The sequence below is a fragment of the Acinetobacter sp. GWC1_38_13 genome, assembly GCF_001767535.1.
Classification (GTDB): domain Bacteria; phylum Pseudomonadota; class Gammaproteobacteria; order Pseudomonadales; family Moraxellaceae; genus Acinetobacter; species Acinetobacter junii.
Window position 1 is genome coordinate 1 of the sequence record NZ_MELG01000005.1, and the last position, 43290, is coordinate 43290.

At 38.4% G+C, this 43290-nt stretch carries 43 protein-coding genes and 1 tRNA gene; 28 read left to right on the top strand and 16 right to left on the bottom strand.

Features of this window, described 5'->3' with window-relative positions; translation table 11 throughout:
- The 5 genes from A2003_RS00310 to rplM form a co-directional block, all read right to left on the bottom strand.
- Nucleotides 1-636 (bottom strand): hypothetical protein (locus A2003_RS00310; RefSeq protein WP_286686666.1); only part of this gene is annotated, 636 nt, incomplete at its 3' end.
- An 18-nt stretch (nucleotides 637-654) separates the two neighbouring features.
- Entirely contained in the window at nucleotides 655-1080 is a 426-nt protein-coding gene (locus A2003_RS00315) for a ClpXP protease specificity-enhancing factor (RefSeq protein WP_087539377.1), read from the bottom strand.
- A gap of 14 nt (nucleotides 1081-1094) precedes the next feature.
- Entirely contained in the window at nucleotides 1095-1751 is a 657-nt protein-coding gene (locus A2003_RS00320; protein WP_112987460.1) for a glutathione S-transferase N-terminal domain-containing protein, read from the bottom strand.
- Between the two features lie 132 nt (nucleotides 1752-1883).
- Nucleotides 1884-2270: a 30S ribosomal protein S9 gene (rpsI, locus tag A2003_RS00325; protein ID WP_004909015.1), complete on the bottom strand. Its 387-nt coding sequence runs from the start codon at nucleotides 2268-2270 to the stop codon at nucleotides 1884-1886.
- A 12-nt stretch (nucleotides 2271-2282) separates the two neighbouring features.
- Nucleotides 2283-2711 (bottom strand): 50S ribosomal protein L13, encoded by a 429-nt coding sequence (rplM, locus tag A2003_RS00330; RefSeq protein WP_004909012.1) that lies wholly within the window; start codon nucleotides 2709-2711, stop codon nucleotides 2283-2285.
- Nucleotides 2712-2972: 261 nt separating this feature from the next.
- Between rplM and A2003_RS00335 the strand changes: the two genes are divergently transcribed.
- The 17 genes from A2003_RS00335 to A2003_RS00415 all read left to right on the top strand — a co-directional run bounded on the left by A2003_RS00335 (nucleotide 2973) and on the right by A2003_RS00415 (nucleotide 18820).
- Entirely contained in the window at nucleotides 2973-3641 is a 669-nt protein-coding gene (locus A2003_RS00335) for a hypothetical protein (protein WP_112987461.1), read from the top strand.
- A 118-nt stretch (nucleotides 3642-3759) separates the two neighbouring features.
- Nucleotides 3760-4728 (top strand): 4-hydroxythreonine-4-phosphate dehydrogenase PdxA, encoded by a 969-nt coding sequence (gene pdxA / locus A2003_RS00340; protein WP_004909007.1) that lies wholly within the window; start codon nucleotides 3760-3762, stop codon nucleotides 4726-4728.
- A gap of 32 nt (nucleotides 4729-4760) precedes the next feature.
- Complete coding sequence (gene rsmA / locus A2003_RS00345; RefSeq protein ID WP_004950303.1) at nucleotides 4761-5573, top strand: 16S rRNA (adenine(1518)-N(6)/adenine(1519)-N(6))-dimethyltransferase RsmA; 813 nt, start codon at nucleotides 4761-4763, stop codon at nucleotides 5571-5573.
- Entirely contained in the window at nucleotides 5573-6412 is an 840-nt protein-coding gene (locus A2003_RS00350) for a symmetrical bis(5'-nucleosyl)-tetraphosphatase (RefSeq protein WP_039047059.1), read from the top strand. The genes rsmA and A2003_RS00350 overlap by 1 nt, the downstream gene beginning before the upstream one ends.
- Before the next feature lie 124 nt (nucleotides 6413-6536).
- Nucleotides 6537-7853, top strand: a complete 1317-nt coding sequence (locus tag A2003_RS00355; RefSeq protein ID WP_286686667.1) for a glycosyltransferase family 4 protein — start codon at nucleotides 6537-6539, stop codon at nucleotides 7851-7853.
- 27 nt (nucleotides 7854-7880) lie between these two features.
- Nucleotides 7881-8432: a phosphatase PAP2 family protein gene (locus tag A2003_RS00360; protein ID WP_004908998.1), complete on the top strand. Its 552-nt coding sequence runs from the start codon at nucleotides 7881-7883 to the stop codon at nucleotides 8430-8432.
- Between the two features lie 82 nt (nucleotides 8433-8514).
- Nucleotides 8515-8715, top strand: a complete 201-nt coding sequence (iscX, locus tag A2003_RS00365) for a Fe-S cluster assembly protein IscX (protein ID WP_004652532.1) — start codon at nucleotides 8515-8517, stop codon at nucleotides 8713-8715.
- Between the two features lie 107 nt (nucleotides 8716-8822).
- Nucleotides 8823-9254, top strand: coding sequence for a nucleoside-diphosphate kinase (gene ndk, locus A2003_RS00370; protein ID WP_004908995.1), 432 nt, complete (start codon nucleotides 8823-8825; stop codon nucleotides 9252-9254).
- Between the two features lie 121 nt (nucleotides 9255-9375).
- Nucleotides 9376-10611, top strand: a complete 1236-nt coding sequence (gene rlmN, locus A2003_RS00375; RefSeq protein ID WP_004908993.1) for a dual-specificity RNA methyltransferase RlmN — start codon at nucleotides 9376-9378, stop codon at nucleotides 10609-10611.
- A gap of 16 nt (nucleotides 10612-10627) precedes the next feature.
- Nucleotides 10628-11428: a type IV pilus biogenesis/stability protein PilW gene (gene pilW, locus A2003_RS00380; protein ID WP_004908991.1), complete on the top strand. Its 801-nt coding sequence runs from the start codon at nucleotides 10628-10630 to the stop codon at nucleotides 11426-11428.
- The gene (locus A2003_RS00385; RefSeq protein ID WP_004950312.1) at nucleotides 11419-12210 is read left to right on the top strand and encodes a helix-turn-helix domain-containing protein; all 792 of its coding nucleotides are present in this window, start codon (nucleotides 11419-11421) and stop codon (nucleotides 12208-12210) included. The genes pilW and A2003_RS00385 overlap by 10 nt, the downstream gene beginning before the upstream one ends.
- A gap of 24 nt (nucleotides 12211-12234) precedes the next feature.
- Nucleotides 12235-13350 carry a flavodoxin-dependent (E)-4-hydroxy-3-methylbut-2-enyl-diphosphate synthase gene (ispG, locus tag A2003_RS00390; protein ID WP_004908985.1) on the top strand — a complete coding sequence of 372 codons (1116 nt, stop codon included), beginning with the start codon at nucleotides 12235-12237 and terminating at the stop codon, nucleotides 13348-13350.
- A complete protein-coding gene (gene hisS / locus A2003_RS00395) occupies nucleotides 13347-14639 on the top strand; it encodes a histidine--tRNA ligase (RefSeq protein ID WP_075696795.1) in 1293 nt (430 codons plus the stop codon). Before ispG ends, hisS begins: the two co-directional genes overlap by 4 nt.
- 31 nt (nucleotides 14640-14670) lie before the next feature.
- On the top strand, nucleotides 14671-15369 hold the full coding sequence (locus A2003_RS00400; RefSeq protein WP_004950316.1) for a YfgM family protein: 699 nt from the start codon (nucleotides 14671-14673) through the stop codon (nucleotides 15367-15369).
- Nucleotides 15369-16511, top strand: coding sequence for an outer membrane protein assembly factor BamB (bamB, locus tag A2003_RS00405; protein ID WP_004908980.1), 1143 nt, complete (start codon nucleotides 15369-15371; stop codon nucleotides 16509-16511). The genes A2003_RS00400 and bamB overlap by 1 nt, the downstream gene beginning before the upstream one ends.
- A gap of 177 nt (nucleotides 16512-16688) precedes the next feature.
- Nucleotides 16689-18098, top strand: a complete 1410-nt coding sequence (gene der / locus A2003_RS00410; protein ID WP_004908978.1) for a ribosome biogenesis GTPase Der — start codon at nucleotides 16689-16691, stop codon at nucleotides 18096-18098.
- A gap of 65 nt (nucleotides 18099-18163) precedes the next feature.
- Complete coding sequence (locus A2003_RS00415) at nucleotides 18164-18820, top strand: 4'-phosphopantetheinyl transferase family protein (RefSeq protein WP_004908977.1); 657 nt, start codon at nucleotides 18164-18166, stop codon at nucleotides 18818-18820.
- Between the two features lie 78 nt (nucleotides 18821-18898).
- Here the strand turns inward: A2003_RS00415 and secF are convergent, their stop codons facing one another.
- The 7 genes from secF to queA form a co-directional block, all read right to left on the bottom strand.
- Nucleotides 18899-19867: a protein translocase subunit SecF gene (secF, locus tag A2003_RS00420; RefSeq protein ID WP_004908975.1), complete on the bottom strand. Its 969-nt coding sequence runs from the start codon at nucleotides 19865-19867 to the stop codon at nucleotides 18899-18901.
- Nucleotides 19868-19877: 10 nt separating this feature from the next.
- Entirely contained in the window at nucleotides 19878-21779 is a 1902-nt protein-coding gene (secD, locus tag A2003_RS00425; protein ID WP_004964104.1) for a protein translocase subunit SecD, read from the bottom strand.
- 51 nt (nucleotides 21780-21830) lie between these two features.
- A complete protein-coding gene (gene yajC, locus A2003_RS00430) occupies nucleotides 21831-22160 on the bottom strand; it encodes a preprotein translocase subunit YajC (RefSeq protein ID WP_004908970.1) in 330 nt (109 codons plus the stop codon).
- Between the two features lie 111 nt (nucleotides 22161-22271).
- Entirely contained in the window at nucleotides 22272-23402 is a 1131-nt protein-coding gene (tgt, locus tag A2003_RS00435; RefSeq protein ID WP_286686668.1) for a tRNA guanosine(34) transglycosylase Tgt, read from the bottom strand.
- Nucleotides 23403-23564: 162 nt separating this feature from the next.
- Complete coding sequence (locus A2003_RS00440) at nucleotides 23565-24134, bottom strand: LemA family protein (RefSeq protein ID WP_004908965.1); 570 nt, start codon at nucleotides 24132-24134, stop codon at nucleotides 23565-23567.
- Between the two features lie 77 nt (nucleotides 24135-24211).
- Nucleotides 24212-25240, bottom strand: a complete 1029-nt coding sequence (locus tag A2003_RS00445; protein WP_112987466.1) for a hypothetical protein — start codon at nucleotides 25238-25240, stop codon at nucleotides 24212-24214.
- Nucleotides 25241-25253: 13 nt separating this feature from the next.
- Nucleotides 25254-26291: a tRNA preQ1(34) S-adenosylmethionine ribosyltransferase-isomerase QueA gene (queA, locus tag A2003_RS00450; RefSeq protein WP_286686669.1), complete on the bottom strand. Its 1038-nt coding sequence runs from the start codon at nucleotides 26289-26291 to the stop codon at nucleotides 25254-25256.
- Between the two features lie 180 nt (nucleotides 26292-26471).
- Between queA and A2003_RS00455 the strand changes: the two genes are divergently transcribed.
- The 11 genes from A2003_RS00455 to A2003_RS00505 all read left to right on the top strand — a co-directional run bounded on the left by A2003_RS00455 (nucleotide 26472) and on the right by A2003_RS00505 (nucleotide 38842).
- Nucleotides 26472-26558 (top strand) — tRNA-Leu (locus A2003_RS00455).
- Between the two features lie 612 nt (nucleotides 26559-27170).
- A complete protein-coding gene (locus tag A2003_RS00460; RefSeq protein WP_286686670.1) occupies nucleotides 27171-28442 on the top strand; it encodes a sensor histidine kinase in 1272 nt (423 codons plus the stop codon).
- Between the two features lie 72 nt (nucleotides 28443-28514).
- Nucleotides 28515-31262, top strand: coding sequence for a bifunctional [glutamate--ammonia ligase]-adenylyl-L-tyrosine phosphorylase/[glutamate--ammonia-ligase] adenylyltransferase (gene glnE / locus A2003_RS00465; RefSeq protein WP_039047054.1), 2748 nt, complete (start codon nucleotides 28515-28517; stop codon nucleotides 31260-31262).
- 26 nt (nucleotides 31263-31288) lie between these two features.
- The gene (locus tag A2003_RS00470; RefSeq protein ID WP_004950342.1) at nucleotides 31289-32215 is read left to right on the top strand and encodes a branched-chain amino acid transaminase; all 927 of its coding nucleotides are present in this window, start codon (nucleotides 31289-31291) and stop codon (nucleotides 32213-32215) included.
- A gap of 142 nt (nucleotides 32216-32357) precedes the next feature.
- Entirely contained in the window at nucleotides 32358-33518 is a 1161-nt protein-coding gene (locus A2003_RS00475; protein ID WP_126132318.1) for a nucleotide sugar dehydrogenase, read from the top strand.
- 166 nt (nucleotides 33519-33684) lie between these two features.
- Nucleotides 33685-34440, top strand: a complete 756-nt coding sequence (locus tag A2003_RS00480) for a hypothetical protein (protein ID WP_004950347.1) — start codon at nucleotides 33685-33687, stop codon at nucleotides 34438-34440.
- 27 nt (nucleotides 34441-34467) lie between these two features.
- The gene (locus A2003_RS00485; protein ID WP_286686671.1) at nucleotides 34468-35463 is read left to right on the top strand and encodes a stealth family protein; all 996 of its coding nucleotides are present in this window, start codon (nucleotides 34468-34470) and stop codon (nucleotides 35461-35463) included.
- 14 nt (nucleotides 35464-35477) lie between these two features.
- Nucleotides 35478-36236, top strand: coding sequence for a glycosyltransferase family 25 protein (locus tag A2003_RS00490; RefSeq protein WP_004697713.1), 759 nt, complete (start codon nucleotides 35478-35480; stop codon nucleotides 36234-36236).
- A gap of 54 nt (nucleotides 36237-36290) precedes the next feature.
- Nucleotides 36291-37205, top strand: coding sequence for a glycosyltransferase family 32 protein (locus A2003_RS00495; RefSeq protein WP_151830187.1), 915 nt, complete (start codon nucleotides 36291-36293; stop codon nucleotides 37203-37205).
- 77 nt (nucleotides 37206-37282) lie between these two features.
- Entirely contained in the window at nucleotides 37283-38062 is a 780-nt protein-coding gene (locus A2003_RS00500; RefSeq protein WP_151830188.1) for a glycosyltransferase family 25 protein, read from the top strand.
- 9 nt (nucleotides 38063-38071) lie between these two features.
- Complete coding sequence (locus tag A2003_RS00505; protein ID WP_151830189.1) at nucleotides 38072-38842, top strand: glycosyltransferase family 25 protein; 771 nt, start codon at nucleotides 38072-38074, stop codon at nucleotides 38840-38842.
- On the opposite strand, the gene A2003_RS00510 is transcribed toward A2003_RS00505, so the two are convergent.
- The 4 genes from A2003_RS00510 to aspS form a co-directional block, all read right to left on the bottom strand.
- Entirely contained in the window at nucleotides 38837-39940 is a 1104-nt protein-coding gene (locus A2003_RS00510; protein ID WP_279680864.1) for a glycosyltransferase, read from the bottom strand. The genes A2003_RS00505 and A2003_RS00510 overlap by 6 nt on opposite strands.
- Nucleotides 39941-40035: 95 nt before the next feature.
- The gene (locus A2003_RS00515) at nucleotides 40036-40902 is read right to left on the bottom strand and encodes a lysophospholipid acyltransferase family protein (protein WP_151830110.1); all 867 of its coding nucleotides are present in this window, start codon (nucleotides 40900-40902) and stop codon (nucleotides 40036-40038) included.
- 5 nt (nucleotides 40903-40907) lie between these two features.
- The gene (locus A2003_RS00520; protein ID WP_004908914.1) at nucleotides 40908-41129 is read right to left on the bottom strand and encodes a hypothetical protein; all 222 of its coding nucleotides are present in this window, start codon (nucleotides 41127-41129) and stop codon (nucleotides 40908-40910) included.
- 160 nt (nucleotides 41130-41289) lie between these two features.
- The gene (gene aspS, locus A2003_RS00525) at nucleotides 41290-43071 is read right to left on the bottom strand and encodes an aspartate--tRNA ligase (protein ID WP_004950367.1); all 1782 of its coding nucleotides are present in this window, start codon (nucleotides 43069-43071) and stop codon (nucleotides 41290-41292) included.
- Nucleotides 43072-43290: the final 219 nt, after the last annotated feature.

Sequence of the window (43290 nt, forward strand, 5' to 3'; positions counted from 1 at the left end):
ACAATACATAAATAGCAAAATGACCAATGCAACAAATGGTGAAACAATGTACGCCCATTTTGGCGAGTCAATCATGTTTGTTTCATTTTCTTCAGTAATATCATTATGATGCGGTTGTGCTTGATTTACCATTTGATTGAACTCCTGCATGGTTGCTTCTAATGAAATATCTATTTGCTCAACTGGTTTTGAGCCAATTAACTCATTTAATTGAGCACTTGACCAAACCCAATCATCTGCCTGGCCAGAAAGATGTTCGATTTGTCCTAATAACAATTCTGACATCCCAATTTGACCAAAATGACCTGTTTGATCGAGTTGATTTAATTCATTGAGTTGAAGAACAAGAATCTCTGAAATACTTGTTTCTAAGTCATTGGGAGCTAGTGCTGACTGATTATGCTGTGAGGTCGTAAGATGCCTAGCAATTTCTTGTATATACAGAGGATCCGCAGTTTGGATTTCTTGATATAGTTTTTTAGCGTTTTGCTTCCAGAGACTGATTAGGCGAGCAAGTGCAAGAGCATTGATCTCCTGAATGAAGACAGCCTTTTCTTTTACCGAATACTGATTTAAGAGTTGAGGTTTTTGAATTTTTATTTGTTCAGCAAAATATTGGACTAGGTCAAACGCCATATTCGATTTCCTTTTATTTTAATCTAAAATTCTAAGGGACGGTTTTTTCTTACTTGGTTCAGCAACTTCTGTTGATGGAGCTGTTTCAGCAACATTGTTTGTTTCTACAGCATCATATTCGCTTGGGTCAAAGAATAACCCCTGACCATTTTCTCTCGCATAGATGCCCAAGACAGCCTGAATAGGAACGTAGATGTCTTTTGCTACACCACCAAAACGCGCTGAGAAAGTAATGGCCTCATTACTCATATGTAATTGATGAATAGCATGTGGCGCTAAATTCAAAACAATTTGACCATCTTTCACAAATTGTAAGGGCACTTCGGTATGCGGTTGGGTTGCATCTACGAGTAGATATGGTGTGAGTTGGTTATCACAGATCCATTCATAAATTGCGCGGGCAAGATAGGGGCGTGTAGGGCTGAAATTCAATTGCTCTGACATAACTTATAAGCTTATTAAATCGTTGAAATTAACTCATTGTAGCTGTTTTTTTCTTGTGGTGTCATTGATTTGATAAATGCTGGTCTGTTGAAGATGCGGTGACAGTAAAGAAAAATAGGGCGGCAGTGCTGTTGGGGTAATTCAACCCCCATGTTTTTAAGTCGTAAAAAAATAGGGGCTAAGATACAGTCCAAAATCGAAAATGTTTCAGACATAAAAAAAGGGAAATGTTGAAATAAAGGCGTTAGCGAAATAAGCGTATCTCTTAGCTCTTTTTGTGCTTTTTGCTTAAGTTCTAAATTTAATGTGTCTGCGTGCTTTAGCATGTGATCAGCAAGTTTGAACCAGTCTTGTTCAAAACGCCATATATATTGACGTTGTTCGGCTCTTGCCATCGGTGCGTCAGCATACAGCTTATTTTGACGATATCGATCATCTAGATATTCTGAAATTACGGTAGCTGAAAATAGTTTTAGATTTTGTTCAATCAGCATGGGTAATTGATTGTAGGGATTAAGATCAGCGAGATCTTCATCTTCATGATCTGTGATAATTAGATGATATTTGATTTGCTTTTCAGCTAATAAGAAACGAATCCAATGTGAGCGGAAATCATCTGCATGACTATACAACGTAATGCCTTGAATAGGCGTATTTTCAACCGATGACATATCACAAAACTAATTATATAAACGTTTTAGCATACTAAAAAAATCATACAAAAGCATCTTTGAATTCTTTTGTTTAATCTAAAATAAAAAACCTCGGAAAAATCCGAGGTTTTTGTCCAATTCGTAAAACGATTAACGTTTAGAGAATTGAGGACGTTTACGAGCTTTACGTAAACCAAGTTTCTTACGTTCAACTTCACGAGCATCACGAGTAACGAAGCCAGCTTGACGAAGAGCAGGTTTTAAAGTTTCGTCAGCAGCGATCAATGCACGAGTAATACCGTGACGGATAGCGCCAGCTTGACCACCAATACCACCACCTTTAACAGTGATGTAAAGGTCATATTTTTCAGTTACTTCTAAAAGCTCTAAAGGCTGACGCACAACCATACGAGCAGTTTCACGACCGAAATATTGCTCTAAAGTACGATTGTTGATTACGAGTTTACCTGTACCAGCTGATAAGAAAACACGTGCAGTTGCGGTCTTACGGCGACCTGTACCATAGTTTGTAGCCATGTGCTGTATCCCTTAGATGTCCAAAACTTGTGGCTGTTGAGCTGTGTGAGGATGCTCAGCACCAGCATACACTTTCATTTTCTTGATCATAGCATAACCAAGAGGACCTTTTGGCAACATACCTTTTACAGCGCGTTGGAAAATTTCTTCTGGTTTGTGAGCAACTAACTTTTCGAAGTTAGTTTCACGGATACCACCAGGGAAACCAGTGTGGCGATAATATTTTTTATCTAGAGACTTGTTACCAGTTACTTGAACTTGTTCAGCATTGATAACAACGATGTAATCACCAGTGTCAACGTGAGGAGTATAAGAAGTTTTGTGCTTACCGCGTAAACGACGAGCGATTTCAGTCGCAAGGCGACCTAAAGTTTTGCCAGAAGCATCAACAACGTACCAGTCGTGTTGAACTTCAGCTGGCTTAGCGCTGAGAGTTTTCATTAACCACTACCTATTATAGTTGGTTTGAGCAAGGAATCGCCCAAACAAAAGGAGACCGAATTCTACATGAATTAATTGATCATCACAACAATAATCCTTTGGAAATGTCATATTTTGTGAATATTCGACCAGTTTTGTAATGTTCTTAAAATTAAGTGTCAGAAACGAATTTTAGCTTGTTAGGGACTCAAAACTGCCCTATTATTTTTATACCAAATATTTAAAAAATAGAAGTACTTATATGTTTTTTGGGGGAATTTGATGGACTCGTCGTTTTTTTTAAAAATTGCCATAGCTGTCTTGCTTTTACAGTTAAGCATAACCCAAACACATGCTCGGAAGCTCTATAAATGGGTGGATAGAAATAGTATTACAAATTATTCAGAATTTCAGCCGAAGGAAGGGTCGACACGCAAACTTGAGGTTTTGGAAAGTCGTGGTAATGAACATGTTGATCCGATGATGGCTGTCACAGCTGAAATGAAACCTATCGAAATTCCAGTTGATCCGATGAATCTTCAGGGAACATCGAGTTCAGCTGCTGCAACTCAAACAGTGAAACCTTCGACTCAAACTGTTGTGAAACAAGGAGTGCTTGCTGCTCAGCCTTATACAACTCCAATGAGCAGCACAGTTGTATCAAATGTAATTCAGAAGAAAGAATCACAGACTGAGCTTGCTCAACAAACTAACGATAAAAAAGAAACTCCGATTAATCCTGTGGCTGATAAAGCTGCAAGTACTGTAGTTGTGACTGAGAAAACTGCGAATACAACGATCACTATTGAGAAAAAGGAAAAGCCACAAGCAATCGTGGTTGCTCAACCTGAGAAAAAAGATAAGCCTAAAATTAATCCATGGACGAGAACACCAACTTTCTCACCTTCTAACTTAGTGCCATCTAATTTGCCAAAAGTAAAAGTGCCTTAAATTTTGCTCAAATTATTTTTGATATTTCACTGAGTACCAAAAATAAAGCAAATGCACTCAATCAAAATTTAATAGCGGTATATAATAGTTAGCATTGAAATCAAGTTAGGTCTGTAAGATGCTGCCGTTATATGTCACGTCAGGTGAGCCAGCTGGCATCGGTCCTGATATTTGTCTTAATTTGGCAAATAGACAAGATTTGCGTCCCGTTGTCGTTTTAGCTGATATAGATATGTTGAAACAGCGGATAGAACAACTCGGGCTTGAGGTTGAATTAGTTCTATACTCAGGTCAGACTGAACCGAGTTTGAATGGTCAATTATACGTCGAGCATATTGCTCTTGCTAAACCTGTCATTTTAGGCTGTTTAGATGCCGAGAATGCTTCTTATGTATTAGAACAACTTCATCGTTCAGCTGATTATGCCTTGTCTGGAAAAAGCGTAGGTGTTGCGACAGCTCCTGTACAAAAGTCGATTATCAATGATGCAGGAATTGTCTTTAGTGGACATACTGAATATTACCAAGAGTTTGCTCACGTTGATCGTGTTGTGATGATGTTAGCAACTAAAACCTTACGTGTAGCATTGGCGACAACGCATTTGCCATTACGTGATGTTCCAGATGCTATTACTCAAGAGCGATTGCATCAAGTCATTGATATTTTGATTCATGATTTAAAAACAAAATTTAAAATTAACCAACCACGTATTTTGGTATGCGGGTTGAATCCTCATGCAGGTGAAGATGGTTATTTAGGACGTGAAGAGATTGATGTGATCAATCCTGTTTTGGAAGAGTATCGTGTTCAAGGTGTCCAAATGAGTCTGAGCTTACCAGCAGATACTTTGTTTACCTCTGAAAATTTAAAAGATGCGGATGCAGTTTTAGCCATGTATCACGATCAAGGTTTACCTGTGCTAAAATCACAGGGCTTTGGTGAAGCAGTCAATATTACTTTAGGCTTGCCATTTATTCGAACTTCGGTTGATCATGGTACAGCACTTTCTCTTGCTGGTACTGGGCAAGCAAAAGCGTCTAGCTTGCATGTCGCAGTTGATTTAGCACTTGATCTCGCTCGTGATTGATTAACGAGCCAATTATTCGCATTGGAATTATTATGTATCAAATTAATGCCCTAAACCCTAAAGATGAAGGGCATCAGGCTCGAAAACGTTTTGGTCAAAACTTTTTACATGATCAACGTGTGATTGCCAAAATTGTACGCTCAGTGAATCCTCGTGCGGGCGACAATATAGTTGAAATTGGTCCAGGTTTAGCGGCTTTAACTTCTCCATTGATCGGTGAGTGCGATGCTTTAACCGTAGTCGAACTTGACCGAGATTTGGCAGCAGGTTTACCTGGTCGAGTACCACATCCTGAGCGACTCACTATTGTTGAAGCAGATGCTTTGAAATATGACTTTACCCAATTATTCCAAGAAGGGCGTCCGCTCCGCGTAGTAGGGAACTTGCCGTACAATATTTCAACGCCATTGCTTTTTCATCTCTTAGAGTTTGGCGATAAAGTCAAAGACATGCATTTTATGCTGCAGAAAGAAGTAGTGGATCGTATTACTGCCGAACCAAACACCAAAGAATATGGACGTTTATCTGTAATGATTCAGTATTACTGTAAACCAACGTTCTTATTTGAAGTGCCACCAGGTTCCTTTAACCCACCACCTAAAGTGACTTCAGCCGTGTTTCGTTTGGAGCCTTATGAGACGAAGCCAATTATTGCAAAAAATGAAAAAGCTTTGGCTCGCTTAGTTGGGCACGTCTTTACACAACGTCGTAAAACATTGCGTAATAGTTTGAAAGGTATGTTGGCTGAAGACGGCTTTGAGAAAGCTGGTGTAGATCCGATGGCTCGTCCTGAAACATTAAGTTTGGCTGACTTTGTGGCTTTATCTGACCAAATGGTGTCTTGATGTCTAAACGCTATAACTATGTGATTGGTGATGTGCAGGGTTGTTTTGAAGCATTAAAAGCACTTTTAAAAGAGATCCGTTTCGATCCTGATCAGGATTTTCTTTGGTTCGCTGGTGATTTGGTCGCGCGTGGTGAAAACTCGGTCGGTGTATTGCGTTTCGTCAAAAAACTTGCTGATCGTGGTGCTGCTGCTACTGTATTAGGCAATCATGATCTGACCTTGATTGCCTGTGCACGTGGGTTTAAGAAAATCAAAGACAAAGATCGGACTCAAGATGTAATTGATGCGATTGATGGTGATGAACTCATCGATTGGTTGCGTAAACAGCCATTAAGTTTGTCGCCAAATGACACTACGCTTATTACCCATGCTGGGATTCCCCATATTTGGTCAGCTGAAAAAACTGTGGAGCTTGCTCAAGAGGTGCAACACGCTGTCGGACATGAAGATCTGTGCGTTTTGGATGCTTTTCTGCGGGAAATGTATGGAGAGCAACCTGATTTGTGGACTGATGAATTATCGGGTGCTGAGCGTTTACGATGTATTACCAATTATCTGACTCGTATGCGTTTAACGGATATTGATGGACGTTTAGAGTTTAAATTTAAAGATGCTTTAGATGCTCCAATGCCTGAAGGGTTTAAGCCTTGGTTTGAATATGAGAGTTTGGCTGCGAAAACACACCATATTATTTTTGGGCATTGGGCAGCTTTACAGGGAAAAACAATTAACGCCAACATTCAGAATGTAGATGGTGGTTGTGTTTGGGGGCAGCGGTTGCTTGCATATCGTTTAGAAGATCAGCAGATCTTTGCGATAGATAATCCAATACAATAGTTTTTCTATATTTTATAAAATGCCCAGTATTTATCCGATATTGGGCATTTGTTGTTATGGTTTGTCAAAAAACTGTCACATCCTGATCATTAAAGTGTCAAAAAATATTTATAAGCTTTAAAGCATGAAAATAACGACACAAATGGATGGCGATATGCAAAGTACATACGCGACATCTCTTTTAGAGCAAGAACAGTTTCCTGAAAGCTTTAAGTTTTACTTTAAAAGGAAGCAACTTAAAAACAAACAAGATGAATTGTCTGAACTTCGAGATTTAGTTCGCCCACGTTTAAGAATCGCAATCGTTACTGAAACTTGGCCACCAGAAATTAATGGTGTCGCGATCTCGATGATGCAATTGTGTCAAGGATTACAAAGATTAGGGCATAAAATTTTATTGGTACGCCCGATCCAAAAAGAAGTATGTACAGAATTTCACCCTGATCAAGAGTGCTTAGTGCTGTCACAACCTGTACCCAAATACCCAAGTGTTCAGTTCGGTTGGCCACAATATCTTAAAGTTTTCAAAGCTTTTGAAAATTTCGCGCCAGATGTTGTGCATATCGTGACAGAGGGGCCATTAGGTTTAACAGCCTTACAAGCTGCGAAAAGTAAAAAAATTGCAGTCTCAAGTGGATTTCATTCAGCTTTCCATGATTTTAGTCGTTTTTTTGATTTGGCTTTTTTAGTCAAACCCATCCAGCGATATCTAACATGGTTTCATAACAGTACTGACGTAACCTGTGTCCCTAGCCAATTTACTGAACAAGCATTACGCAGTTTTGGTGTGACATGTCCGTTGGTTGTGGTTGGTCGTGGAGTGGATGTAGAAAAATTTTCGCCCAAGCATCGATCTCAAAAACTACGTCAAAGTTGGGGGGCTGATACAGATACTCGCGTGATGCTATATGTGGGTCGTTTATCTCCAGAAAAAGAAGTAGATGTTCTCATTAAGAGCTTTCATGCATTACAAGCTCATCAAGGTCACAATATTAAGTTTGTGGTCGTTGGCGATGGTCCTGATCGTGTCCGTCTAACAAAATTAGCAAATTCAAAAGATATTATTTTTACTGGCAATTTGAGTGGACATGATCTTGCTGCAGCTTACGCAAGTGCTGATGTTTTTACCTTCGCAAGTCAGGCGGATACCTTTGGAAATGTAGTTTTAGAAGCGATTGCAAGTGGTCTAGCCGTTGTTGCTTATGATTATGTTTGTGCTCATCAGCACGTCAAACATGGTCAGACTGGGTGGCTAACACCTTTGGGAAACACAACTGAATTTGTTGAATTAATCTGTAATTTACCTGCGATAACGCAATTGAGAGCAATGGGACAACTGGCGAGTGAAAGTGTTCAGTCGAATAGCTGGCAGTATCCCGTACAACAATTAGAACAAGCACTGTATCAGGTCGCGAAGGAGTCTCCCATGACCGTGACCTAAGCAATTCTCATTAAGAGGAGAAAAAATATGAAATTTGAAAATGCAAAAATAAAAATGCTCGATCTCGATTTAAAAGGCTGTGTTTACCTTAACCATCTATCACAGTCACAACGTATTGCACTATTTTTTAAAACGATTAGTCGTTTGGGAGATGGACCATTTTGGTATGTCATGTTGTTGTCTGTTTGGACAATGCAGGGTTTGGCATACGGTCTGAATATACTCTATCTCGTTGTGATGGGCTCTATAGGGACACTCATTTATAAATTCTTGAAAAATAAAACGACCCGTCCTCGACCTTATCAAGTACATCAGGTGATTGTACTAGGTGAGCGACCTTTAGATCATTTTAGCTTTCCTTCGGGGCACACTTTGCACGCAGTGATGGTGACAATCACATTAGGTTATATACAACCACTTTTACTCATTCTGATGTTGCCGTTTACCATACTGGTCGCTTTATCTCGTATGGTGCTTGGTCTGCATTATCCGAGTGATGTGATTGTTGGTGCGATCATTGGTGCATCGGTAGCTAGCACAATTATCTTACTCGCGCCAAGTTTTAACGTGATTTTGTGATGTTTTTGATGGTCATCACTATCTCTTAAAACACATCATTTGTTAAAGTACGTTCAATAATCACATTCTATTAGGTTAACTCATGGGTTTACGTTGGACAGATACGATTGATATTGCGATTGAACTCACTGAAGCACATCCAGATGTGGATCCACAATGGATTCGTTTTACTGATTTACATGCATGGGTTTGCGCATTACCAGACTTTAGCGATGATCCGAATAAATCGACAGAAGGTTTGCTTGAAGCCATTCAAATGGCTTGGTTAGACGAAGTTCGTTAAAAATTTATCAGAAATCTCAGAACTTTTAGATATTCAAGCTGATTATTAACGATTACATCGGTATAATGCGGCAAATTTTTTTAGTTTACACATAATAGGAGTCAATCATGGCGATTGAACGTACTTTATCTATCGTAAAACCAGATGCAGTTTCTAAAAACCACATCGGTGACATTTTTGCTCGTTTCGAAAAAGCGGGTTTGAAAATCATTGCGACTAAAATGAAACACCTTTCTCAAGCTGATGCTGAAGGTTTTTATGCAGAGCACAAAGAGCGTGGTTTCTTTGGTGATTTAGTTGCTTTCATGACTTCTGGTCCAGTTGTTGTATCAGTTCTTGAAGGTGAAAATGCAGTTCTTGCTCACCGCGAAATCTTAGGTGCTACAAACCCTAAAGAAGCTGCTCCAGGTACGATTCGTGCTGACTTCGCTGTAAGCATTGATGAAAATGCTGCTCACGGTTCTGACTCAGTAGCTTCTGCTGAGCGTGAAATCGCTTACTTCTTTGCTGATAACGAGATTTGCCCACGCACTCGTTAATCCAAAGTATTCAAGCCAGATAAGTGGTATACTACTTATCTGGTTTTTTGTTTTTTATAGATTGAATTGTGTGGATAATGCACAATATTTTCTAGTGCTGATATCGTTTAGGTAAATATACATGAGTTCTGCAGTGGTCGTTTCATCAGAAAATTTGGATGAAAAACAACAGTCTGTTTCTACATCTGTCGTCCAAGCTGCCGATAAAAAAGTAAATTTACTTGGCATGTCACGTACAGAATTAGAAGCCTTTTTTGAAGAATTAGGTGAAAAGAAGTTTCGCGCTGGTCAAGTGATGAAATGGATTCATCAATATTTTGTTACTGATTTTGCTGAGATGACCAATATCTCGGGCAAACTTCGCGAAAAATTAGAAAAAATTTGTGAAATCAAAGCTCCTGAAGTTGTACACCGTAATTATTCTAAAGACGGCACTCGTAAATGGGTTTTCCGTGTAGGAGATGGTGCGGGGTCTTTAGTTGAGACTGTACTCATTCCAGCAGAAGATAAAACGGGTGCGCGTAAAACACTTTGTATTTCATCTCAGGTTGGATGTGCGCTTGATTGTTCATTCTGTTCAACGGGTAAACAAGGTTTCCAACGTGACTTAACACCTGCTGAAATTATTGGTCAGCTTTGGATGGCAAATTATTCTTATATGGAAGATGTGCCTGTAGCTGAGCGCGAAAGAACTGTAACTAATGTCGTAATGATGGGTATGGGTGAGCCATTACTCAATTATGATGCGGTGTTGAGTTCTATGCAGTTAATGCTAGATGATTTCGCTTATGGTATGTCTAAACGTCGTGTAACTCTATCGACCTCTGGTGTAGTACCGAAGATTGACCAACTCGCACAAGATATTGATGTTGCTTTGGCAATTTCTTTACATGCGCCAAATGATGAGTTGCGTAACGAGTTAGTGCCAATTAATAAAAAATACCCATTAGCACAGTTAATCGCTGCTTGTCAGCGCTATTTAGCCAAAGATGGTAATGAAAGCGCACGTCGTCATGTCACGATTGAATATGTCATGCTTGAAGGTGTTAATGATCAGCCTGAGCATGCTCAACAATTATTAAAATTATTAAAAAATCTACCAAGTAAAATCAACCTGATTCCATTTAATCCATTTCCGCATGCGCCATATGGACGTTCAAGCAGAAATCGTATTATTGCATTCCAAAAAACTTTGTCTGATGCAGGATTTGTGTGTACGATTCGTCAGACACGTGGTGATGATATTGATGCAGCATGTGGTCAATTGGTTGGGCAAGTTGCAGACCGAACTCGCCGTGCAGAACAATGGAAAAAGAAAGTGGCGCAAAGACAAGAAATATTGCGCACACAAGGATAATCTTAGGGGAAAAGCGTTGAATACAACTCGACTAAAAACGATTTTAGCTACTACTGTTGTGTTTACTGTATTAGGTTTGACTGCCTGCCAATCAACAACGTTAAGAAAAGATCCAGAAAAGGCAGTACAAGTCCGAACTCAACTCGCTGCTGAATATATTCGAACACGTGATTTGGATTCAGCGAAACGTTCCCTTGATCAAGCTTTAAAAATTGATCCACGTGATGCTACTGCCAATATGATGATGGGTGTTTTGTTGCAACAAGAAGGCAGTAAACCAAACATGGAGAAAGCAGAAGCTTATTTTAAGCGAGCAATCTCTTCAGAACCCGATAATGCCCAAGCTCGTAATAATTACGGTACATATTTGTATCAAATGCAACGTTATAATGAGGCGATTGAGCAATTTACCGTTGCAGGTGCGACGTTAGGTTACGAACAGCGTTACCAATCGTTGGAAAACTTGGGTCGAATCTATTTAAAACTGGGTGATGTTGCGAATGCTGAAAAATCATTCAAGCAAGCCTTACAAGCAAATCGAAATTCGACAATTTCAATGTTAGAGTTGTCCGAAATTTTCTATTTGCAACAAAATAATAGAGATGCATCGCAACTTTATGAACAATACGTTCGTAATGTCGGGCAGAAAAATCAAGGTGCTCGTGCACTTTGGATCGGTATACGCATTGCTCGAGCGAATGCGGATCAATTAGGAATGCAAGTATTAGTGAATCAAATGCGTGCTTTATTTCCTGATAGTCCAGAATATCAACGTTATTTGCAATTACAGTACAGTACTGAGGCCGTATGGAAATAAATCCAAATTCACATCAGCCAACTGGCTCAACCTCACCTTCGTCTACGTTAGGAAATATTCAACGACCAGGTGAGTATTTGCGTCAAATTCGTATTGCACAAAAGAAAGAACTTGAAGAGATTGCAAACGTTTTGAATATGCCTGTTAAAACGTTAACGGCATTAGAGCAAGATGATTATAAATCATTGCCAGAAGCAACTTTCATCAAAGGTTACTATCGTGCGTATGCCAAATGCTTAAATGCAGATGCCAGTGTGATCATTCAACGTTTTGATGAAATCTACGCAAACGATACAGGCTTAAAAGCAAATCATGCTTTGAATAACTCTCCAATTAAAATTATGGGGAAACTTTCAGGCTCTAAAAGTGTACGTAATCGTAAATGGCTAAAACGTTTATCGATTTTAGTTGCTGTACTTGTTTTGGGGTGGCTGGCTGTAATGGCTGTACAGAACTGGACCTCAAGTCAAAAAGATGAAGTTGATGTACCAAAAGTGACGAATTCAGATGTCGAAATTCTTCCAATGGGCAATACCGTAACTACATCAGGTGATCAGTTGGTGCTTGGTTTTAGTCGTCCAACATCAGTTCATATTGTTGATGCGACTGGTAAAGTATTGGCAACAGGTCGTCAATCATCTACATTGACACTCAGTGGTGAGTCACCATTCCAAATACGTTTGGATGATGCAACTGCTGTGTCATTGAGTTTAAACCAAGAGCAAATCTCCTTATCTCCATACACCGTTAATGGAAAAGCAGAATTCCGTTTGTCTCGTTAATGCCAATTAGAGTAGAGCTATACGATGATCGTGAACCCAATTAAGCGCCGCCCGACACGAAAAATTCGTGTTGGTTCGGTGTATGTCGGTGGTGATGCGCCGATCAGTGTTCAAAGTATGACAAATACAGAAACTTGTGATGTCGATGCCACAGTTGCACAAATTCAGCGTTGTGTAGATGCTGGTGCCGATATCATGCGTGTTTCAGTGCCATCTATGGAGGCTGCTGAAGCTTTCGGTGCGATTAGAAAACGCGTTTCGGTTCCTTTAGTTGCTGATATTCATTTTGACCATCGTATTGCTTTGGCTGTCGCGGATTATGGGGCAGATTGTCTTCGTATCAATCCAGGTAATATTGGCTCAGATCAAAAAGTGCGTGAAGTCGTTGCTGCTGCAAAACATCATGGCATTTCAATTCGTATCGGGGTGAATGCAGGTTCTTTAGAGAAAGATCTGCAAGTCAAATATGGCGAACCAACGGGTCAGGCATTGCTTGAGTCTGCGATGCGTCATATTGATATCTTAGATCGTTTAGACTTTCATGAATTTAAGGTTAGTGTAAAAGCATCGAATGTATTTTTAACTATGGATGCTTACCGTTTATTATCACAACAAATTGATAATCCTCTGCATCTTGGTGTGACTGAAGCAGGCATCTATCGTACTGGAACGGTGAAATCAGCAATTGCACTTGGTGGGTTACTGATGGAAGGCATCGGCGATACCATGCGTATCTCGCTAGCTGCAGAACCAGAAGATGAAATTAAAATTGGTTTTGATATTTTAAAATCATTAGGTTTACGTTCGAATGGTATTAATTTCATTGCGTGTCCAAGTTGTTCACGTCAAGAATTTAATGTTATTCAAGTGATGCAAGCATTGGAAGAGCGTTTGGAAGATATCCGCACACCAATGGATGTATCTGTGATTGGCTGTAAAGTCAACGGACCAGGGGAAGCTAAAGAAGCTGATATTGGTGTCGTTGGTGCGTCGCCGCGTTCACTTGTTTATCGCAATGGTGAAAAAAGCCATTTGATTGATACAAATCAGTTGGTTGATGAAATCGAGTCGATGGTTCGTCAACGTGTTCAAGAGCTTGAAGAAGCAAAATCTAAAGAAATTATTCGTAGTTCATCATGAGTTCAATTGTCGCTATTAAAGGTTTTAATGACACCCTTCCATCGCAAACAGCGGCATGGAGAAGTCTGGAACAACAACTTGCATCTTTGATGGATGCTTACGGTTATCAGCAAATTCGTTTACCTATTGTCGAGCAAACTGGTTTATTTAAGCGCGCGATTGGCGATGCAACGGATATCGTTGAAAAAGAAATGTATACCTTTTTTGATAAAGGTAATCCACCTGAATCATTAACCTTACGTCCTGAAGGTACTGCAGGTTGTGTGCGTGCAATGTTGGAACATAACTTACTTCGTGGGGCAACTCCACGTGTATGGTATGTCGGTCCAATGTTCCGCTATGAAAAACCACAAAAAGGTCGCTATCGTCAGTTCCACCAATTTGGTGTCGAAACTTTTGGTGTGGCGACACCAGATATTGATGCTGAAATCATCCTTATGACGGCGCGTTTGTGGAATCGTATGGGTGTCGCGGATAAAGTTCAACTTGAGTTAAACACTTTAGGCGAAACTGATGAGCGTACAGAATATCGTAATGCATTGGTTGCCTTTCTCAATGAGCATAAAGATGCATTAGATGAGGATTCACAGCGTCGTTTGACTACGAATCCGCTTCGTATCCTAGATTCTAAAATTGAATCGACACAAAAAATTCTAGAAAATGCACCGAAGCTACATGATTTCTTGAAAGAAGACTCATTAAACCATTTCAACCAATTACAGCAATATTTAACAGATGCTGGCATTCAGTTTGTTATTAATCAAAAGTTAGTACGTGGTTTAGACTACTACAACAAAACTGTATTTGAATGGACAACAACCATGTTGGGTTCACAAGGTACAGTATGTGCTGGTGGTCGTTATGATGGTCTAGTTGGACAACTCAAAGGTAAAGCAGATCAATCGGTTCCTGCAGTCGGCTTTGCGATGGGAATGGAGCGTTTGCTACTTTTACTTGAGCAAGTTGAGCAAGCTAAACCAGTTCGTGATTGCGAAGTGTTCTTGTTGGCTGAGCCTGCTTACCAAGCGAAAGCATTGGTATTGGCTGAACAAGTCCGTGATCAGTTAGAAGCAGTCAACAGTTCGATTCGTTTCAAAACGGGTTCTCAGGGCAGCATGAAGAGCCAAATGAAAAAAGCGGATCAATCTGGCGCGATCTATGCGGTGATTTTAGGTGAGCGTGAGTGGGAATCACAACAACTTCTGGTTAAAGAGCTTGCGACAGGGGAACAATCTCAAGTTGCGGTCACTGAATTGACAGCATTTTTGCTCGAAAAATTTAAACAATAAATTGCACAATATTTAGGAAAAGGACAATCACATGAGCTTAAGTGATGAAGAACAACTCGACAGTTTAAAGTCGTTTGCCAAAAAATATGGTTCTGCCATGATTAGCGGAATTCTCATTGCCTTGATTGCCTTTTTTGGTTGGGAATATTGGCAAAAAAAGAATTTGGCTGAATCACAGAATCAAACAGCTAAAGTCCAAAAGCTCATGGACGAAGCTAAAGCGGTTGCGGGTCAACCCAATGCTTTTGCGACGGTATCAGAAGCTGCTGATAAGATTGTGAAAGATGATGCTGATTCAGTGCAAGCAATTCAGACGCAATTCATTTTGGCTAAGCTGGCATATGAAAAACAAGATTATGCCGCAGCTGAAAAAGCATTAAAGAAAGTCGAAAACTCAAAAGTTAAAGATGCGGGTTTAATGCAAATTGTGAAAATACGTTTAGCTGATTCTCAATTGGCTCAGAAAAAATATGATGAGGCTCTAAAAACCTTATCTAATGTTTCTGAACCTGCTTTTAAAGCAACAGTAGATGAGTTGCGTGGCGATATTTATGTTGCTAAAAAAGATGTTGAATCTGCACGTAAGGCGTATCAAAGTGCATGGAATAATGTACTTGAACGTAAGCAAGAACGTCAGCTTTTACAAATTAAACTCGAAAGTGTTGGCGTTTTAGTAGATGATCCTGATTTTGAACGCCCAATCTTAGATACTAAAGTGGATGAGTCTTAATGCAGAATATACTAAAACTCCCTTTGGCAATTGCAGTTGCTTCAGCCTTATTGGTTGGATGTTCGAGCAACAAAGTTAAAGAAGCAAAACCGAATCCTTTGCCAAAAATACAGCAACAACAAAGTCTTAACCTTGTATTTTCGCAAAGTGTTTCTTCAACGAATGCTGCTGAAGCATTACGTTTGCAATTGGACACAGATAACGGTGTGATTTTTGCGATTGATCCAGACGGTCAGGTTTCTGCTTACAAAGGTAAAGATCGACTTTGGAAAAGTAAAATTACCAAACAAGAGCTAACTGCTGGCGTGGAAGCTGCTGAAGGCATCGTGATTATCGGCAACCGAAAAGGTCAATTATTTGCTCTTGATCAAATGACTGGCGAACAAAAATGGACAGCACAATTGTCTGGTGCCATTTTATCTCCATCATTAATCCAATCAGGGCGTGTGATTACGATTGCAAATGACGGTACTGTTTTTGCTCATGATGCAGTTACAGGGCAGCAAGTTTGGGCCTATAAATTACCAAATGTTCAATTCAGTTTACGTGGTCAACCAGCACCAGTGGCATTAGATGAGCGAACAGTTTTAGTCGCTTCTGCAAATGCTTATGTTTATGGCTTGGATGTAATTAGTGGAGTCCCACGTTTCCAACGCCGTGTTGCAATCAGTGAAGGGCGCTCAGACATCCAGCGTTTAATCGACATTGTTGGTGATCCTGTTGTTGCTGGTCAATATTTGGTTACAACAAGCTTCCAAGGTCAAGTCACTGTCACTGACTTAGCGACACAACGTGTGGTGTGGAGCGAGGATGCAAGTAGTACTAATCGTCCTGAAGTCGCAGAAGATAAAGTTTTCATCTCAACTGTTGATGGCAAATTAAATGCTTACAATTTAGCGACAGGTGAGTTGGTTTGGCAAAATGAAGAATTACTGAATCGCCAACTGAGTAACCCAGTTGTACTTGGTCAAAACCTTGTGGTTGGTGATCTAGATGGTGTTTTGCATTTGATTGATCCAGCGTCGGGTAAACTAGTTGGGCGTGCAAAAACCAGCGGTGAAGTGCAGTCCTTACGTGTCATCAATGACCAACTTTATGTGGCAACACGAAAAGGTGCATTAAGCATTTGGCAGAATCGTTAATTTTTCCTACGCTTGTGTTAAAATGTTTAATTAGCAGTTGCTAATAAAAGAATGATCGGGGTATTTGTGTATACAAAACCCCGAATTTTTATTGTGATTTTTTAAATCACCAAAATCTTCCATACTGTTTCTAGAATGCTGTCATCAACGATGGCTCGTCTGAATTAAGGTTAATTTATGAAACCCGTTATTGCGCTCATTGGTCGTCCAAACGTCGGAAAATCAACGCTATTTAACCAAATCACAAAAAGCCGTGATGCTTTGGTTGCTGACTTCGCTGGTTTAACTCGTGACCGCAAATATGGTGACGCGGTTTATCAAAACAAATCCTTTATTGTGGTTGATACAGGTGGTATCGGTGAAAATGAGGGTGGTATTGACTCTTACATGGCGGAGCAGTCAAAAACTGCGATCCATGAAGCTGATATTATTATCTTTGTTGTTGATGCACGTGCTGGACTTTTAGCATCAGATGAGCAAATTGCCCGTGAACTACGTACATTGGGTAAAAAAGTTTACTTAGTTGCTAACAAAGTTGATGGTGTACATGCTGAAGCAGCTCTTGTTGAGTTTTATAAGCTCGGTATGGGTGAACCGATGCAAGTTGCTGCGAGTCATGGTCGTGGTGTTCAGCAAATGCTTGAAGAGGTATTAGCTGAAGTACCTGAAGATGAGAATCCAGAAGAGCATAATAAAAATACAGGTTTACGTTTAGCCATTATTGGTCGTCCTAACGTTGGTAAATCAACATTGGTCAACCGCTTACTTGGTGAAGAACGTGTAGTTGCATTTGACCAACCAGGTACGACACGTGACTCGATTTATATCCCATTTGAACGAGATGGTCGTCAATATACGTTGATTGATACTGCAGGGGTGCGTCGTAAAGGTAAGGTTGATGAAATGATTGAGAAATTCTCAATCGTAAAAACTTTGCAAGCAATGAAAGATGCACATGTAGTTGTCGTTGTAGTTGATGCTCGTGAAGGGATTGTTGAACAAGATTTACATTTGATCGGTTATGCGCTTGAAGCGGGTCGTGCGATGGTGATTGCCATCAATAAATGGGACAACATGACCGAGTACGATCGTAAGCAATGTAAACTCGATGTTGAACGTCGTTTCGATTTCATTCCTTGGGCAAAGATTCATTTGATCTCAGCTTTACACGGTACAGGTGTAGGCGAATTATACCCATCTATTCATCGTGCCTATGAATCTTCAAATCTGAAAGTATCACCAGCTAAATTAACGCAAATTCTAAATGATGCGACTGAAGCACATCAGCCGCCTTCAATTGGTGGTCGTCGTATCAAAATGCGTTATGCGCATATGGGTGGACAAAATCCACCAACGATTGTGATTCACGGGAATAAAGTGGATAAGACACCTGCGGATTACCGTCGCTATTTAGAAAACGTGTTTCGTAAGGTTTATAAACTGGAAGGCACCCCTGTAAAAATCGATTTTAAAACTTCTGAAAATCCATTCGAAGGGCGTAAGTCTCAAGTGGATGAGCGCGTTGCAGCACGTAAGCGTCGTTATATTCAGAAATTCAAAAAGGCTGAAAAGAAATTTAAGCGATAATTTTTTGAGTGTCATCAAAACCCAAATTTTAATTTGGGTTTTTTTTATCAATAAGGACATGATCGATGAGTCAGCGTAAGATTGAATTACATGTTCAAACGTTAGATAACATTTTAGATTTACAGCAAAGCGATTTTTCTGATTTTCGCTCATTTAATGATTATAAAAAACAACAGATTAAGCAGTTTCGTAATCAATTACTATCACAACATCTCGGATGTGATCTTAGTGATTTAGATTTTGCCAAACACGAGCATGGTAAACCTTATTTAACTTCTCATATGCTCAACTTTAACCATTCACATAGCAAAAAAAGCTATGTGTTAGGACTAAGTGATCAAATTCTGGATATTGGTGTTGATCTCGAGGAATTGGAACGCAAAGTGCGTTTTGATGCTTTTGCTAAACATGCTTTTCATCCCAAAGAATATGAAATTTGGCAACAGTTGGATGAAGATAGGGAGTACTGGTTTAAAGTTTGGACGACCAAAGAAGCTGTTTTAAAAGCTTCGGGTCTGGGTATCCGTTTGGATCTGAATACTCTGAATACAAATGTACATCCAGAACAGCAGGGAGGTATGTGTTCACATCCTTTAATTGGAACATTTGGTTATCAGAACTTTTCGTTGAATCAAAAAATTATATTGACTATAGCTTGGCGAGCTGAACTCTCTTGTAGAGGTTTCCAGTTTCCTGATATTCAGGTAATTCAACATGACTAAATACTAATTTAAAAATGATCACCTACAAAAAATGCCAGTGATAACACTGGCATTTTTAATCTGTATTTGTGGAAAACTTTAAGGAATATGATCTTCTTCAAATTCAGGTTTAACTTGAACAATAAAATCTTGACGGTTAAGACCACGCCATAATGCAAATGCTGTTCCGATATAAATCGATGAATAGGTACCAACGAATACACCGACAAACATGGCAACAGAGAATAAATGCAGACCATCACCACCAACAAACATCATTGCTAGAACTACAAGTAACAATGTCATTGAGGTATGAATGGTACGACGTAAAGTTTCTGTTAATGCGATATCAACAATTTCACGTGGTGTCGCACCGCGAATCTTACGGAAATTTTCACGAATACGGTCTGAGACAACGATGTTATCGTTAAGTGAGAAACCCATTACCGCAAGAATCGCTGCAAGTACGCTTAAATCAAATTGCCATTGGAATAAAGCAAATGTACCAATAATGATGATGATATCGTGGAATAACGATAATACAGCACCCATCGCAAGTTTGAATTCAAAGCGAATCGTCACGTAGATCAACATCAGAATCATCGCAAGCGCTAATGCACCCGCAGAGCGAATGTATAGCTCATTACCGACTTGACCGCCTACAGCATCAACTTTATGTACTTCAGCAGCATTGTTTGGTAACTGCACTGCTTTAGTAATCGTTTCACTTAGGTCTGCTACGTTTAAATCTTCTTGTACTGGCATACGTACAATTAGGTCAGTATTACTTCCTAAAGTTTGTACAACAGCATCTTTAAATCCAGCACGATCTAATGCTTGTGAAACTTGAGCAGGTTGAACTGCCTGAGCATAATTCAACTCAGCTGATACACCGCCTGTAAAGTCTAAACCGAGGTTTAGACCTTTCGTCGCAATAAAAAAGATACTTACGATGGTCAGCAAGATTGAGAAGATTGCAGCAGGTTTTGCTATCTTCATAAATGGGATGATTTTTGCATCATCAGGACGACCGTATTGTTTTGAGTCTTGTTGAGTCAGATCAGTCATATGAATCTCCTTAAATGCTCAACTTAGTCAAATTACGGCGTTTGCCATAAATGAGTTGTACGATCGCACGTGTTACTGTAATCGCAGTAAACATCGAACATACGATACCAATCATAAGCGTCACAGCGAAGCCTTTAATAGGGCCTGTACCGATAGCGAATAAGATAAATGCAACAATAAACGTCGTTAAGTTCGAGTCAAAAATAGTGTTATAGGCTCGATCATAACCCGCAACAATGGCTTGTTTTGGAGAGGCACCCCACAGCATTTCTTCTCGTATTCGTTCACAGATCAGAACGTTTGCATCGACAGCCATACCGATACCAATCACGATACCTGCAATACCAGGAAGGGTAAGGGAAGCACCTAACCAAGACATAACAGTAAGAATCATCGCAAGGTTAAATACCAGAGCGAAATTCGCAATTACACCAAACAAACGGAAGAATACCACCATCCAGATTGCAACAAGAATGAAACCAATCTGAGTCGATAATACACCTGCATCAATATTTTCTTGACCGAGGCTAGGACCAACCACACGTTCTTCCACGAAGTACATTGGCGCAGCCAAGGCACCTGCACGAAGCATCAACGCCAGTTCAGCCGCCTCCTGTGGAGAGTCAAGCCCCGTGATACGGAACTGTGAACCCAAAACGGCCTGAATAGTTGCGGCATTGATCACAACAGATTCAGTATACGGTGTGCGGACTTCTGTTTGAGTACCTGTAGCTGGATCAGTGACATAGCTAATTTTTTGTTTATTTTCAATAAACAATACAGCCATACGTTTGCCAACAGCATTACGTGTTGCATCTGCCATGAGCTTACCGCCAGCAGTGTCTAACGTAATATTAACTTCTGCACCACCAGAGTCTTGGCTAAAACCAGAACTTGCATTTTGAACGCGTTCACCTGTCAAAATACGGTTACGATTTAACAGAAGCTGTCGGCCACTATCCAGTGATTCATAGGCAAATAATTCCGTGCCTGGAGGAAGCGGCTGACCATTATATTTTCCTGTATATGGGTCAATATATTGATCATTACTATCAGCAACCAAACGGAATTCTAAGTTTGCTGTACGACCTAAGACACGTTTTGCTTCAGCAGTATCTTGAACGCCAGGTAACTCAACCACGATACGGTTGCTACCCTGAGTTTGTACCAATGCTTCAGCAACACCTAACTCGTTAATACGATTACGTAGGGTCGTTAAGTTTTGATTCACCGCGTAAGATTGAATTTCTTGACGACGAACATCTGTATAGTTGAGTTTTAGTAAAGCACCATCTGTACTTGCTAGTGCTTGCTGTGTGAACTCATTGCCATTTCGACGTAAGAAATCTGCTGCTGCATCACGGTCAGTTGTATTGGCAAACTGAACAGTAATGGTATTGTTATTCAGTGCTAAATTATTAAATTTGATTTTGTTGTCACGAAATTGACGACGCAGATCAGTTGCCGATGTTTCCATACGTTGGCTAATCGCTTTATCCATGTCGACTTCGAGCAAGAAGTGTACACCACCGCGTAAGTCCAAACCGAGTTTCATCGGTTTTGCACCAATCTTTTGCAACCATTCAGGTGTGGTTGGCGCAAGGTTAAGTGCAACCACGTAGTCTTCACCTAAATCACGACGTAGCACTTCTTTCGCTTTTAATTGAGCTTCTGAAGTGTCTAAACGTAATAATGCCGCATTGTTGGTGAAACTATTATCATGGCTACTGATGTTGGCAGCTTTCAGAATCTGCTCAGCTTTTTGCACAACCGTTTGATCAATTTGTGTCCCTGCTTTTGCACCAGAAATTTGGACAGCAGGTTCATCAGGATACAGACTTGGAAGTGCATATAACGTACTGATCACGAGAACGACGAGAATCAGTAAATATTTCCATGCAGGGTAACGCATTCGTTTTCTTCTTAAATGAAAAAGTCGTGCTGAGGCACGACTATTTTATGATTAAAGGTTATTTAGTGTGCCTTCAGGTAATACTGAAATGACACTTGCACGTTGGATTTTTACTTCTACGCCACGGCTTAACTCAACAACAGCGAAGTCACCATCAAGCTTCGTGATTTTCCCCATTAAACCACCAGCAAAAACGATTTCACTTCCTACACCTAAGCTTTCGATCAAAGAACGGTGTTCTTTCGCACGTTTAGCTTGAGGTCTCCAGATCAAGAAATAGAAGATTGCAATAAAAACAGCAATCATCAATAAGTTTGCCATTAAGCTTGGGCCTTGAGCTGCTGCAGGAGCAGCGTGAGCGGTAGAAATGAAAAAGCTCATTTTAATTTCCTAATAAAAGATAAAGCGAAAAATTACGATTAAATTCCAATTCGTTTTGCAATGTACCTTGTCTTGCGTTTAGGCGCAAATCTTGATGCATTTACTTATACATTAATCTTCAGGGCAGGGTGGAACCTCTAAACCACGACGGGCATAAAAGTCCTGAACATACTCGTCAAACGTACCATTATCTAAAGCATCACGCATGCCTTGAGTAAGGCGTTGGTAATAACGTAAGTTATGAATCGTACCGAGCATCGATGCCAACATCTCACCGCACTTCTCTAAATGATATAAATAAGCACGAGTAAAGTTTTTACAAGTGTAACAGTCGCAATGAGGGTCTAAAGGTCCTTTATCATGACGATATTTGCTATTACGAATTCTTACCAGACCATCAGTGACAAAATAATGACCATTACGTGCATTACGGGTAGGCATTACGCAGTCAAACATATCAACACCGCGACGAACCGCTTCAACGATATCTTCTGGCTTACCTACACCCATCAAATAGCGAGGTTTATCCTGAGGCATTTTGTTTGGTAAATAATCAAGAACTTTGATCATTTCCTCTTTAGGTTCACCTACAGAGAGACCTCCGATCGCATAACCATCGAAACCGACTTCGAGTAAGCCTGCAAGAGATTCATCACGCAAATCCTCGTACATACCACCTTGGATGATGCCGAATAATGCATTTTTATTCTTAAGTTCATCGTGGTGGTGGGTTTTACAACGTTTTGCCCAACGTAAAGAAAGCTGTAATGATTTCTGAGCTTCTTCATGTGTTGCTGGATAAGGTGTGCATTCGTCAAAAATCATCACGATGTCTGAATTTAAGACGTGCTGAATTTCCATCGAAATTTCAGGAGATAAGAAAACTTTTGAACCGTCAATTGGAGAGCGGAAAGTCACGCCTTCCTCTTTGATTTTACGCATTGCACCCAAGCTAAATACTTGGAAACCACCAGAGTCAGTCAAAATTGGTTTATCCCATTGAATAAACTCGTGCAGACCGCCGTGCTCTTTAATCACTTCTAAGCCAGGGCGTAAATATAAATGGAAGGTGTTACCCAAAATAATTTGTGCTTGAATCTCTTCAATATCACGAGGCAACATGCCTTTTACAGTACCGTAAGTACCAACGGGCATAAATACAGGTGTCTCAACAACACCATGTTCTAAAGTGAGTCGACCACGACGGGCGCGCCCCGACTGACTTAATTTTTCAAATTGCATGACACCAATCCATCAAGGCGAAAAAACAGTTCGCTGATCAAAAACGGCTATTTTCCTTGATTATGGTGTGTAGTTCTACTACTAAATGTAGCTATAGAGAAAAAATAAAAAAGCCATTTCAAGATAAAGCTGAAATTGGCTTTTAAATGTTTAAATTTACTTTTAAAAATTTGGTCTATAGTCAAAATTATCAGTCGCTAAATTATCTTTGAAAGGACGAATTTCTTTCTTGGATAATGTCATTGTATTGATCAAATTATTTGGGAAAATCTGGATGTGATTGTTGAATAACTCAACATTACGGTTAAAGATCGTAATAGCAGCACCGACATTTTCATTTTGCTCCTGAATATCATCCATCATTTTGCTGTACAGCGTATCTGCTTTCAGCTCAGGATAATTTTCAACAACAACGTTGAGGCTGCGAATGAGTTCTTTGCTCATTTTTTCGATGCTTTGTAGTTGAGAAATATCAGTATCATTAACATTTAAATTAAGGATTTGCTGACGAAGCTCAGTTACTTTTTCTAATGTTGATTTTTCAAACTCAGTGTAACGGCTCAAGGTCGTTTCTAAAGATTCAAGCGTTTTAACTTTTTGACGTTCAAAATTAGCCACTTCTGACCACGCACGTTTGGTCGCATTAAAGTAGCGTACAATCGTATTGCGAATATGAATGCCCCATACAATCAAAAGAACAAAAATCCCCAAGAAAATAATTAAACCAGTCATGATTACCTCGTTATTGTTGCCTTAATGGAACAGCGTATATTCCATTTATCTTTGTTCTAAAAAGATTTATCGGCTATTTATTGAATTAAATTAAGCATCAATTGTTGGAAACGCTGATATTCAGGCATCGTCATGGTTCGTAAATGACCTCTCAATGCTGGTATATCGTGGATTGCATCATGTTTACTCGTGATTCGGAAAAGATCTTGTTCACCGAGATAACATAAAATCTGTTCTTCATGATGATAAATTAAATCACCTGAAAAATGTTCAAAAAAATCATGTAACTTGAGTGTCAAACTTGGGCTAATACTTTTTGCAAGTTGATGCTGATCTAGACCAAAAATATTGAGTTTCTGATTAATTAAAATATCACTGCTTTGCCATGAGCGAGTATACGGTTCAAAAAAACGAGAGCGCTGATCACTAACAGCAATGCCCAAATTCGGCATTTGAAAAACAAAAGCACCCCATAAATCTTTATGGATTTCTTTGACGATTTTTTTATCGCTATTGCCATCTTGCAAAATTGGCATTTCAGTTACGTAATGGTATTTAAAAATCAGGACTTGATGTTTAGTCGTTCCATCGTCCCAAACGGTAGAAGCATAATGTGTAATTTCATTTGATTCAGTTCCACGATTAAACAGTGGGAAAGATTGCTTCAATTTACTTATTACAAGTAATGGTTGCGCCTGAATCGGAAGATAAGCAGGGAGTTGTTGGAAGTTCAGACCATAACGAAGTTGAATCATTCTTTGTTCTAAATATTCAATCACTTGTTCAAGTGGTTGTTTTGACTCATAAAGCAGATAAGCAAGAAAACCTGTCAAAAAAGCACCCAAAAAACTCCAAATAAATTGTAGATGGGGGTGTAGAAAATATCCAAAGATTAAAGTACTTAGACTAATTGTTGCCAATAAATAAGGCAAAATATTAAAAAAACGCAGGCTGTGATCTTCACGCCACGGATGCAAGGCATCTAATAATGCTTGATCCGTGTGTGATGATTGTCCCGCTTCCCACAGCCGAGCGATATTGCGAAAAACTTGAGCATTTTTTTTACGTCTTATATGTAATGCTTGTTGTACTGTATCGATCGGCATAAGCGTATTTAAATCAAACGATTAATTTGTCTATTAGCATAGCATCACCGTAGCTAAAGAAACGATAACGTTCTTTAACTGCATGCTCATAAGCCGACAAAATGTTGTCTCGATTTGATAACGCAGAAACAAGCATTAAAAGTGTTGATTCGGGCAAATGGAAGTTGGTAATCAAACGATCGACGATACAGAATTGGTAGCCTGGATAAATGAAAATCTGGGTATCACCTGTCCATGCAGCAATTTTGCCATCATTTGCTTGAGCCGCGCTTTCCAATGCACGAGTTGCTGTCGTACCGACTGCAATCACTTTATTACCACGTGCTTTGGTTTCTAAAATAAGATCAATCGTGGATTGTGGAACATCACACCATTCACTGTGCATAATGTGATTGGTAATGTCTGTTGTACGAACTGGCATAAATGTGCCTGCACCGACATGCAAAGTCACAAATGTCTTTTGCACACCTTTTGCTGCTAATTTTTCTAATAAATCTTGGTCAAAGTGCAAACTTGCTGTTGGAGCAGCAACGCTAGCAATTTTTTCAGGATCGTGGAAAACTGTTTGATATCGTTCTGTATCAATTTCTTCTGCTTCACGATTGAAATAAGGAGGGATAGGGAGCTGACCGTATTGATCAAGTACCGATAAAATCGGTTGTGAAAACTCAACCACAAACAGGTTTTCATGGCGACCTTGTACCGTAACTGGAACTGAATCTTCACCGATATAAAGTTCTGCACCAGCTTTAGGTGAATTACTTGATTTAATATGACAGTGAGCTGTGTGTGTGTCCAGCATACGTTCAACAAGAACTTCAATTGCCCCACCAGTTGCACGTTTACCTTTCAAGCGAGCCTTCATGACTTTGGTATCATTTAATACGAGCAAATCACCCTCGTTTAATAAATCCAAAATATCAGTAAAGCTATGATCATGGTAATGACCTTGATCATCGATATGAAGTAAACGCGAAGCGCTACGGCTTTCTAGAGGATAGCGAGCTATAAGTTCATCAGGGAGATCAAATGAAAAGTCTGAAAGTTGCATACATCTAAAACATTGCAGAAATTGTGCGTAGTATAGTCTTTTTTGTATTTTTGCGCTGAGCTGCTGATAACTTCCTAAGAAAAATAACTGAATGATTTAAAAGTGAACAATAAGTTAAAGATGGGGTTTGACAATAAAATCAAACAGGTTATCATACGCAACACAAAGCATCGCACTCTTCCCGAGGTGGTGAAATTGGTAGACGCGGCGGACTCAAAATCCGCTGTCAGAGATGACGTGTCGGTTCGAGTCCGACCCTCGGGACCAAGATTCAAAGACCCCAAGCTGGTATTAAAGGCTTGGGGTTTTTTAATGCCAAATCATTTTTAATTTAAAATTTTATTCAGACAATAAATATAAAAGAGGATTGAATGTTAGATTTAATATAAAAGTATGACTAATTTTTTTAACGATCTTGCAGCTCTTTGCTCGGTTAGATAAAGCAAAAATATTTACTCATAGATGGAAATTCTATAGAGAGCAGTGAGTAGCGATAACTGATTATATCGACAATTATTATGAATAAGACAAAGAGAAGATTGTAAAGGATTGTGCTGCTCAGGCTTTAGTGTGTTCTGAAAAGGTAAGCCATCTTGAAGTTAATTAGTTCATTAAAGAATACCCATAAAGTCTTTTTACTATGATCAGATGCGATAATAGAAATATATGATGATTTAAACATTCAACATGTAGCTAAAAATAAATCTTCGATACATAATTCAATACGTTTAAATTTAATGAAATTTCACGTTTTGTTGCGAATTGATCTAATCAAGAATTGCCTTTTATGTTAAAGTTTGTTAATAGTAGTGATAGTTTTCACATTTTTTCTTATTAAAACGTAAATAACCGAATAACGATAATATCCGAGAGGCAAGCATGGCTATTCAATTACTAGAATTACAGCAAACCGACAAGTTAAGTGCTTGTAAAATTTCTCTTTCTTTGGGTCTCACTTCAGAGCAAAATTTGCTTGAACAGTTCTTACAATTCAATAAAACATTAATGCAAGTCGGTAAAGCTTTACTTATTTTTCATCAAGAGCCTTATTTTTGGCATCACTGTTCAGAAAAGTTGACTGCAATTGACGCTACAAAAGTCACGAAAAGTTTGAATACTCTATTTGTAAATAATGATTTTATTGATGAAGCTCATCCACATTATTCAAATTTACTTTCGTTTGTACATGCGTTGAAATCTAAAGCACAATCCCTTGTCGCTGTTCATCTGAGGCATCCAGATCAGACCTCTTTAGGTTATCTAATTTTGTTTGATGAAGCTGTTCGAGACTTTAGTGCAGTCCAGAAACAACTTTTACAAGACCACTGTAAAAGCTTTATGCAAAAACTTGAATTGAAACTCAATCACGATGAACTCAAAGAATTATATGAACAAGAGTCCGCATTAAATTTTAGCAAAACAAAATTCTTTTCTATTATTTCCCATGATTTACGCGCTCCCTTCCATGGTTTATTGGGTTTTTCAGAGATTTTGGCTAAAGAGCGCGATACATTGGATGAATCTAGTATCCAAAACATCGCTGACTATCTCTATGAGACGTCACAGTCGACTTACAACCTGTTGGAAAGTTTGTTGAATTGGGCAATGGCTGAAGGTGGGCGTTTTGTATATCACCCAATAAATTTTAAATTAAGACAAATTACCGATATCGTGACCGATATTTTAAAAACCTTAGCGTTGAAGAAAAATATCCAATTGATCAATGAAGTAGATGAGAGTCTTAAAGTCTATGCAGATATGAATATGGTGACTTCTTTGATCCAAAACCTTGTTTCAAATGCATTGAAATTTACGGATACGGATGGCGCAGGAAAAGTTTATATTCAAGCCCAACCTCAGGGCGAATTCGTGGAAATACGAGTGAAAGATTCTGGTTTGGGAATGACAGAAGAACAGATACAGAATTTATTTCAACCACGTATGACGGTGAGTTTAAAGGGCACAGCTGGTGAAAAAGGTGCGGGTTTAGGGCTTTCTTTGTGTAAGCGTTTTGTTGAGCTGAACCATGGTGAAATCAGTGTGACATCTCAAGAAGGTGAGGGCACCGTCTTTAAAGTTCGCTTACCTGCTGAACGCCAAAATGCTGAATTATCTACCGAACAACATAAATCGAAAGCGAAATTAGTCTAAAGTGATTTTAAAGATAACGATGTAACTGATATAACTACTAGAGATGACCTGACATCAGTTGAGCTTTTTTATATGAATGCGGAACAGCTACATAAAACCTTAGTTGCAAGCCAATATGCAGAACAAGTTTTAAATTTATACCAATCAGAATTAGAACAAGCCTATAGCAAAGATCAATTTTCAACCTCTTTATCTACCGAAACGATTCACCAAACCGTCCAAGAAACGGTTGCAGTTCAGACTGATGAGCAAGCATGGATGAAGGCATTGCGTATTTTGCGTGCCAAGTTAATGTTTCGTTGGATTTGGCAAGATGCAAACCAATTAACTGATGTGGTGACACTGACTCGAGAGCTTTCTGATTTTGCTGATGCTTGTATCTGTGTTGCGAAAGATTTTGCGCGAAAGCCATTGATTGCTAAACACGGTGAGCCAATCGGTTATTCAGGTCAGGTTCAGGATTTGATTGTCATTGGAATGGGGAAACTTGGTGCAAAAGAGCTGAATTTATCCAGTGATATTGATCTGATTTTTGCTTTTGATGAGCAAGGTGAGACCAATGGTCGTAAATGTATTGATGTTCAGCAATTCTGTATTTTGTGGGGACAGAAGTTAATTTATCTGTTGGACCATATCACTGCGGATGGTTTTGTCTTCCGTGTGGATATGCGTTTACGTCCGTGGGGTGACGGTTCAGCTTTAGCGATCAGTCATACAGGTTTGGAAAAATATCTGAGCCAGCATGGGCGTGAATGGGAACGTTATGCATGGATTAAAGCCCGTGTGATTACAGGTGGAAAAGAAGGTGAAGATTTGATGGATATGGCTCGTCCATTCGTCTTCCGGCGTTATGTTGATTATTCTGCATTCGCTGCGATGCGTGAAATGAAAGCCATGATTGAGCGAGAGGTTCTACGCCGTAATATCGAAGATGATATTAAATTAGGCGCTGGCGGAATACGTGAGATCGAGTTTATCGTGCAAGTTTTTCAGTTGATCTATGGTGGTTCCCGACGTGAGCTGCAAGATCGACAATGTTTAGTTAACTTGCATCATTTGGGTGATGCTGAATTATTAGATCAGCAAGCTGTTTTTGATCTTGAAGATGCTTATTTGTTTTTAAGACGAGTTGAACATGCAATTCAGGCATTAAATGATCAACAAACTCAATCTCTACCGTCTGAACCTGAATTGCGCCAACGTATGATAGATACCTTGGGTTTTAGTGATTGGAATTCTTTCTTAAATGTTCTGAATCAAAAAAGAGATAAAGTCAAAGTTCAGTTTAAACAACTCATTCAAGAAAAAGAGTTCTCTGCTCCCATAGATGATTCTGTAGAACTAGAACAACGTCTGAATGCAGTTCTGGATGATGATGCTAAAAACTTGATCCAAAATTTTTGGCATGGGCAAGCACTACGTAAAATTCCTGCGAGTGCTTTAGAACGGCTTAAGAAATTTTGGCCTCATCTAGTCGAAGCCATTTTACAATCAGATCAACCTCAAATGGCTTTATTACGATTAATGCCCTTGGTTGAGTCTGTATTACGACGAACTGTCTATTTAGTCATGTTAATGGAAAGCCGTGGTGCTTTGCAGCGTTTAGTAAAAATGGCGACAGTAAGCCCGTGGATCTGTGAAGAGTTAACGCAATACCCCGTCTTGTTGGATGAGTTTCTTTCGATGGACTTTGGGTTGCCTCAACGCAAAGATTTAGAAGATTCCTTACGCCAACAATTAATGCGCATTGAAATTGATCAGGTTGAAGATCAAATGCGAGTATTGAGATTGTTTAAAAAGAGCAACGTACTCGCTGTAGCTGCCAGTGATGTTTTGGCTGAAAGTCATTTAATGAAAGTCTCAGATGCATTAACAGATATTGCTGAAGTATGTGTCCAAGCGACTTTAAATTTAGCTTATCAAGCGATTGCGCAACGTCATGGTTACCCTGTCAACAGTCAGGGTCAACGATGTAGTTTGGATGCGCAAGCTTTTGCCGTAATTGGTTATGGCAAGCTAGGTGGTATCGAGTTAGGCTATGGTTCTGATTTGGATTTAGTATTTATTCATGATTTTCAAGAGCAAACAGAGACTGACGGACGTAAAGGGATCAGTGGTGCAGAGTTTGCGATCCGTGTTGCTCAGAAATTTATGTCCTTGATGACTACTCAAACACTTGATGGTCGGGTCTATGAAATTGATACCCGATTAAGACCGTCTGGTGAAGCAGGGATGTTGGTGACGAGTCTGAAAGCTTATGAGCAGTATCAACAAAAAAGTGCTTGGCTTTGGGAACATCAAGCGCTCGTTCGTGCACGTTCAATTGCAGGTGAGAAAAGTTTATGTGAGCAATTTGAACGGGTACGCTGTCAAATCTTAACTCAGGTTCGTGATGAAAATCAGGTACGTGAAGAAGTGTTAAAAATGCGTCAGAAAATGAAAGATCATTTGGGTTCATCTTCTGAGCAAAAAAAACATGGGATTTTTCATTTAAAACAGGACTCAGGTGGTATCGTTGACATCGAATTTATGGCACAGTATGCAGTGCTTGCATGGAGTGGGACGAATACAGATCTCGCCCATTTTTCCGATAATGTAAGAATTCTAGAAGATGCTGCTAAAGCAGGCTGCTTATCCAGTGAAGATGCCACAGCATTAATACACGCTTATCTCCGTGAACGAGCTGAGAGCCACCGTTTAGCACTTGCAAATCAATCTATGCAAGTTAATGCTGCGGATTGGCACGATACCCGCGAGATCGTTTGCAAGTTATGGCAAAGGTTAATTGATCCAAGTGCAATAGCATTGGAAAGTGAATGATTGTGTAAAAAAATGGAGTATGTGCGATGAGTTTGGCTGATCGTGATGGTTTTATTTGGCAAGATGGAAAATTAGTGGATTGGCGTGATGCAAAAATTCATGTCTTAACTCACACACTACACTACAGTATGGGCGTCTTTGAAGGTGTCCGCGCCTATGAAACCCCAAATGGTACAGCAATCTTCCGTTTGCAAGATCACACTAAGCGCTTATTAAATTCAGCAAAAATTTATCAAATGAATGTTCCATTTGATCAAGCGACATTAGAACAAGCACAAATTGACGTTGTTCGTGAAAATAAATTAGCGTCTTGCTACCTTCGTCCATTAATTTGGATTGGCTCTGAGAAACTTGGTATTGCTGCAACAGATAACACGATTCATGCTGCTGTAGCTGCATGGGGTTGGGGCGCATATCTTGGTGAAGAAGCGATGGCACGTGGTATTCGTGTAAAAACTTCTTCATTCACTCACCATCATCCAAACGTGACGATGTGTAAAGCGAAAGCATGTGGTAACTACACAGTTTCTATCTTGGCACACCAAGAAGTCGCACGTTCAGGTTATGACGAAGCAATGTTGCTTGACCCTCAAGGTTTCGTCTGCCAAGGCGCTGGTGAGAATGTATTCTTGATCAAAGATGGCGTATTACATACACCTGATTTGGCTGGTGGTGCATTAGAAGGAATTACACGTCAAACGGTGATCACGATTGCTAAAGATTTAGGTTATGAAGTGATCGAACGCCGTATCACACGTGATGAATTCTATATCGCTGATGAAGCATTCTTCACAGGTACTGCTGCTGAAGTAACACCAATCCGTGAGTATGATGACCGTCAAATTGGTTGTGGTTCACGTGGTCCGATTACTACAGAAATTCAAAAGACTTTCTTTGATGCCGTCCAAGGTCGTAATGATAAATATGCAGATTGGTTAACTTACGTTAAATAAGTAAAACTCTGCGAAGAAAGCGAAGCATGAGCTTCGCTTTTTTATTGAAACAATGTCAATAGATTGTAATTAAATCATCATTCATCTTTCATCTAACTTCTTTAGCTTGGTCACTAAGATCAAGAATAAAATCAGAGAACGAATGAAGATTACTGTAGTGGGTGCTGGCTATGTGGGTTTATCAAATGCCTTATTGTTTGCTAAGCAGCATGATGTGGTTTTACTAGATATTGATAAAAGTCGTGTAAAGTTATTAAATCAAAAAGTTTCGCCGATTAGTGATACTTGCATACAACACTATTTAACTGAGTCGCATCTTGAGGCAACGACTGAAAAAGAGCGTGCTTATCAGGATGCTAAGCTGATTATTATTGCAACCCCAACAAACTATAATTCTGAAACCAACTATTTTGATACTTCTAGTATTGAATCTGTCATCGATGATATTCAAAAAATAAACTCAAAAGCGCTGATGATTATTAAATCTACAGTGCCTGTGGGCTATACCAAAGAAATTTCGAATAAGCTGAAACTTAAGAACTTAATCTTTGCTCCAGAGTTTTTGAGAGAGGGGCAGGCCTTACAAGATAATCTCTACCCATCTAGAATTATCGTAGGTGAAAAATCTAAACGCGCAGAAAAGATTGCGAAATTGTATTTAAAAGCTACGGTCAGAAAGGATGCAGTTTTACTCTGTGTTGACTCAACTGAAGCTGAGGCCATTAAACTATTTTCAAATACATATTTGGCAATGCGAGTAGCATTTTTTAATGAGCTGGACACGTATTGTATAAAAAATAAACTAAGTGCTTTGGATATTATTAAGGGTGTGGGTTTGGATCAACGCATCGGTGATCACTACAATAATCCTTCTTTTGGTTATGGAGGTTATTGCTTGCCTAAAGATACCAAACAGCTTTTAGCTAATTATGATGATACTCCTCAAGAGCTGATTTCAGCGATCATTCGCTCTAACCAAACTCGCAAACAGGCGATCATTGAAGATATTAAGAGTCATAATGTTTCATGTGTGGGGATATTTCGCCTAACGATGAAAGCCGATTCAGATAATTTTAGAGAATCTGCTGTTCATGATGTATTACAAGGACTTGCTCAAGAGGGTATAAAGATTGTGATTTATGAGCCTACTTTGGATGTTAAAGAGTATTTGGGGCATCCAGTGATGTGTAGTTTACAAAAATTTAAATCGGCTTCTGATCTGATTATTGTCAATCGTATGGTGCCGATGTTCAGTGATGTCATGGAAAAAATCTACACTCGAGATTTATTTGGTATCAATTGATCAGGTGATAAAAACATAAATGGCTTGAAGGGTTTGACGAATTAATAATAAAAAAAGTTACAAGGTCTATGCTAAGATAGCTCAACATTCAGTGCATATTGTTTTGACGATTTGGGATTATTTTCCGCGCATTTAAAATAATATCTAAGGCATTTAAGGTTAGCAGATGGCAGACATTCAACAAGATTCGGCAGCTCATGAAGACAATATTATTTTGTGCATGAAATGGGGAACCAAGTACGGTGCCGAGTATGTCAATCGTTTATATAATATGGTGCAACGCCATCTTACTTTACCTTTTAAAATGGTGTGCTTAACGGATCGTACAGAAGGTATTGATCCGAATGTACAATGCTTCCCGATTCCTCCATTAGATTTGCCTGCAGGAAGTCCAGAGCGTGGGTGGAATAAACTCTCAACTTTTGAACCTGATCTGTATGGTTTAAAAGGCAATGCACTGTTTTTAGATCTCGATGTTGTCATCGTAGATAATATAGATTGCTTCTTCCAAGAACCAGGTGAGTTTCTGATTATTCATGACTGGAAGCGACCTTGGCGTATTACAGGGAATAGTTCTGTTTATCGTTTTAAGTTAGGGGCTTTTCCTGATATTTTGCCGTATTTTCGTGAAAACTTTGATGAAATCCGTCAGAAATTCCGTAATGAGCAAGCCTATTTATCTTGGTTTGTTCACAAAGAAGGAAAATTGAGTTATTGGAATGATCAGTGGTGTAAAAGTTATAAATATCATTGTCTAAGAAAAATTCCATTTGCTTATTTTCAAGCACCAGTAAAACCAGAAGGCGTTAAGATTATTATTTTCCACGGTGAAATTAATCCACCTGATGCAATCAATGGCGGTGGTGGTAAATGGTATCGTTATGTATTGCCATCAGATTGGATCAAGGATGCTTGGCAGTAAATCTGTATTTATGGAAGGTTTTGATTTATGAATCAGGGTTTATATCCGCTTGATATCGTCATCGCATGGGTTGATGGGAATGATATCTCTCTGAAAAATAAACGCCGTCAATTTATGAATCAAAACGAACCATCAAATGCTTTGGATGATACTCGTTTTGCAAGTAACGATGAAATCTATTTCTGCATCGCCTCAATTCTTAAGTATGTTCCATATGCAGGCACGATTTATGTCGTGACGGATCAGCAAACACCTTTGTGGTTAGACCAATTTTCCCAGCAAGGTTTATGTCCTGCTGAAAAAATAAAAATCGTTGATCATCAAGAATTATTCCGTGGTTATGAGTTTGCTTTACCGACATTCAATTCATTAAGTATTGAAAGTATGTTGTGGAATATTGAAGGGATTTCAAATCATTTTATTTATCTGAATGATGATTTCTTTTTCAATCAACAGTCTGATTTAAGTGATTTTCTTATTGATGGTCAGATGGTGATATATGGACATTGGCAAGCAACACTCATCAAGAAAATGAAATATATTTTCCGAAAATTCTTACAGCAGAATTTTGGAAAGGTAGCTGAAGCGAAATATTCAACGGCTCAAATGTTGAGTGCAGATCGCGTGGGAATGACCAGATATTACGAAATTCATCATCGCCCTCATATTCTCAGTCGTGATTTGCTCAGTACTTTCTTTAAGAATAATAAAGAGCTTTTAGACCAGCAAATTCAGTTCAAATTTAGGAACATTGATCAATTGTTACCAGTGGGATTGTCTAATCATTTAGCAATTCAATCTGATCAAGCCGTTTTAAAAGATGATATTGATATTGCTTATTTAAAAGATGGTCGTGATTTGGAAAAATTTATATTAGCTTTATCTAATTCTGAGATTAAATTTGGCTGTATACAAAGTCTAGATCAATTGGAATCATTAGCTGAAGGACGCATCCGAGCCGCACTGATTCAAAAATTTACAGGGTTTTTACCCAGCCAAATTCAACCGACTACTGCGGTTTAAACGAAGGAAAGCAAATGAAAGTTGTGACTTATCTTATTAATTTAGACGGCAGTGACCAACGTTTAGCAAGTGCGACAGCTCAGCTCAATCAAGCGGGATGGGATTTTAGCCGATTCTCTGCTTATGATGGGCGAGGTAAAGCCTTATCTGAATTTGAAAACTACGATGATCTTGCTGCTCAGAAAATATTAGGGCGTAGTTTAATGAATTCTGAGTTGGGTTGTTATCTAAGTCACTACGGTTGTGCTGAAAAATTTCTAGAAACGGATGCCGATTATTTAGTTGTCTTAGAAGATGACATTGAAGTGTTGCCTAACTTTAAACAGAAGCTTGAATCTTTATTAAGTTATTTAGATCAACATAAAGAGTTGGATTGGTATACCGTCAATATTGCTGCTAAAAAGAAAAAATTAGCAAAAGACATTGTTGAGTTTGATCATTATACCTTGTGGCATGCATATTATTTCCCAATACGTGGTGTAGGCTTGGTTTGGTCTCGAAAAGGAGCTGAACAGTTTGTACAACTGGGTAAAATCATGACCGTTCCAGTCGATATTTTCTTCCAAAGTTGGTTAAGTAAAACAGGAAAAGGGCTTGGTGTTTGGCAGCCATTTGTGCAGCCAGCAGGTCTGGATAGTGATATTTTAGGTACTGTTGCTGCTCAAGGTATCAAACGGAAGCAACTTGAGAATCGAAGTGCTTCTCATGGATTTAAGAAGCAGAAGCGTATGTGGCGTGATCGCTTTTATGCAATTAAACATTTAATGTCTTGAGTCCTAGTTATAGACTGTAATAAATAATTTTCTTTATTTTGTTGAGTACATTTTATGAAGTTTTTTAAGAAGCTCTTCTATCTTTTGAAATTTTATACAATGTATTCAAACCAAAAAAGAGAAATAAATGAGTCAATAGATAACTACGCGGACCTGATCGTTCTCAATCCTGGTCAGCAAAATGCGGTTATTCCCAAAATTATCTGGATGTATTGGGAAGGCTCACTCCCTGAGTTTGTGCAGAAGTGCGTTGATAATATAAAAAAGAACAATCCAAACTATGTTGTAAACTTTCTAACACCTAATAATGTCAAAGAGTTTTGTGATATTGATTATGGTCGTTTAAAGCATGCGACACCACAACAGAAAGCTGATCTCATTCGATTTGAATTAATTTATCAACACGGTGGGATATGGTTAGATGCCAGTACAATTGTTTATGAAAATCTAGATTGGATTGAAAAGTTAGTTGCTCAACATCAAACTAACAGTTTTGCTTACTATCGAAAGAAAAATACTACTTGCTCAGACTTTCCTGTTTTAGAGAATTGGTTATTGGCAAGTTCTGCCAAAAATATGTTTTTTAAGTCTTGGTTTGAGGAGTTATTTAAAGCTATAGAATTAACACCAAAGGTTTATATTCAGCAGATTAAAGAAAATAACGAAAATTATCAGGACTATTTTCAAGAGATAGGTCGTTTAGAATATTTAGTTGCTTATGTTGCCTGCCAAAAAATTATGCGTACCACTTTACCGAGCATGACCTTGATTAACTGTGATCGGAATGCTTTTTTCTATCAAGTAAAAAATAAATGGATGAAAGAAAAAGTGTTGATTGATCTTGCCCTCAATTATCCGCCAGTTGAAAAGCCTAAACTGATCAAACTGGCAGGAAAAGAAAGGGGAATATTAAGTCGTTATTACAGTAAAAAAATGTATTTTAACGACTCGTTTATTGATTTTTTTTAACAATGGATTAAAAGAGTTCTAATGAAAGTCTAATTAAAAGGCATTAGAATATAGATGATGCAAGAGATTCTGATCCTATGAAAAAAATTGTAATTAGCTTGTCCACAGCACATGAACGTAGAGCTCATATTTTTAATGAATTCAGTAAAAAAAGTATAGATTTTGAGTTTTTTGATGCCTTAACACCTGATCCTGCGAGAGAGTTTGCTAATCAGCTTGGCTTACGAGTTGATGATACTTTTTTGACAAAAGGTGAGATAGCATGCTTTATGAGTCATGTTTACCTATGGAATAAAATGATTAGCGAGAATATTCCACATATGGCTATTTTCGAAGATGATATTTATTTAGGTAAGAATGTTAAAGAGTTTCTGACCGATAATTCTTGGGTTGATTCTAATTGGCATCTTATTAAGATTGAAGAATTTACTAACAAAGTTGCTCTTGGGCAAAAGGTTAAAATGTTTGATGGTGAGCCAAACAGAGGACTTTTTGAGCTTAAAAGTAAGAACCTTGGTACTGCTGGTTACATTCTTTCTTTACATGGTGCTAAAAAATTACTTCACTATATCCAATCGTTGGATAAATTAATTGCTCTAGACCATTTAATGTTTGAGAAATTGGTTCAATATAAAATTTTATCTGTCTTGCAAATGAAACCAGCTTTATGTATTCAAGATGTGACACTTTACTCAACAAAAGATAGTGTGAAATTTGCCAGTCATTTATATAAAGAGCGCCAAGTTAGGATGAAATATAATAAAAAGACTGGGGTGGATAAAATTCTTTTAGAGTTAAGTCGGATTTTTCAACAAATCAGAAATTTTATTTTATTTAAAACCGTTGGGTTTAAGTAGGGAAGAAGAGTGGAAAATTTTGTCATTAGTTTAAAATCTGCTACTGATCGTAGAATCCATATAGAAGAGCAATTTGGAAAAAAAGCGATTGCATTTGAGTTTTTTGATGCGATTGAACCACATAAAATTGATTTGATTGCCGATAGTTTAAAAATTAATATCAATAATTGTAGTTTGAGTGAGGGGGAAATTGGTTGCTTGCTGAGTCATGTTTCTCTTTGGAAAAAAGCATTTGATGAAAATATAGACTATATTGCAATATTTGAAGATGATATTTATTTAAGTAAAGATGCACATTTTTTTCTAAGTAAAAGTGATTGGATTAATCATAATGTGGATTTTATAAAAATAGAAAAAACGATTGATAGTGTGTTACTTTCATTGGATAAAATAAATATTGAATTTAATAAATATATTCTATCTAATCTCAGATGTTATCATTTAGGTACGGGGGGGTATATTCTCTCAAATAAGGCTGCACGTGATTTATATCAATATGTTTTAAACTTAGATAGATTAGATCATATTGATCAAATTATGTTTAAATTTTATTTTAATGAGGGGAGTCTCTCTATTTACCAAATAAATCCTGCATTGTGTATTCAGGATTGTATATTGAACCCTACACATCAAAAATTTAATAGTACATTACAGTGGAGAAAAAACGTGAGAATAAAACAAAAAATATCGATATTAAAGAAAATGCAGAGGGAGTTGTTAAGAATATATAGTAGACTTACTCAGATTCCTTTTCGCGTTAAGTTGATTATACGGCTATAAAATATTTAAGAACTCATTAAACATATGGTCAATAGTTAATCTTAACTTATCTTCTTCTGTTATTTGGTAAGGGGAATGAGTAATTTCAAATAATTTCTGTGCCAATTTTTCTATATTTTGAGGCTCAACTAGACCTTTTTGTAATTCCATAGAATTTAATTGGTAGCGGATTCCTGATGAACAATTAAATGCGATCACTGGGACATTAAGTGAAATAGATTCTGCAATTACTAGAGGAGAGCCTTCCGTTAGAGAGCTTAAGATTAGTGTTTTACTTTGCTTAATATAGGCAGCAGGATTCTCTTTCCAACCTAAAAAGTCAATACGATTTTCAATATTTAAGGTATGAGCGAGTTGTTTTAAACTTTCAAGTAAATCTCCATCTCCAACGAAAGCCATTCTTCCATTTAATCCACTTTTAGCAAAGGCAATTAATGATATTTCAGGTTGTTTTTCTTTTGATAAGCGACCAACAAAAATAGTATCCCATATTTTTTCTGTAATATCTGGTATTGATGATATTAGTCTATTTATATCTATTCCATTGGGAATACATTTAATTTTTATATTTGGATTGTATTTTTTATATGTATTTTTTATGTCGTGATTTACTACTAAAATATTTTTATTGTGAAATAAGTTGTTAAAAATTTTTCTTTCAATATATATTCTTCTTTTTTCTTTTATATATCTAAATAGATTGTTAGTTTGTTTTTCTTCTAAATGAATAATATCACCATGAATCCAATACCATGTGTTTGGATGTTCAATGAAAGTAGATAGCCAAAGTGATCTATAATGTCCTATTAATAATAAATCAGGATTCATTGTTTTAATTATATTTTGGATTTCTTCTTGTTTGTTTTTGTCAAGGATCTTATTTTTATTCCTCCATAAGTTTCCACTCATGAAGTAAGAATCTACATCAATATTAATTTGTTTTACTTCTTTTGGTAGTTGCATTCCGATATTCGAAGAGTCTAATATTGCATAACTTACTTTATAACCTAAATCAATAAATTTTTTGGCAATATCAATAGTAATTCTTTCTACACCGCCACCATATAGAGCATCTTGTATAAATAAAATTTTCTTCATTTGTATCTTGCCTGAAATAAGTAAGGAATTTTAGCTAAAATTATCATTCAATATGATTGTCGAAAAATATTTGATGATCGATAGTTTACGCGTTATTAAACTATATAGTAATTATTGTTATTCCCCCTAAATCTTTTATACCCCCACATGTATTCAGTTGGAAAGCGGTTGATCATTTGCTCTACCGCTTTATTTAATGCAGTTGTCGCAACTTCTATATCTCGATCATAGAGTTCAGGATCATTGAGATCATCACAGTAGACCTCAAAACCTTCACCATCCTCTCTACGGAAACAACTTAATCCCACTAAACGGCATTGAGTTTTTTGTGCCATTTTGCTGGCTAAAGTACTGGTTAAGCAGGGAACTCCAAAAAAAGGAACCACGACACCACCAGAGGGTTGCGGAACATGATCTGGCAGAATTACACTGAAACCACCCTGTTTGAGGTTTTTGAATAATGCTTTAACACCGTTGGCATCAGTTGGAACTAGTGTCGCGTTTAACCGTTGACGAGCATGTAAAGCAAAAGCATTAAATCCTGAGTCTTTCATGGGTTTATACATAATGGTAGGAATACCATATTGGTGTACCCACGCATTCATCATTTCCCATGTACCGAGGTGAGGGGTAATAATTAAAGCGCCTCGGGGATCATTTAATGCATTTGTTAGTACATCTAAATGATGAACCATCTTTATTTGCTGGATACTCCATTCTGGAGGCATTGCCCAGCATTTCCCAGATTCGATATAACTTAAACATTGCTTCGTTACGCTTTCTTTAGCAAGCTTTTCACGCTCACTCTCAGGAATATCTGGATAAGCAAGACTTAGATTTACCCGTGTTTTCCAAAGCATACTTTTATTTGGATTTTGATTAATAAAGTAAGCCGCCACTTTTGCAATACTGCGCAAAAATGCTAAAGGTAGAATACGGAGTAAAGTGGTATAAAACGACATTGCGATTAATCTTGTTTATTCGCGTTGCCTTTGAGGACCATATAAATGAGGGCGACAAAGATTAGAAGTGCACCTGCTAAGCTACTAACGCAAAAATATAAAATGCGTTCATTGGTCGTCATATTGAAAAGTTCATTTGCTAAGATATAGCGCATAAAAAACCATTGTGCCAAAGAAAACACAATAATCACAATTGCATGTCGACGTACATCAGGACGCATTGCCATAACAATGACCTCTCAATAAAAAGCAGTTCATTATGCCACTAGCATAGATATTCTCAAAGTATAAATTATCGTACCAACGCTCTCCAAAAGGAGGAGATCTGATAGCCATAAAAAAACCCTGTACGAGACAGGGTTTTTATTTAATCCATAAAACTACAGATTATTTTTCTTCAGCTTTCGGCTTTTCACGTAAACGAATGCCTAAGTCACGCAATTGATTTGCTTCAACAGGAGCTGGAGCTTGAGTCAATGGACATTCAGCAGTCTTCGTTTTCGGGAATGCGATCACATCACGAATTGAAGATGCACCAGTCATCAACATGATCAAACGGTCAAGACCAAAAGCCAAACCACCGTGTGGAGGCGCACCATAACGTAATGCGTTCAATAAGAAGCTGAATTTTTCTTCCGCTTCTTCTTCGCCGATACCTAAAGCTTCAAAAATTGCTTTTTGCATTTCTAGTGTATAGATACGAAGTGAACCACCACCGATTTCAGTACCGTTCAATACCATATCGTATGCAACTGACAATGCCGCACCTGGATTGCTCTTCACTTCTTCAACACTTGATTTTGGTAGCGTGAATGGGTGATGAACAGATGTCCATTTACCATCATCAGTTTCTTCGAACATTGGGAAATCAACAACCCAAAGTGGAGCCCACTCGCACGTTGCAAGATTCAAGTCATGACCGATTTTCACACGAAGAGCGCCCATCGCGTCATTTACGATCTTCGCCTTGTCTGCACCAAAGAATACGATGTCACCGTTTTCAGCACCAACGCGTTTGAGTAGGTCAAGTACGATTGGTTCGATGAATTTAACGATTGGTGATTGAAGACCTTCGATGCCTTTCTCAAGTTCATTGACTTTAATATAAGCCAAGCCTTTAGCACCGTAGATGCCTACGAATTTAGTGTATTCGTCAATCGCACTACGTGGTAGTGAACCTGCACCAGGAACACGTAACGCTACAATACGACCTTTAGGATCTTTTGCAGGACCAGCGAAAACCTTGAACTCAACGTCTTGCATCAAGTCTGCAACGTCAACCAATTTCAATGGAATACGCATATCTGGTTTATCAGAAGCATAATCACGCATTGCGTCGGCATAAGTCATACGTTCAAATTTATCGAATTTTACATTCAATAATTCGTTGAACATTTTAACTGTTAAGCCTTCCATTAAGTCCATGATGTCATCGTCACTCATGAACGATGTTTCAACGTCGATTTGTGTAAATTCAGGCTGACGATCTGCACGTAGATCTTCGTCACGGAAACATTTCGCGATTTGGTAATAACGATCAATGCCACCGACCATCAACAATTGTTTAAACAATTGTGGTGATTGCGGAAGCGCGTAGAAACTACCATTTGAAACACGGCTTGGTACTAAATAGTCACGTGCGCCTTCAGGAGTTGCACGAGTCAAGATAGGTGTTTCAACGTCTAGAAAACCGTGATCTTCGAAATAGTTACGAATTAAGTTAGTAACTTTAGAACGGAAGCGTAAACGATCTAACATTTCAGGACGACGGATGTCCAAGAAACGATATTTCAAACGAATTTCTTCAGAAATATTGGTATTTTCGTCATTTAATGGGAATGGCGGAGTTTCAGAAGCAGCAAGCACTTCGATTTCTTTTGCCAAAACTTCAATTTGACCACTCACCATGTTGGCATTTTCAGTACCTTCATAGCGACGACGTACACGACCTGTAATTTTTAAAACAAATTCAGAACGTGCTTTATCCGCAGTAGCGAATGCTTCTGGTGTATCAGGGTCAATAACGACTTGAACTAAACCATCACGGTCACGCATATCAAGGAAAATCACACCGCCATGGTCACGGCGACGATGAACCCAACCGCATAGAGTAACTGTTTGATCGATTTGGGCTTCAGTTAAAGAGCCACAGTAATGAGTGCGCATCATATTGAATTATTTATCCAAACTATATTGGCTAGAAGGTGAATGCGTAAACAGCGCAGCACCAATGAAGGGGAGATTATGCCTTGTTGAACGTATAGTCTCAAGTCTTAATGCTTTAACAGAATCTTAAACATCCGCTTTTAATTAAAATGAGCTTTAGTTCTTATTTCGATCTAAAAATAATAGGACTAAACATGAGGCAGTAAATAGTATTAACCCTGT

Excerpts from the sequence above, each read along its gene's own strand:
- yajC (WP_004908970.1), bottom strand. The coding sequence starts at position 22,160 with ATGAGCTTTTTCATTTCTACCGCTCACGCTGCTCCTGCAGCAGCTCAA.
- rlmN (WP_004908993.1), top strand. The coding sequence starts at position 9,376 with ATGAGTTCTGCAGTGGTCGTTTCATCAGAAAATTTGGATGAAAAACAA.
- pdxA (WP_004909007.1), top strand. The coding sequence starts at position 3,760 with ATGCTGCCGTTATATGTCACGTCAGGTGAGCCAGCTGGCATCGGTCCT.
- A2003_RS00460 (WP_286686670.1), top strand. The coding sequence starts at position 27,171 with ATGGCTATTCAATTACTAGAATTACAGCAAACCGACAAGTTAAGTGCT.
- A2003_RS00350 (WP_039047059.1), top strand. The coding sequence starts at position 5,573 with ATGTCTAAACGCTATAACTATGTGATTGGTGATGTGCAGGGTTGTTTT.
- A2003_RS00475 (WP_126132318.1), top strand. The coding sequence starts at position 32,358 with ATGAAGATTACTGTAGTGGGTGCTGGCTATGTGGGTTTATCAAATGCC.
- glnE (WP_039047054.1), top strand. The coding sequence starts at position 28,515 with ATGAATGCGGAACAGCTACATAAAACCTTAGTTGCAAGCCAATATGCA.
- A2003_RS00360 (WP_004908998.1), top strand. The coding sequence starts at position 7,881 with ATGAAATTTGAAAATGCAAAAATAAAAATGCTCGATCTCGATTTAAAA.
- secF (WP_004908975.1), bottom strand. The coding sequence starts at position 19,867 with ATGACTGATCTGACTCAACAAGACTCAAAACAATACGGTCGTCCTGAT.
- A2003_RS00320 (WP_112987460.1), bottom strand. The coding sequence starts at position 1,751 with ATGTCATCGGTTGAAAATACGCCTATTCAAGGCATTACGTTGTATAGT.
- A2003_RS00355 (WP_286686667.1), top strand. The coding sequence starts at position 6,537 with ATGAAAATAACGACACAAATGGATGGCGATATGCAAAGTACATACGCG.
- aspS (WP_004950367.1), bottom strand. The coding sequence starts at position 43,071 with ATGATGCGCACTCATTACTGTGGCTCTTTAACTGAAGCCCAAATCGAT.
- A2003_RS00510 (WP_279680864.1), bottom strand. The coding sequence starts at position 39,940 with ATGAAGAAAATTTTATTTATACAAGATGCTCTATATGGTGGCGGTGTA.
- A2003_RS00315 (WP_087539377.1), bottom strand. The coding sequence starts at position 1,080 with ATGTCAGAGCAATTGAATTTCAGCCCTACACGCCCCTATCTTGCCCGC.
- iscX (WP_004652532.1), top strand. The coding sequence starts at position 8,515 with ATGGGTTTACGTTGGACAGATACGATTGATATTGCGATTGAACTCACT.
- A2003_RS00500 (WP_151830188.1), top strand. The coding sequence starts at position 37,283 with ATGAAAAAAATTGTAATTAGCTTGTCCACAGCACATGAACGTAGAGCT.
- A2003_RS00400 (WP_004950316.1), top strand. The coding sequence starts at position 14,671 with ATGAGCTTAAGTGATGAAGAACAACTCGACAGTTTAAAGTCGTTTGCC.
- bamB (WP_004908980.1), top strand. The coding sequence starts at position 15,369 with ATGCAGAATATACTAAAACTCCCTTTGGCAATTGCAGTTGCTTCAGCC.
- A2003_RS00520 (WP_004908914.1), bottom strand. The coding sequence starts at position 41,129 with ATGGCAATGCGTCCTGATGTACGTCGACATGCAATTGTGATTATTGTG.
- der (WP_004908978.1), top strand. The coding sequence starts at position 16,689 with ATGAAACCCGTTATTGCGCTCATTGGTCGTCCAAACGTCGGAAAATCA.
- A2003_RS00490 (WP_004697713.1), top strand. The coding sequence starts at position 35,478 with ATGAAAGTTGTGACTTATCTTATTAATTTAGACGGCAGTGACCAACGT.
- ndk (WP_004908995.1), top strand. The coding sequence starts at position 8,823 with ATGGCGATTGAACGTACTTTATCTATCGTAAAACCAGATGCAGTTTCT.
- tgt (WP_286686668.1), bottom strand. The coding sequence starts at position 23,402 with ATGCAATTTGAAAAATTAAGTCAGTCGGGGCGCGCCCGTCGTGGTCGA.
- A2003_RS00470 (WP_004950342.1), top strand. The coding sequence starts at position 31,289 with ATGAGTTTGGCTGATCGTGATGGTTTTATTTGGCAAGATGGAAAATTA.
- queA (WP_286686669.1), bottom strand. The coding sequence starts at position 26,291 with ATGCAACTTTCAGACTTTTCATTTGATCTCCCTGATGAACTTATAGCT.
- ispG (WP_004908985.1), top strand. The coding sequence starts at position 12,235 with ATGATCGTGAACCCAATTAAGCGCCGCCCGACACGAAAAATTCGTGTT.
- rsmA (WP_004950303.1), top strand. The coding sequence starts at position 4,761 with ATGTATCAAATTAATGCCCTAAACCCTAAAGATGAAGGGCATCAGGCT.
- A2003_RS00515 (WP_151830110.1), bottom strand. The coding sequence starts at position 40,902 with ATGTCGTTTTATACCACTTTACTCCGTATTCTACCTTTAGCATTTTTG.
- A2003_RS00495 (WP_151830187.1), top strand. The coding sequence starts at position 36,291 with ATGAAGTTTTTTAAGAAGCTCTTCTATCTTTTGAAATTTTATACAATG.
- rplM (WP_004909012.1), bottom strand. The coding sequence starts at position 2,711 with ATGAAAACTCTCAGCGCTAAGCCAGCTGAAGTTCAACACGACTGGTAC.
- rpsI (WP_004909015.1), bottom strand. The coding sequence starts at position 2,270 with ATGGCTACAAACTATGGTACAGGTCGCCGTAAGACCGCAACTGCACGT.
- secD (WP_004964104.1), bottom strand. The coding sequence starts at position 21,779 with ATGCGTTACCCTGCATGGAAATATTTACTGATTCTCGTCGTTCTCGTG.
- A2003_RS00480 (WP_004950347.1), top strand. The coding sequence starts at position 33,685 with ATGGCAGACATTCAACAAGATTCGGCAGCTCATGAAGACAATATTATT.
- A2003_RS00485 (WP_286686671.1), top strand. The coding sequence starts at position 34,468 with ATGAATCAGGGTTTATATCCGCTTGATATCGTCATCGCATGGGTTGAT.
- A2003_RS00335 (WP_112987461.1), top strand. The coding sequence starts at position 2,973 with ATGGACTCGTCGTTTTTTTTAAAAATTGCCATAGCTGTCTTGCTTTTA.
- A2003_RS00385 (WP_004950312.1), top strand. The coding sequence starts at position 11,419 with ATGGAAATAAATCCAAATTCACATCAGCCAACTGGCTCAACCTCACCT.
- A2003_RS00445 (WP_112987466.1), bottom strand. The coding sequence starts at position 25,240 with ATGCCGATCGATACAGTACAACAAGCATTACATATAAGACGTAAAAAA.
- A2003_RS00415 (WP_004908977.1), top strand. The coding sequence starts at position 18,164 with ATGAGTCAGCGTAAGATTGAATTACATGTTCAAACGTTAGATAACATT.
- hisS (WP_075696795.1), top strand. The coding sequence starts at position 13,347 with ATGAGTTCAATTGTCGCTATTAAAGGTTTTAATGACACCCTTCCATCG.
- A2003_RS00440 (WP_004908965.1), bottom strand. The coding sequence starts at position 24,134 with ATGACTGGTTTAATTATTTTCTTGGGGATTTTTGTTCTTTTGATTGTA.